The organism is Vibrio sp. 1CM2L, from assembly GCF_023161695.1.
In the GTDB taxonomy this organism is placed as follows: Bacteria; Pseudomonadota; Gammaproteobacteria; order Enterobacterales; family Vibrionaceae; genus Vibrio; species Vibrio coralliirubri.
Window position 1 is genome coordinate 1 of sequence record NZ_JALNTT010000010.1, and the last position, 57671, is coordinate 57671.

Genomic DNA, 57671 nt, shown 5'->3' on the forward strand with positions numbered 1-57671 from the left:
TTTGACCTGCTGGTTCGTTTTGGTTTCTGTTGAAGCCATCCCGTGTCAGCGAGGTGGCATTATAGAGATTTCGATCACACTGGCAAGCCCTTTTTTAAGTTTTTCTTACTTTTTTGATTGTTCGAGCGTTTTTTGTTCAAAACACTCCATTTTCACTAGTATTCCCCTTAATTAAGGGCTTAAGGTGCCTATATAAAGGAGGATTTATGAGTTCAATACGCAGTTATAAAGGAATATCCCCTCAGATTGGGCAAGGTGTCTATATAGATACAAGTTCGGTACTGGTTGGTGATATCAAAATAGGTAACGACTCTAGCGTGTGGCCTTTGGTTGCAGCTCGAGGGGATGTGAACCACATTCATATTGGAGAGAGAACGAATATCCAAGATGGTAGTGTCTTGCACGTCACCCATAAGAATGTAGAAAACCCTGACGGTTATCCTCTCTTAATAGGTAATGATGTCACTATCGGGCATAAAGTAATGCTGCATGGCTGCACTATTGAGGATCGTGTACTTGTTGGTATGGGAGCGATCGTGTTGGATGGCGTGATTATCCAAAAAGAAGTGATGATTGGTGCTGGTAGCTTAGTACCACCGAACAAGGTACTTGAAAGTGGTTATCTCTATGTAGGAAGCCCAGTAAAACAAGCACGCCCATTAAATGATAAAGAGCGTGCCTTTTTACAGAAGTCTGCAGACAACTATGTTCAGAATAAAAATGACTATCTAGACTCTGTACTTCCAGTCTAAAGCGCTTTGATCTGAATCCGATTAGAGGAGTCATACTCCTCTTCTTCTATTAACTCTTCCGCTAGCTCTTCAATATCGAAACGTAACTCTGAAAAGATAACTAAAGCTTGATCGCCTTCTTTTATATCTCTTCCTGCCAATTGTGATAATTCCTCAATAGACATGACACATTCAATCAATGCGCCCGACTGTTGTGCTGGGAACGTGATTGTTCGGCTCTCTTCATCCCAATCTTGGATATCAGGAAATAGAATTGATTGATTCATTTTTTATAAATACCTCATTACATCTCTAGGTTTTTACGTAATTCTCTTAAAATCTGTTTTGTTCCCGGACGAAGACCACGCCAAAGCATAAAGCTCTCTGCTGCCTGCCCCACTAACATACCCAGACCATCATAAGCAGCATGAACACCATTATCTAATGCCCATTGATTGAATACCGTGGTTCCCGATCCATAAACCATGTCATAAACGGCGCTATTAGAGTTGAAAATCACCTCAGATACTTCAGGAAGCTGCCCGCTTAGACCAGATGAGGTAGAGTTAATAATGACATCAAAGCCTTTATTAACATCACTTAGCCCCATCCCCTTGATGTTGCCATGCGACGAAAACATCTCAGCCAGAAGTTCAGCCTTGGAGCTGGTTCGATTAGCGACCACCAGCTGTTGTGGCTTTTGGTCGAGAAGAGGTTGAATCACTCCTCTCGCAGCACCACCAGCGCCAAGAAGAAGAACACGTGCTCCTTTTAGCGTGACTTGATGTTGAAGCAGGTCTTGAACTAAACCCTCACCATCGGTGTTATCACCAATGATCTCTCCATCATCTAACTTCTTAAGGGTATTTACGGCACCGGCCAGTTCAGCCCTCTCTGTTAGGCGATTGGCAAACTGATACGCATCTTCTTTAAAAGGTGCTGTGACGTTACATCCTCGACCACCTTCACTGAAAAAGGTTTTGGCAGCAGTGATAAATTCACCATGATCTGGCTGTAATGCTGTATAGGTAAGTTGTTGGCTGGTTTGGCGAGCAAATAATGTGTGAATGAATGGCGATTTGCTTTGCCCAATAGGGTTACCGAAAACGGCATAACGATCTACTTGCTGTGTCATATCCTTACCTAACAGAAAAAAAGGGTCATCTATATAGATGACCCTATCACTATCCCTATAAGGAAGGAAGAACTACCAAACTCGAGGCTTTAGGTAGTCGCTATAAAGCAGAGCTTCTGGTGAACCCGCTTGTGGTTCGTAGCGGTATTCCCAGCGAGCCAATGGCGGCATCGACATCAATATAGACTCTGTGCGACCACCGCTTTGTAGACCAAATAGGGTGCCACGGTCATACACTAGGTTAAATTCAACATAGCGGCCACGACGGTATAGTTGGAAGTCACGCTCACGTTCGCCATAAGGTGTCTGTTTGCGTCGTTCTACAATTGGTAAGTACGCCGCAGCAAAGCCCTCACCGACCGCCTGCATGTAAGCAAAGCTCTTATCGAAGCCCCACTCATTTAAGTCATCAAAGAACAAACCACCCACACCACGTGTTTCATCTCTATGTGGAAGATAGAAGTACTTATCACACCATTCTTTGTGCTCTTGATAAACATCGTCACCAAATGGCGCACAAAGATCTTTGGCTGTTTGATGCCAAGATTGGCAGTCTTCGTCGACAGGATAAAATGGCGTTAAGTCAAAACCACCACCAAACCACCAAATCGGGTCTTCCCCTTCTTTTTCCGCAATGAAGAATCGAACGTTCGCGTGTGAGGTTGGGATATATGGGTTTTTAGGGTGGATAACTAATGAAACCCCCATAGCCTCAAACTTACGTCCGGCCAATTCAGAGCGATGAGCTGTAGCTGAGGCAGGCATAGCCTTACCCGCTACGTGAGAGAAGTTAACCCCACCTTGCTCAAATACCGCACCGTTGGTCATCACTCGAGTTCGACCACCGCCACCCAGGCGCTCGCCAGGTTCACGCTGCCACGCATCTTCTTCAAACAGTGCTGTGCCATCAGCTTGTTCAAGCTGCTGGCAAATCGAATCTTGTAGGCTCAGTAAAAACTGCTTTACTGCTTCTTTATCAATTGCTGACATCTTTCTTCCTCTGCAGGGTTTAACCCTGTCTTAATATTTTCGACGTTTTTGCATCTCTAATTTCGCTTGGCTTCTCACGGCCACCCGTTTGACCTTCTAAAATAGCCACCAAATGTTGGCCAAGTTGCAGCTGAACTTCTTCAGTTGTCATACAAGGCGGCTTGCCGGTCAGGTTAGCACTGGTAGAGGTTAACGGCTTACCAAACTCATTACACATTCTTTGAACCAAAGGGTGATCAGTCACTCGTACCGCGATGGAATCAAATTGGCCACTTACCCAGTCAGTGACTTTGCTGCTGGTTGGCATGATCCAAGTGACTGGACCTGGCCATGTCGCTTTCACTGTTGCCAACTGTTCTTCCGTCAATTGGCTTTCATCAATGTAAGGTAACAGTTGCTCGTAACGTGCAGCAATTAAGATCAACCCTTTCTCGATCGGTCGTTGTTTTAAGTCGAGTAATTTCTTGATGGCTTGTGGATTATCGGGATCACAACCGACCCCAAAAACGCCTTCGGTCGGGTAAGCAATGACTTCACCTTGTTGTAATGCCTGCAAAGTATGTTGAAAGTTATCCACGGGTTGCCTCATTAATTCAGTTATCTAACTCACTAAGTGTACAAATTATCATTCACTGTGACTAAAGCTATTTGTTTATAAAATGTATCAATTAACAACTTAGACTGACGCAAACGTTTTCCTTAAGCAATTTTACCCGTATAATGCGCGCAAAATATCTAATCACTAATTAAATCGTACCTGAAGGAGTTTGAGATGACTGTCGGTATTATCATGGGTTCTAAATCTGATTGGCCAACAATGAAGCTAGCTGCAGAAATGTTGGATCAGTTTGGCGTGGCGTACGAAACAAAAGTGGTTTCCGCTCACCGCACACCTCAGTTGCTTGCAGACTACGCAACCAGTGCGAAAGAGCGCGGTATTAAAGTGATTATTGCTGGTGCTGGCGGTGCAGCACACCTTCCGGGCATGGCTGCTGCTTTCACAAGCGTACCAGTTCTGGGTGTTCCAGTTCAGTCTAAAGCACTGAAGGGCATGGACTCTCTGCTTTCTATCGTGCAGATGCCAAAAGGTATCGCGGTAGGTACTCTGGCTATCGGTGAAGCAGGCGCTGCCAATGCAGGCATCCTAGCGGCTCAAATCATTGGTACACACAATGAAGAAGTAATGGCAAAAGTAGAAGCATTCCGCTCTGAGCAAACAGAAACGGTTCTGGCTAATCCAAACCCTGCAGAGGACTAATTTCCATGCATGTTCTTGTGTTAGGCGCGGGCCAACTTGCTCGCATGATGTCCCTAGCTGGGGCACCGCTGAATATTGAAATTTCTGCTTTTGATGTTGGCAGCAAAAATATTGTTCACCCATTAACGCAAGCGATTCTAGGTAACGGCTTAGAAAATGCGATTGAGCGTGCGGACGTCATTACTGCTGAATTCGAACATATTCCTCACGATGTACTTGAGGTGTGTGAACGCAGCGGTAAGTTTTTACCGACAACAGAAGCAATTAAAGCCGGCGGTGACCGTCGTCTTGAAAAAGCCCTGTTAGACGAAGCGAACGTGAAAAATGCCAAATACTACGTGATCAACTCTCGCGAAGACTTTGACGCTGCGCTCGCTCACGTTGGCTTACCAATGGTATTGAAGAGCACACTGGGCGGTTACGATGGCAAAGGTCAATGGCGCTTAAAGACATTAGACAATGTTGACGCGACTTGGACAGAAATGGCTGAGTGCATTGCCGCAACAAACAACCAAGCGATTGTGGCTGAAGAGTTTGTTCCGTTTGACCGCGAAGTATCACTGGTTGGTGCTCGTGGTACCAATGGCGAGATTCAGGTGTATCCACTGGCTGAGAATGTTCACACCGACGGCGTGTTGAGCTTGTCAACAGCCATTGATGACATTGAACTGCAAGAGCAAGCGAAAACCATGTTCACCGCAGTTGCAGAACGTTTGGACTACGTTGGCGTGCTTGCACTTGAGTTCTTTGATGTTCAAGGTTCACTGCTGGTTAATGAGATTGCACCACGTGTTCATAACTCTGGCCACTGGACGCAACAAGGCGCAGAGACTTGTCAGTTTGAAAACCACCTGCGTGCCGTATGTGGTATGCCACTAGGCAGTACTAAACTAATTCGCCCAACCGCAATGATCAACATTCTTGGTGAAGATACCCTACCAGAGGCTATTCTGGCTCAAGGTGGTTGTCATGTTCATTGGTATGGCAAAGAGAAGCGTGCAGGTCGTAAGATGGGCCACATTAACGTGAGCGCTGACTACAACGCAGAGCTACAAAGAGCATTGTGCTCATTGGCTGACATTCTTGATAAGCAAGCCTACCCAGCTGTGCATGAGTTTGCTGAGCAGATGAAGTAAGCCGACATTGGCTTATTGATATAAAAAGTTCATTGGATATACAAACGGCGCTCATTGAGCGCCGTTTTTTTATTTCTGGTCATCCACTTACTGTGATTAGTATTACTACTGAGATTGAATGTGATGACACTTGCGATCAGCACATTGCTTCTTAGTGCCACTGGCCGTTTTCTTCTCCAGTAACAATGGGAACTGGCACTGTTCACAGCGACCGATAGCAGGTGGCTGATTAACAGCGAACTTACACTTAGGATAGTTATCACACGCATAAAAGGTTTTGCCATAGCGAGATTTACGCTCCACCAAGTGGCCTCGACCACACTCAGGGCAGGCAACAAGTGGCTGCTCTTCAGGTTGTTCTTTCGGTTGATCCAAAGATTCAATGTGATTACACGTTGGGTAACTACTACAACCAATGAACATCCCAAAGCGACCTTGCCTTAATACCAATTCGTTTTGGCATTTAGGACACGGAACGCCCAGCTCTTTCACCACATGACCATCATTTTGATGAAGAGGCTTGATGTAATCACAGCTCGGATACTGCTTACAGCCTAAAAATGGGCCGTGCTTACCATGGCGAAGCTGAAGCTCCCCACCGCACTGCGGACATGGTTCATGCTCTAACGCATGTTCATGTGCTGAAAAAAGCTGATTATCAATCTTACTACTCATGACAAGCCTGTATTAATGCAAGATACCTTGCTCTTTGGTGTACAACAGCTCTTCCATTTGCGTGTAAGCACTTTCATTACCCGGCACATTAAATAGCACCATTAAGATAATCCATTTCAGATCATCCAATTCAAATTCGTTGGTCTCAAGCCCCATCACACGATCAATCACCATTTCACGAATCTCTGTTGTAAGCACGTTGATCTGCTCAAGGAACAATAAGAAGCCTCGACACTCCATATTAATACGTGAAATCTCTCGACTGGTATAAACACGCATCGAGGTATTGGAGCACATAGTAATCGCCGCTTGGTTGTCGGTATCTTGCAGTGCAGCAAGATCTTCTAACCAATGGAGGGCCTTATAAATATCATCTTGGTGAAACCCTGCTCGAAGAAGCTCATCTTCCAGTTCGTCTTGATCCACCTGCAATTCAGAATCGCTATGGATGTAGGTTTCAAACAAGTACATCAGTATGTCCATCATCATAGCTAGCCTCTCCCCTTTCGAATATAGCCACCGGAAACTGCAACAACATGCCCTGAGAGCTCAAGCTCTAAAAGCTGCATCATGACCTCATGCACAGGTATATGGGTTCTCTGTGCCAAAATATCAACGGGTGTCGCCTCTAATCCTACGTTAGCTAACAGCTGTGGAAATGGCAATTGTTCATTTTCACTCTTGTTCGGCGTAGGTTCGAACAAACTGGGTTGCTGATCTATAGACCAGTCTAACAGACTCTTTATTTCAATTAGAACATCTTGAGCGCTCTGTACCAAACATGCGCCAGCTTTGATTAGACTGTTGCCTCCACGACTGGTTGGGTTATGAATCGAACCGGGAAGCGCAAACACTTCACGGCCTTGCTCCATCGCATAACGCGCCGTAATCAGAGAACCGCTTTTCTCAGCCGCCTCAACAACAAGAGTCCCCAAAGACAACCCACTTATAATGCGGTTACGGCGAGGGAAATGTTCAGGTCGAGGCTTAGCGCTTGGGCGGAATTCTGAGATCAGCGCGCCATTCTCACAGATCCTATCGGCTAAATTTCGGTGTCGCGCAGGGTAAATAGAATCCAAGCCAGAACCCAACACCGCAAAAGTTTCCCCTCCTTTATCTAGAGCACCATCATGAGCGTAACCATCAATACCAAGCGCTAAGCCACTGGTGACAATCAAACCGTTTTGGACAAACTCTTTAGCAAAGGACTTCGCGGTTTGCAGCCCTTCGAGACTGGCGTTTCGACTGCCAACCATAGCGATTTGAGGCTCAATCAGCTTTTCGACATGACCTTTAACGAAAAGCACACTTGGTGCGGAGGCGGTCTCGTTCAGCAGTTTGGGATAATGCGGACAATTAGGGGTAATGATGTGATGGTTGGGCTGCCTTGCTTGCCACGCCAGGCAAGCCTCCACTTCTCTAGGGGCTTGCTGTCTTAAGTAGGATATTTGCTTGGCTGACAAACCAATCGCTTGCAACTGTTGGCTGGAGTAACCAACAATATTCGATGGGGAATCAGCACTCAGCAGACGAGAAAGACGCTTACCACCCAGTTGTGGAACAAAGCTCAGCGAGAGCCAAGCGATCAGTTGTTGCTCATTCACTCGGTGCCCTTAACCTCTTCCGTCAACGCAAGGTCTAAAGGCGATACCGCCAGAATGTCATTACTAACCGGCTTGGAGCTTTGAGTGATCAACGCCAAGCTAAAATACTCGTAAGGGCGAATAACCATCAAACTACCGAGTGAGGTACTTGGCAACTGCACCTTATCGCTCGCCGCTGACTCTTTATAGCTGTATTCACCTTGCTTACCAAACACCACTGCACCGCTTTCGCTAAGCGTAAACATAGAGCCTTGGCGAAGATTGTCCTGTGAGCCTTTGTTGATAACAACGACCTGATTCTTTGCGCTGTATTGGCTGCCATCTAATGAACCCAAGATATTAGCAAACTGACCAGCAGCACTAGGCGCTGGATAAAATGTGGTTGAGAGCTTCACCTGATCAACACCAAGCTCCGGTAACACGAGATCGTTAAGCAGTACTTCTTGCAGCTGAGTCTCTATCTGCAAGCTACTGAACTCCGCATCCACTTCTTTTAAGCGTGCCGTGGCGACCAAGCGTAATGAGGTGATACTCGCTTGAGGTTGATCTCTCTGGTAGGTCTCAACGGCGCGGTAGATGCCCCACTTTTGATGTTGTTGGTTGCCCGAGATAAACAACCGGTCTTCTCCCGATAAGAATCTCTTTCCATCACTGGTCCCTAACACTCGATGAGCCGATTGAATATCTTGCTGTTCAACCAAGCGATCAGATTGTAGATAAGGCAGAACCAGCCCCTCATTGACGGTTGGCACCGCTTTCTTCTCCGAGACACGAATCTTAGGGCTCAGCTTGATGACGGGTTTAAGACTCAATACCGGCTCACCATTAATCCAAACCAAAGACAGTTTATCTCCGGGGTATATAAGATGAGGGTTTTCTATCTCAGGGTTTACCTGCCACAACCTTGGCCATAACCACGGGCTATCAAGATACATCGCAGATATATCCCATAAGGTATCGCCCTTTACCACCACATACGCCTCAGGTGCGCCCTGCTTAATGGTTAAAGGTTGAGCACTATTTTCAGCCGTAGCGGCGAACGAAAGCGAGGCACAAACAAGAGAAAAAATGGGAGAAAAATGACGCATGACCTAGGTTCCTTGGTCTGAATATATGACATCTGATTTGAGAATTACCTTCAGGATGCTGTCATTTGACCTCTAAAATGTCTAGAATTGAGCCAACAAGGTTTAAGCTGTTTCGGCACAGTTCAATATTTCGAGTGTATATGTCTGTATTACAAGTATTAACATTACCAGATGATCGTCTACGTACCGTGGCGAAACCGGTAAAAGAAGTTACCCCAGAGATTCAAAAGTTCGTTGATGACATGATTGAAACCATGTACGACGAAGAAGGTATCGGCCTTGCGGCAACGCAAGTAGATTTCCACCAACGCATCGTTGTTATCGATATTTCAGAAACACGTGATGAGCCAATGGTGCTTATCAACCCTGAAATTACTGAGAAACGCGGCGAAGATGGAATCGAAGAAGGCTGCCTATCTGTACCAGGCGCTCGAGCTCTAGTACCTCGCGCTGCAGAAGTAACGGTTAAAGCACTAGACCGTGACGGCAACGAGTTCACATTCGACGCTGATGACCTTCTGGCTATCTGTGTTCAGCACGAACTTGACCACCTAGAAGGCAAGTTGTTTGTTGATTACCTATCGCCACTAAAGCGTAAACGTATCCAAGATAAGCTAGCGAAGATTAAACGTTTCAACGAGAAACAAGGTTAATAACCGCTGCTATTACTAAATTAGAAGGAAGCCTACCTTGAGTCAGTCTTTAAGAATTGTCTTTGCAGGTACTCCGGATTTCGCCGCCCGTCACTTGGCGGCGTTGTTGTCTTCGGAGCATGAAGTTGTTGCTGTTTACACACAGCCAGATCGCCCAGCAGGCCGAGGTAAAAAACTCACTGCGAGCCCAGTAAAAAACATCGCACTTGAAAACAATATTCCGGTTTACCAACCAGAAAACTTCAAGTCAGATGAGGCTAAGCAAGAGCTAGCTGAATTGAACGCTGACATCATGGTTGTTGTCGCTTACGGCTTATTGCTTCCGCAAGTTGTATTAGATATGCCTCGCTTAGGTTGTATCAACGTACATGGCTCTATCCTACCGCGCTGGCGTGGTGCTGCTCCGATTCAACGCTCTATTTGGGCGGGTGATAAAGAGACAGGCGTGACGATCATGCAGATGGATATCGGCCTAGATACTGGCGACATGCTAAGTATCGCGACGCTGCCTATCGAAACGACAGATACTAGCGCATCAATGTACGAGAAGTTAGCGGGTCTTGGCCCTGATGCGCTTGTTGAGTGTTTAGCGGACATCGCTTCTGGTAAAACGGTTGCAGAAAAGCAAGACGATGAGCTTGCTAACTACGCGAAGAAGCTAAGCAAAGAAGAAGCTCGTATCAACTGGAGTGATGAAGCTGCGCATATTGAGCGCTGCGTTCGTGCCTTCAATCCATGGCCAATGAGCCACTTTGAAGCCGCTGAGAACAGCATCAAAGTATGGCAAAGCCGTGTGGCAGAGCAAACTTCTGATAAGCCTGCAGGTACCATTCTGCAAGCGGATAAAACTGGTATCTACGTAGCGACAGGACAAGGCGTACTTGTTCTTGAACAGCTACAAGTTCCAGGTAAAAAAGCTATGTCAGTTCAGGATATCTTGAACTCACGTGCAAGCTGGTTTGAAGTTGGTACTCAACTTTCTTAATCCGCTTTTAAAGCTGTTAATTACACAGCTTAGAAAACCTTTACGAGGGCAGAGATGCCCTCATGTATTCAAATAAATATTCGGTACCCCTCATGAATGTTCGCGCTGCTGCTGCAAATGTCCTATTCCAAGTTGTCGATAAAGGCCACTCTCTTTCACACGCTCTCCCTGCGGCTCAAAAAACGATCCGTCCGCGAGACCATGCTCTACTGCAAGAGATTTGCTACGGCGCACTTCGTTACCTGCCTCGTTTAGAGTCAATCGCTAACGAACTGATGGAAAACCCGCTTAAAGGTAAAAAGCGTGTATTCCACCACCTAATCTTGGTGGGCATTTATCAACTAAGCTTCATGCGTATCCCTTCGCATGCCGCGGTTGCTGAAACGGTTGAGGGCACTAAAACACTGCGTGGTCCAAGCCTGAGTGGTTTGATCAACGCTGTACTACGTAGCTACCTACGTGACCAAGAAGAACTAGACGAGAAAGCCGTTAGCCACAATGCAGGCAAATACGGCCACCCAAGCTGGATTCTAAAAATGCTTCAAGAGAGCTACCCAGATCAATGGGAGCAACTGGTTGAAGCAAACAACAGCAAGGCACCAATGTGGCTGCGCGTTAACCGCCAACACCACACTCGTGACGAGTATGTTGAACTGCTTAAAAACGAAAACATTGAATACACATTGCACCCTGAAGCAGCCGATGCCATAAAATTAGCTGCACCTTGTGATGTTACTTTGCTTCCTGGCTTCGACAGAGGTTGGGTATCAGTGCAAGACGCTGCCGCTCAGCTTTCGGTTGATTACCTAACACCAAAAGATGGTGAGCTGATCCTAGATTGTTGTGCTGCACCAGGTGGTAAAACGGCACACATTCTTGAGCACACTCAAGATACTGAAGTGGTTGCGATTGACTGCGACATCAAACGTCTAGACCGCGTTTACGATAACCTTGAGCGTCTACAACTGCGTGCCGACGTAATTTGTGGTGATGCTCGCTACCCTGAAGAGTGGTGGATGGGTGATAAGTTCGACCGTATCCTACTTGATGCACCTTGTTCAGCGACCGGCGTAATTCGTCGCCACCCTGACATCAAGTGGCTACGTCGTGCATCTGACATTGATGCACTGGCTGAACTGCAAAGCGAGATTATGGATGCAATGTGGCGTCAGCTGAAAGAAGGCGGCACCATGGTTTATGCGACATGTTCTATCACGCCACAAGAAAACGTGCTGCAAGTGAAGGCATTCCTAGCACGTACTGAGAACGCAACGTTGGTTGGGTCTGATATCGAAAATCCGGGTCGTCAAATACTACCTGGAGAAGAAGATATGGATGGCTTCTACTACGCAGTTCTAGTAAAGCAGGCATAACAACTAAACAGCGGCTAAGAATTTATTTCTTAGCCGCTGTTTCTTTCTAGTACATTATCAAAATAAAGTTAGATAACTAGAATTACCACGGTAAAGAAAAGAGAAAGGCTATGAAGATCATTATCCTAGGTGCTGGACAAGTTGGCGGTACCCTTGCTGAAAACCTGGTTGGTGAAAACAACGACATCACCATTGTCGACCGTAATGCTGACCGACTTCGTGAACTTCAGGATAAGTACGACCTTAGGGTTGTAAACGGTTATGCCAGTCACCCAAACACACTACGTGAAGCGGGTGCGCAAGATGCCGACATGTTGGTTGCCGTAACCAACATGGATGAAACCAACATGGCTGCGTGTCAGGTTGCTTTCTCTCTTTTCAATACGCCGAACCGAATTGCCCGTATTCGTTCTCCTCAATACCTAGAAGAGAAAGAAGCGCTATTCAAATCAGGTGCTATCCCAGTCGATCACCTGATCGCACCCGAAGAGCTAGTGACCAGCTACATCGAGCGCCTGATTCAATACCCAGGTGCACTGCAGGTTGTGAGCTTTGCTGAACAGAAGGTTAGCTTAGTCGCAGTAAAAGCCTACTACGGTGGTCCACTGGTCGGTAATGCACTGTCTGCCTTGCGTGAGCACATGCCGCACATCGATACTCGTGTTGCCGCGATTTTCCGTCAAGGCCGCCCGATTCGCCCACAAGGCACCACCATCATTGAAGCCGATGATGAGGTTTTCTTTGTGGCAGCGAGTAACCACATCCGCTCAGTAATGAGTGAGCTGCAGCGCCTAGAGAAACCGTACCGCCGCATCATGATTGTCGGTGGTGGTAACATTGGTGCAAGCTTGGCAAAACGCCTTGAGCAGAGCTACAGCATCAAGCTTATTGAGCGCAGTTACACTCGTGCCGAGAAGCTGTCTGAAGAATTAGAAAACACCATCGTCTTCTGTGGCGATGCGGCAGACCAAGAGCTGCTAACCGAAGAGAACATCGATCAAGTTGATGTGTTCATCGCTCTAACCAATGAAGATGAAACCAACATCATGTCCGCAATGCTGGCTAAGCGCATGGGTGCCAAGAAAGTAATGGTGCTGATTCAACGTGGCGCTTATGTCGACCTTGTTCAGGGTGGCGTGATTGATATTGCTATCTCGCCACAACAAGCGACGATTTCTGCGCTGCTTACTCACGTTCGTCGTGCTGATATTGTAAACGTATCATCTCTACGTCGCGGCGCTGCTGAAGCGATCGAAGCCATTGCTCACGGTGACGAAACCACATCGAAAGTGGTTGGCCGAGCGATTGGCGACATCAAACTACCACCGGGCACCACTATTGGTGCGATTGTTCGCGGAGAAGAAGTACTTATCGCGCACGATAGAACCGTAATCGAACAAGATGACCACGTAGTGATGTTCCTAGTGGACAAGAAATACGTACCTGATGTTGAGTCTCTATTCCAACCGAGCCCGTTCTTCTTATAGCCTTGTTCTCGTAAGCTTGTTCTCACAACCTTCTTCTGGTGAGAACGATGCTCCGGCTCAAAGCGATGGTCTATTAAGCTATGGTCAACTTTCGTCCGATATTATTAGTGATAGGGTTAGTGTTATCAAAACTCGCCCTTTTCATGTACATCCCTACATTGGTTGCCTTTTTCACAGGCACCGGTGGCTTCCTCGAGTTTGGTCAGTCGGTAGTGATCACGCACATTGTGGCGTTCATCTGCTTGAGCTTAGGCCGTTCAGCTAAGTTCCGACTTGGGGTGCGGGACATGTTCCTGATCACCTCTCTGGTATGGACGATAGCCAGTGCCTTTGCTGCACTGCCGTTTGTCTTCATCAACCACATCAGCTTCACTGACGCCTATTTTGAAACCATGTCTGGTATCACCACGACAGGCTCAACCGTATTAAGCGGCTTAGACAGCATGGCACCAAGCATTCTGTTGTGGCGTTCTATACTGCAATGGTTAGGTGGCATCGGCTTTATCGTTATGGCGGTAGCGGTTCTGCCAATGCTCAACGTCGGTGGTATGCGACTGTTCCAAACCGAATCATCCGATTGGTCAGATAAAAGCAGCCCACGAGCAAAAACTGTCGCCAAGAACATCGTGGCGGTTTATCTGGTTCTGACTGGCTTGTGCATCATTAGCTATCTGTTTGCAGGCATGGGCATCTTTGACGCGATCAATCATGCCTTCACAACACTGTCTACGGGTGGTTACTCAACATCAGATGGCTCAATGAACCACTTCTCTAACAGTGCTCACTGGGTAGGAACCCTGTTCATGTTCCTTGGCGGTCTGCCATTCCTACTGTTTGTTAGCGCACTGCGAGGCCGAAAACTCTCAATCCTCTACAAAGATGCGCAAGTGAGAGGCTTCACCTATCTATTCTTAGTCACCAGTGCCGTGATCTCGACATGGTTGGTGGTTAGAGATGGCTACACAGTTATGGATGCGATGCGTGTTTCGATGTTCAATATTGTGTCAGTCGTAACCACAACCGGTTTTGGCTTAGAAGACTTCACCGCGTGGGGCGCTTTGCCTACAACGCTGTTTGCCTTTTTAATGATGGCGGGCGCATGCTCAGGTTCAACCTCTGGCGGTATTAAAATCTTCCGCTTTCAGATCGCGATGACCATGCTCCATAAGCAAATGATGAAACTGATTCACCCGTCGGGTGTCTTTGTTCAACGCTATAACCAACGCCCTGTAAATGACGACATTGTGCGTTCACTGGTCGCATTTGGTTTGATGTTCTTTATTACGATTATCTTAATTGCAGGCGGCTTGAGCGCGATGGGACTTGATCCCGTAACCAGTATATCTGGCGCTATCACAGCCGTTGCCAACGTTGGTCCAGGCATGGGCAGCGTGATCGGTCCAACCGGGAACTTTGCTCCACTGCCCGACGCCGCTAAATGGTTACTAAGCTTAGGAATGCTGATGGGACGACTTGAGATATTGACGCTCATTGTTCTATTTTTCCCAGCCTTTTGGCGACGCTAACCAAGCACAAAATCAAGGAAACACAGATGAAACCATACGTACTTCTCGCTGGCGCATTGCTCGCAAACTCAGTATTCGTAAGTTCTGCCTTTGCTGATCAAATGGTCACATTGCCTGATGGCAAACAAGTGTTACTCAAAGATGATTTTACTTGGCAATACGTGGCACCGAAGCAAACGGAAGCAGCAGCGACAACATCAGAGATTGCAGCGCCTATTGCAGCAGCCCCTGTCGTAGCCGTACCTGTCGCAACGAACACGCGTGGCACTACGATTGTGGTTAATAGTAAAAAGCCAAGCTTACAGCTGTCTCAGTCAGGAGTGGATGTTGTACTGGGTGCCAGTCGCTATGAAGATGGTGAGCTTATCATTCCGACAGCCATCACCAACCAAGGCACTCAAGCGGTCATTTTGGTATCACTTAACATCAGCGTGTTTACTGCAGAAGGTGAGTTGTTGGCAGAAGAAGAAGTTGCTGTGTGGAAATCAATCAAACGAATGGCCGACACATACCTACGACCAAAGACGGGTGAAGAAGGCAAGCTAATCAAGCTCGACCTAGAACAACACCCTGAATATCAGATTAAAGCTGAGATTACTGAGGTACTGGCTCGCTAAACCGGAGTCACGTACAGATAGATAGCGAAGAAATGGCAAGCGCAGCCCGCCAACACAAACAAGTGCCAGATGGCGTGGTTGTAAGGGATGCGTTTAGCCACATAGAAAATAACACCCAACGAGTAGATCACGCCGCCGAGCGCCAATAATACCAAGCCGCCCATCTCAATATTCATCGCCAGTTGATACACCACAATCAACGACAGCCAGCCCATAGCTAAATAAATGAACAGAGATAGACGCTTAAATCGGTAGACGAAGGCAATCTTCATGATGATACCGACCAGCGCAATTCCCCAAATAACCGCCATCAAGCCCATCGCTAATGGGGTTCTTAAGCCAACCAATAAAAACGGGGTGTAGCTACCTGCGATGAGTAAGTAAATTGCACAGTGATCGAGGGTTTTCAATAAACGCTTGGTTTTTTCTGTGGTGATCGAGTGATAAAGCGTGGAAGCAAGAAAGAGCAGGATAATGCTGCTGCCATAGATTGCCATACTGGCAACCGTCAACATGTCGGCTTGGTAATCAAACGCGCGAATCAACAACAAGATCAGACCAACCACGCCAAGCACGACGCCCAAGCCATGGGTTATCGCGTTAGCGCGTTCTTCGATGTCGCTGTATTCGCTAGCTGATGATGCAGACATGAGTATCCTACTAGAGTAAATGTTCAATTGACCTAGTATTGCATATTAAGCTTACACGTGTAAGCTTAAATTTTTATGACATCTTTTATGACATTAATAACGCCTAAACTGTGTGATGAGGCTAGGCTCTCTAAAACTAAAGAACCAAAAAGCTGACTAAGAGGCGCTATCTAGATACTCAAGCACCATCTTGCCAGCTTCTTCCGGTGAGGTATCCAATGGCACACTTAATTGACGCTGTAGCTGACCCACTCCCAATAAGCTCGCCAACATGCCTTTGGCACCGTCGCGATTGCGGTCTATCTCAAACCACAACTTAAGCTCAGTTTCATCACGATGAGCAACAACCTCAAGCTCACGCCAGCGTCCATGATAAGGACCCGTCGTCGGGACAAACTCGAACTCTTGTACAAATGGCAGTTCAAAGCCTTCTACCGCTTCACATTCCACTTGGCGGATACGTAAGCCTTGAGCTTCAAGCTCGTTGAAAATACCATCGAGGAGTGCGTCAGGGCGCACCGTTAAGATGTCTTTATCCGAAGGGTCAATCGCCATCGCAATATCGAGCCCGGTTTCTAGCCACACCTTTGAATCACCAATCGTGACCGGTGTGTTCAGCGGGACATCAAACTCACATTCAAAATCACGGGTTTCACCCGGCTGAATAACAAAGGCATACGGCAGGCTCCATTTGGCCAACGAGTATGTCTGGTGCATTCGACGTGTTTGGCCACCCTCTTGCCTTTGCGAGTTCATGGTAACTTCTTTGACGTAACGACAGCACAAGTTGAGATCGATATTGTCGATCTCTTGTGGCTGAGCGCCACCATAGACATGCACAATAATGCTCGCCTTCTTGCCTGGATAAAGCACTTCCTGCTGCAATACAGAATCCACCTTGGCAGATCCAATTCCAAAACTTGCTAACGTTTTCTTTAAGAACGACATATGCACCTCCTTTAAAGCATCATCTTAAGCCTGAAAGAGGTTCAAACTCAAATATACTGCTCACACTATTTTAGCTCTAATATCGTCTATTTATCACTCAGGCGTCGATCGATAACTTAGATAGTGATAATCTAAGCCTTGATATGCATGCATATCATTATCCTGATTTATTCTTCGGATTGGCGAAAGCCAGACGAGTGACGCTTCAAGCAATTGAGGTGGAGCTCATGGTAAATCAGGCCATTAGATTGGCAATGGATATGCCTGACCGTTAGGTAAATTAATGCGCCCAACAGCTGTCAGGTTCTCGCACACCAACCGTAGTGCGATGCGTCGTCGTAGTGGCTTTGTTGCTGCTCCAACGGCTAAGAAATTGGCTCCTACAATGACTCTAGTTGAGAAGACTGCTTTATTAGCACCGACTACAACAAAAGTGATTAAAGCCGCTTAACAAAAAGCGCAGTTTTTACTGCGCTTTTTTCTTGCCCGCTCCCATCTTGAAATGTGTTTACACATTGGTATTCCCTACCCGATTTGATACCTTAGCCACAAATCATTATAAAATTTGTGGAGAAATAAAGTATGAAGTGTCACCGCATTGAAGAACTGCTTGAACTGATGGAGCCTGAGTGGCAGAAAGATCAAGAGCTTAACCTATTAGAGTTCATCATTAAGCTATCAAAAGAAGCGGGCTACCAAGGCAAGCTTGAAGAACTGACTGACGATGTTCTTATCTACCACCTAAAAATGCGCAACAGCGAAAAAGATGAAATGATCCCAGGTCTGAAAAAAGACCAAGAAGATGATTTCAAAACCGCAATTCTAAAAGCGCGTGGCCTTCTTTAGTCGCCCATTTGTTTAGAGCTCAATTGCCGTATAGATAAAACACTCAATTTTAAAAAGCGACCACCAGGTCGCTTTTTTGTTTCTGTTCGCTATTTTTTCGTCACAACTGTTATGACTTTTGTTGTTAAAGGTTGATAGCGTTAAAGAAATGAGAACAAGATTGTCGCTATAATCGCCATCCATAAGAATCTTCTAAAATAATAAGAATGAGTGCGATAACAACAAATGCACCAAGCTCAATTTCAACAGGTTCTCTAAACCATACTTTCAAGTAATGTCGTCATGCCCGACTTAACCGGGCAAACAAGCCACAAAAAGGATAGTCCATGAGTCAGGATAAAATCGATATCAAAGATGTGACTCCTAAAACCTTTAACCCGAAAACACATAAAGGTAATGGAGATCGATTTAACCCAAGTAACCGAATCTATGTTCGAGAAAGCAAAGGTAAATTCCAACAACTGCGTCGCTATGGCGGTTGGTTCTTACTTTTACTTTTTGCGCTTATTCCATGGATTCCATTTGGTGAACGCCAAGCGATTTTGCTCGATATCGGCAGCCAACAGTTCAACTTCTTTGGCACCACCTTATACCCACAAGATCTGACCCTACTCGCGATCCTATTTATGATTGCCGCGTTTGGCTTATTCTTCATAACCACCTTCTTAGGCCGTGTCTGGTGTGGCTATTTATGCCCGCAAACCGTCTGGACCTTCATGTATATCTGGTTCGAAGAGAAGCTAGAAGGCGCTGCCAATAAGCGAAGAAAACAAGACTCGGGCAAACTGACGAGCAATTTAATCCTCAGAAAAACCCTCAAACACATTGCGTGGTGGGCGATTGCCATTGCGACGGGCTTAACCTTTGTTGGTTACTTCATCCCAATCAAAGAGTTAGTGGTTGGCTTCTTTACCTTTAACTCGTCTTTCTGGCCAGTGTTTTGGGTACTGTTCTTTGCTGGGTGTACTTATGCCAATGCGGGTTGGATGCGTTCAATTGTTTGTCTGCACATGTGTCCTTACGCGCGTTTCCAATCGGCAATGTTCGATAAAGACACCTTCATTGTTGGTTACAACACAGAACGTGGTGAAAGCCGTGGCCCTCGCTCTCGTAAAGCTGATCCAAAAGAGCTTGGTCTAGGCGACTGTATTGACTGTAACCTGTGTGTTCAAGTGTGCCCAACGGGGATTGATATCCGTGACGGCCTGCAATACGAGTGTATTAACTGCGGCGCGTGTATTGATGCCTGTGACAACACCATGGAGCGCATGGGCTACGAGAAAGGCCTGATCAATTACACCACCGAGCACAGACTTGAAGGTCACTCGACCAAGGTAATGCGTCCTAAGCTATTGGGCTATGGCGCCATCTTGATCGTGATGTTGGGCTTGTTCTTCGCCCAAATCGCGAGCGTTGATCCTGCCGGCCTAAGTGTTCTACGCGATAGAAACCAGCTGTTCAGAGTCAATAACCAAGGCTTGGTTGAAAATACCTACACCTTGAAAGTGATCAACAAGACTCAACAAGAGCAAGAGTACAAACTCGATGTTAGCGGACTACCCGATTCTATCTGGTATGGCAAACAGACGATTACTGTCGATCCAGGCGAGGTTTTGAACCTACCTATCAGTTTAGGCGCCGACCCAGAAAAACTGAGCTCACCAGTTTCGACAATTCAGTTTATACTCTCGGATAATGAAGAGTTTACGATGGAAGTCGAAAGCCGCTTTATCAAGAAGCTCTGATACCCGCACCTTAATGCTTGGTATAACAACCCAATAAATGGAAAAAGGCTCAGTAATGAGCCTTTTTTATTCTATGACGATGCAAGCCTTTAACTTTGATAACCTGACTCCTGACTTCATGTGGTACGCACTGGAGAGCATCGGAGTTCGCGCTGAATCCGGGCTTCTCGCTCTCAACAGTTACGAAAACCGTGTCTATCAGTTCACCGATGAAGACCGTAAGCGCTACGTCGTTAAGTTTTATCGTCCGCAACGCTGGAACAAAGCACAGATCCAAGAAGAGCATGACTTCGCACTCGAGCTTATCGAACAAGAGATGCCAGTTGCTCCTCCAATGCGAGTTAACGGTGCAACCTTGCATGAATACCAAGGCTACCTATTTGCACTATTTGAAAGTGTTGGCGGCAGACAGTATGAAGTGGATAACCTAGACCAGCTGGAAGGCGTAGGGCGTTTTCTTGGTCGTATTCATAAAGCCAGCGCAGGAAGAACATTCCAACATCGCCCGACCATCAGCTTAGATGAATACCTTTATCAGCCACGTAAGATTCTAGAGAACTCTCAGTTTATCCCGACGCACCTAGAAAACGCCTTCTTCAATGACGTTGACCTTCTGATCAAAGAACTAGAGAGCCAGTGGCCGAGCAACATTGAGAATATCCGCCTGCATGGTGACTGCCACCCTGGCAATATCTTGTGGCGCGATGGGCCAATGTTCGTCGATCTTGATGACGCTCGTAACGGCCCTGCGATACAAGATTTGTGGATGCTGCTTAATGGCGAACGCCAAGATAAGCTGATGCAACTGGATATTTTGCTCGAGAGTTACCAAGAATTTTGCGATTTTAATACCGCACAACTGAAACTAATCGAACCACTACGCGGTCTACGTATGGTGCATTACATGGCATGGTTGGCGAAACGATGGCACGATCCAGCGTTTCCTCTGGCCTTCCCGTGGTTTAATGATCCGAAATATTGGGAGCAACAAGTACTTGCTTGTAAAGAGCAAATTGCTACCCTGCAAGAGCCACCACTTTCGTTAATGCCTCAGTGGTAACAGCAATCGCAACATACAACTAGATAAAAATTCAAACATAATGGAGATTGGATAAATGAAAAAGCTATTCGCATTTTTCTCATTGATCATGTTGAGCCTTTCAGCTCACGCTGCGAAATTTAACGAAGGTGAACACTACAAAGTTCTCGACCTAGAAGCATCAAAAAAACCAATGGTGACAGAGTTCTTCTCTTTTTACTGCCCACACTGTAATAGCTTTGAGCCAATCATCCAGCAGCTAAAACAACAGCTACCTAAAGACGCTAAGCTTCAGAAGAACCATGTTTCATTCATGGGTGGCAACATGGGTCTGCCAATGAGCAAAGCTTATGCGACCATGATTGCACTGAAAGTTGAAGACAAAATGGTGCCAGTGATGTTTAACCGCATCCACACAATGAACAAGCCACCACGTGATGAAGAAGAACTGCGTCAAATCTTCCTAGACGAAGGCGTTGATGCGAAGAAATTCGATGCTGCGTATAACGGCTTTGCCGTAGATTCTATGGTTCGTCGCTTCGACAAAGCATTCAAAGACAGCGGCCTTTCAGGTGTACCCGCTGTTGTGGTTAACAACCGCTACCTAGTAGAAGCTCAGGGTATCAACTCTCTTGATGAGTACTTCGAGCTCGTGAACTTCTTATTAAAGAAGTAAGCCATTGATGAAAGGAAGCTTCGGCTTCCTTTTTTTTGGCTAGTTCAAAAATCATTATTGATAAATAATCAGCCAGAAAACGCAGTGCTTTGCTGATATTAATAACCCGTCCTAAGAATCGGTGGGCAAGGAGCCCTTAAATGAAAATAAAAATAACTCTCTTGGCATTGAGCGTTGCGGCTTCTCCTGCTTTTGCCAAGCTTGCAGACCAACAAGGTTTCAGTGGTGAAATCTCTATCAATACCGGGGTTGCCTCTTCCACCTCGAACTTTAATACCGATGCTGATAGCAATCTTTCATCCACAGATCAGAAGGCTTCTTCGGAAAGCTCTTTTCTGGTTGCTCCTTTAGGCAGCGTTGCTTATACCTTTGGTGAAAAGCTAAACCATCAGGTTTACACGGGTACCGCTCGTGATGACATAGCAACGGGTACTGTTGTTCTAGAGGTTGGTTATAAATACCAGCTTGAGTCTGGCATGGTGATCGACGCTTCACTGCTGCCAACCATTATGTCAGGTGATACCTGGGCTGATCCGTACAACGCCACATCAGCTCGCACAAAGACCGATGAGACTGGCAATGCCTTTCGTTTGAAGCTAAGCAGTATTGCGGGCTCAGCTTTCTCGCTAGACATGGCCTATGCAACCAAAGATGTTGAGCAAGATGATGTGCCCGATGAACTAAAGCGTGATGCGGATACCTTCTACCTTAAAGGCCAGTATCGACAGCCTCTGAGTCGTACCATGATGCTTATCCCATCTATCATCTACCAAACACGTGATGCAGATGGTAAAGCTGAGTCTTACGACCAAATTGGTGCAGAAGTGAGCCTATTCGGCACCGCAGGTCGCCACCAATATGCACTAACCGCTGGTTACAACCAACGAGATTACGATGCGGGTAGCTCTTTGTTCAACAATACGAAACGTAGCGACGACAACATCAATCTATTCGCCGCCTATGAATATGATCAATTCATGGATTGGGAAAACTGGTCGTTTATTTCACTGGCGGGCTACGGCACCAGCGACTCGAACATTACCTTCTACGACGAATCGCAATACATCGTTTCAGTTGGCTTGAACTACAAGTTCTAACCTTAGCGAGTATGAACTGCAATCCAACGAAAGCCTGCATCTAAGCAGGCTTTTTTCTGCTTGCTAGACAGCTTGAGCCGTGAGTTGTTTCAGCAAGCGATCCATCGCGCGATAGCCTAGCGCTTCCGATAGATGTTTCTTTTCGATCTGCTCGTTACCGTCAAGGTCGGCAATGGTTCGTGCCACCTTAATGATTCGATGATAAGCACGAATCGATAAACCCAATCTGTGCAACGCCGTTTCCAGAAACTCCGCATCCTCACGCCTTAATGGGCAATACTTCTCAATTTCTCGGCTACCTAATAGTGCATTCGATTTATGGTTGCGAGATAGCATCAACTCTCGCGCCAGCCTAACCCTTTGCTTAACTACTTGAGTGGTTTCACCGCGGTCACCGCCTTCGGCTAACATTCCTTTTGGCAGCAGAGGGATCTCCAATGACATATCAAACCTATCCAGCAAAGGGCCAGATAAACGATTGAGGTAACGCAGTATGATCTGTGGGTTGGCGCGTGCTTGGTTACCTTCGTAGTAGCCCGTTGGACTGGGGTTGAGTGCACCCACTAACTGAAAACGAGCAGGGAAACGAGTCTTTCCCGCAACACGGGAGATAATGATCTCACCAGACTCAAGTGGCTCTCGCAATGAATCAAGCACCTTGCGCTCAAACTCCGGCATCTCATCCAAGAACAATAAGCCGTTATGCGCCAAAGAGATCTCTCCGGGGCGAGGCACCGAGCCTCCACCGACCAATGCCGCCATTGAACTGGAATGGTGAGGGGATCGAAAAGGTCGTTGCTTCCAGTTGTATTGATTGATCTCTTGTTGCGTTAACGAGGCCACCGACGCGGTTTCCATCGCCTCGTCATCACTCATTTCAGGTAGCAAGTCACGCAGTCGAGAAGCGAGCATGGTCTTGCCGGTTCCGGGCGGGCCAAGAAACAATAAGTTGTGATTCCCAGCAGCAGCGATCTCCAGAGCTCGCTTGCCTTGTTGTTGGCCGATAATATCTTGTAGGTCGCGAAGTTCTGAAACATCAGCCTGATGATGTTCTGTTCTATATAACCCAAGCTGCGCCTGTCCACACATGTCAGCGCAAACCTCCAACAAGGTTTGTGCAGATTTATGCGCTCCCTTACCCACCAGCGCAGCCTGATCACCGTTATGGTGCGGGACAACTAAACATCGCTCGACACTATCGGCGGCTAACGTCGCTGGCAACACGCCCTTTACTGAGCGTAATTCTCCTGACAACGCCAACTCACCGATGAATTCATGCTGAGCTATTTTTGATGTCGGAAGCTGATCCGATGCGACTAAAATCCCAAGCGCGATTGGCAGGTCAAAACGGCCTCCTTCTTTAGGCAAATCGGCTGGGGCGAGGTTGACCGTGATTCTTTTTGATGGAAACTCAAAGCGAGAATTGATGATCGCACTTCTCACTCGATCTTTAGATTCCTTGACCGTTGTTTCAGGCAGACCCACCAGCGTAAAGCCAGGCATTCCGTTGCTTATATGCACTTCAACGGTCACTTCTGGTGCCTCTACACCCACACTAGCTCGGCTATGAATTATCGCGAGTCCCATAACTTTCCTTTGTCTTTGATTTAAAAGTATTCGCTCTGGATATTCGTTGCTCACCAAAGCTATAAGGTTGTTATATAGCTTGGTGGAATGGTGTTTTAATGTGAAAAAAGAATGACATTTTCCTTGTCATGCGGCAGATTTGTGTGATAACACTAGAGATGTAGACATTTACTGAAGACAATAAACGAGAAAACTCGAATATTATGATTTTTAACGCTCGCATTTACGCACTGATTAACCTGATTATCGTAGTCATTATTAAGACTGCGCGGGGGCGAGTGGGAAGAAAGTAACCACGAATTAGAAAAAACCCCCGCACTGACAAGTCCGGGGGTTTTTTCTAATTTAAACATTCGATTTTTATATTTTTGAGCATTTTCGGCTTTGCCGATTTACAGGAAGAATGGGAGCACAAGATGTGCAGAGACAAAGGAAACAGTTACCAAAATAAAGGTAATACGGGAGAATTCCGATGAAAGGCGCAGAACTAGTCGTATCCGCACTCAAGCAACAAGGAATTGAGACCGTATTTGGTTACCCAGGTGGTGCCATCATGCCAATCTACGATGCACTCTATGACGGCGGGGTTGAACATATCCTATGTCGCCATGAGCAAGGCGCAGCTATGGCCGCGATCGGCATGGCTCGTGCAACACAAGATGTTGCTGTTTGTATGGCAACGTCTGGCCCAGGTGCTACCAACCTAGTCACTGGCCTTGCTGATGCCTTTATGGACTCTATCCCAATGGTTGCCATCACTGGTCAGGTTGCAAGTTCCCACATTGGTACCGATGCATTCCAAGAAATGGATGTGATTGGTATGTCTCTGTCATGTACTAAACACAGCTACCTAGTAACTGATATTGAAGATCTTGCTCCAACGCTCGCTGAAGCGTTTGTGGTAGCAAAGTCTGGCCGTCCTGGCCCGGTTATCGTCGATATCGCGAAAGATGTTCAACTAGCAGAAGCACCTGTTAACGCTCTTCCTGAATTTACTCCACCCGCAATTCCTGTTGCGACAACTGATGCCATTGAACAGGCACAGTACTTTTTGTCTCAAGCAACCCGTCCTGTTTTATACGTAGGTGGTGGTGTTCAACTTGCTAAAGCAACCGATGCGGTTCGTGAGTTTTTACGCCTAAACCCAATGCCAGCCGTAAGCACACTGAAAGGCTTGGGAACTATCGAACGTGACGACCCACACTACCTTGGTATGTTGGGTATGCACGGCACTAAAGCCGCTAACCTTGTGGTTCAAGAGAGTGACCTATTGATTGTTGTCGGTGCTCGTTTTGATGACCGAGTAACAGGCAAACTCGATACCTTCGCGCCGCATGCTAAGGTTATCCATATCGATATCGATGCCGCTGAGTTCAGTAAACTGCGTCTTGCCAATGCGCCAATTCGCGGTGACATCAACAAGATCATGCCTCAACTAGAGCTAAGCCAAGACATTTCCTCTTGGGTTCACCACTCTGAAGGCCTTCGTAGCTCATTCAAATGGCGTTACGACCACCCTGGCGATCTGATCTTTGCTCCACTGTTGTTGAAGCAACTTTCAGACATGATGCCAGCAAGCTCTATCGTATCGACTGATGTGGGCCAACACCAAATGTGGGCAGCTCAACACATTCAGCCGCGCGATCCACAGAACTTCATTACCTCAGCCGGTTTAGGCACCATGGGCTTTGGCTTGCCAGCTGCAATGGGTGCATCGGTTGGGCGTCCTGATGACCAATCTATACTTATCTCTGGTGACGGCTCGTTCATGATGAACATTCAAGAGCTTGGTACATTGAAGCGTCGTCAGATCCCAGTGAAGATGGTACTGCTTAATAACTCTCGTTTGGGCATGGTTCGCCAATGGCAATCGCTGTTCTTTGATGGCCGCCACAGTGAAACTATCTTGGATGACAACCCAGATTTCGTGATGCTCGCGAAAGCGTTCGATATCCCGGGCAAAACCATCACTCGTAAAGAGGAAGTAGAACCCGCATTGAAAGAGATGCTAGAGAGCAAAACCGCTTACCTACTTCATGTTCTTATCGATGAAGAAGAAAACGTATGGCCACTAGTACCGCCAGGTGCTTCAAACAGTGAGATGTTGGAGAACACATAACATGAAAAGATACCTATTAGACATCAAAGCCGATGATAAGCCTGTACTACTAGAGCGTGTTCTTCGTGTTATCCGCCACCGTGGTTTCATTGTTAAGCAAGTTGCGGGCACTCAAAACCACGAAAGCAAAGTGGCGAGTGTTGAGATCATCGTAGACAGCGACCGTCCGATCTCGTTCTTGGTAAACCAAATCGAAAAGCTGTGGGACGTGCGTACCGTTGACGTTATTTCTATCAGCCGTAATGAATTGCCAAACAACAACTTACAACAAAAGATAAACGCATAAGGAACCGCAAACATGACAGCTAAAACAGCAGACTATATTTGGTTTAACGGTGAGATGGTTCCTTGGGCAGAGGCGAACGTTCACGTCCTGACTCACGCAATGCACTACGGTACTTCAGTGTTTGAAGGTGTTCGTTGTTACAACACACCAAAGGGGCCGGTTATCTTCCGTCACCCTGAACATGCTAAGCGCCTAAAAGATTCAGCAAAAATCTACCGCTTCCCTATTCCTTACACAGAGGAAGAAATTATGGAAGCGACTCGCGAAACGCTACGCCAAAATAAGCTAGAGTCAGCGTACATTCGCCCTCTAGGTTTCGTTGGCAACGTTGGTTTGGGTGTCTGCCCGCCAGAAAATACCGAGATGGAACTGATCATCGCAGCTTTCCCTTGGGGTTCTTATCTAGGCGAAGAAGCGCTAGAAAACGGCGTTGATGCAATGATTTCTAGCTGGAACCGTGCCGCTCCAAACACGATCCCAACCGCAGCAAAAGCCGGTGGTAACTACCTATCTTCACTATTAGTTGGTGGCGAAGCTCGCCGTCATGGTTACGATGAAGGCATCGCACTGAGTGTTGATGGTTACCTTTCTGAAGGGGCTGGTGAGAACATCTTTGTGGTACGTAACGGCGTGCTATCAACGCCACCAGCGACCAGCGCAATTCTGCCGGGTATCACTCGTGATTCGATCATGACACTAGCAAAAGACATGGGTTATGAGATCCGTGAAGAGAACATTGCTCGTGAAGCGCTCTACCTTGCCGATGAAGTCTTCATGACAGGCACAGCTGCCGAGATCGTTCCGGTTCGCAGCGTAGACAAAATTACAGTAGGTGAAGGCAAACGAGGTTCTATCACTGAAAAAGTTCAAGCGGCTTACTTTGGTCTATTCAATGGCACCACTGAAGATAAGTGGGGCTGGTTAGATTATGTTTACCCAGCAGACCAAACTTCAGAAAACCAAACGCAAACAACTAAGTAAGCAACAGCCAAATATTTTATAAGGATTTAAGCAATGCCAATCTATCGTTCAGCAACGACTACCCACGGACGCAACATGGCTGGTGCGCGCGCTTTATGGCGTGCAACTGGCGTTAAAGATGATGACTTCGGTAAGCCAATCATCGCGGTTGTAAACTCGTTCACTCAATTTGTACCAGGCCACGTTCACCTTAAAGACATGGGTCAACTGGTTGCGGGTGAAATCGAGAAAGCGGGCGGCATCGCTAAAGAGTTCAACACCATCGCAGTTGATGATGGTATCGCAATGGGTCACGGCGGCATGCTGTACTCACTGCCATCACGTGAGCTTATCGCAGATTCAGTAGAATACATGGTCAATGCGCACTGTGCAGATGCGATGGTGTGTATCTCTAACTGTGACAAAATCACTCCGGGAATGATGATGGCAGCAATGCGTCTTAACATCCCAGTGATCTTTGTGTCTGGTGGCCCAATGGAAGCGGGTAAAACCAAACTTTCAGATCAAATCATCAAGCTAGACCTTGTTGACGCGATGATTCAGGGTGCCGATCCAACCATTTCTGATGAGCAAAGTGAGCAAGTGGAGCGTTCTGCATGTCCAACATGTGGTTCATGTTCAGGTATGTTCACAGCGAACTCAATGAACTGTCTAACAGAAGCGCTTGGCCTATCTCAGCCAGGTAACGGTTCTATGCTAGCAACGCACGCAGACCGTGAAGAGCTGTTCATCAATGCCGGTAAACGTATCGTTGACCTAACTAAGCGTTACTACGAGCAAGATGACGAATCAGCACTGCCACGCAACATCGCTAACCGCGCAGCCTTTGATAATGCAATGGCGCTAGATATCGCGATGGGCGGTTCAAGTAACACAGTACTTCACCTTTTAGCGGCAGCTCAAGAAGGTGAGATTGATTTTGATATGGGTGATATCGACGAGATGTCTCGCCGCGTCCCACACTTATGTAAGGTTGCGCCTTCAACACCTAAATATCACATGGAAGATGTTCACCGTGCTGGTGGTGTAATGGCTATCCTAGGTGAGCTTGATCGTGCAGGTCTATTGAACAACCAAACTCGCACCGTTCTTGGTCTAAGCATGCAAGAGCAACTTGCTCAATATGACATCATGCAGACAGAAGACGAAGCCGTGCTTAAGTTCTTCCGCGCAGGCCCTGCTGGTATCCGTACTACCAAAGCTTTCTCACAAGATTGTCGTTGGGATCGCCTTGATGATGACCGCGTCGATGGTTGTATTCGTACCAAAGAGAACGCATTCAGCCAAGAAGGTGGCCTAGCGGTACTTTCAGGTAACATCGCCGTTGATGGTTGTATCGTTAAGACCGCGGGTGTTGATGAAGAAAACCTTAAGTTCCAAGGCCCTGCAATCGTATTCGAAAGCCAAGACACAGCAGTAGACGGTATCTTAGCGGGTAAAGTAAAAGCAGGCGAAGTGGTTGTTATCCGTTACGAAGGTCCTAAAGGTGGTCCGGGCATGCAAGAAATGCTCTACCCAACCACTTACCTAAAATCTATGGGTCTAGGTAAGTCTTGTGCTCTTCTAACTGACGGACGTTTCTCTGGTGGTACATCAGGTCTGTCTATCGGCCACGCTTCTCCAGAAGCAGCAAGTGGCGGTGTGATTGGTCTAGTGAACACGGGCGATATTATCACTATCGACATCCCTAGCCGCTCAATCACACTTGATGTGCCTGAAGCAGAGCTTGAAGCACGTCGTGTTAAGCAAGATGCACTAGGCTGGAAACCAGAAAACCGTCAGCGTGAAGTGTCTTTTGCACTGAAGGCTTACGCAAGCATGGCGACCAGTGCCGACAAAGGCGCAGTACGTGATAAGTCTAAACTTGAGGGCTAACTATGAGTGATGACACCTCCAGTCCCCAGAAACAAACTGGCGCAGATTACCTGCGTCAGATCCTGAGAGCGCCGGTTTACGAAGCGGCAATCGTGACACCTCTACAGGATATGCCGCGTTTAAGCGCGCGCATTGGTAATCAGGTTCAGCTTAAACGAGAAGACCGTCAGCCGGTGCACTCGTTCAAGCTACGCGGCGCCTACAACATGGTATCAAGCCTTTCTGAGCAGCAAAAAGCCGCAGGTGTGATTGCTGCATCGGCGGGTAACCATGCTCAAGGTATGGCGCTGTCTGGTTCTAAGTTGGGAATTCAGACCACGATTGTGATGCCAAAAACCACGCCAGACATCAAGGTTGATGCGGTACGTGGCTTTGGCGGTAACGTGGTTTTGCACGGCAGCAACTTTGATGAAGCCAAGGCAGAAGCCGAGCGTCTTTCTGCTGAACATGGCTTTACCTTTGTGCCTCCTTTCGATCACCCACTGGTGATTGCAGGGCAAGGTACGATGGGTATGGAGATGCTGCAGCAAAACGGTCACATGGATTATATCTTTGTGCCGGTTGGCGGTGGTGGCTTAGCTGCGGGTGTTGCTGTATTAGTAAAACAGCTGATGCCAGAGATTAAAGTCATTGCAGTAGAACCAGAAGATTCGTCGTGCTTAAAAGCGGCTCTCGATGCTGGTGAACCTGTGGTACTGGATCAGGTCAGCATGTTTGCTGATGGTGTGGCGGTTAAACGCATTGGTGAAGAAACCTTCCGTCTTTGCCAACAGTACATTGACGGTCACATTGCAGTCTCTAGTGATGAGATCTGCTCTGCGGTGAAAGACATCTTTGAAGACACTCGAGCGATAGCTGAACCTTCAGGAGCGCTTGCTCTGGCTGGCTTGAAGAAGTTTGCTGAACAGAACCAACTGCAAGACAAGCAATTAGCAACGGTACTGTCTGGTGCTAACACCAACTTCCACGGCCTGCGATATGTCTCTGAACGTTGTGAGCTGGGTGAGAAGCGAGAAGGTCTACTTGCGGTTACTATTCCAGAGCGACAAGGGGCATTCCTAGAGTTCTGTAATATCATTGGTGGCCGAGCGGTGACTGAGTTTAACTACCGCCACAACGACGAAAGCCTAGCGAATATCTTCGTTGGTGTACGCCTACAAGGTGGTCAAGAAGAACTCGAACACATCATCAATGACTTACGTGAGGGCGGCTACCCGGTTGTCGATCTCTCTGATGATGAGATGGCAAAACTGCACATTCGCTACATGATTGGCGGTAAACCATCGAAACCACTGAAAGAACGCCTATACAGCTTTGAGTTCCCAGAGTACCCAGGTGCATTGATTAAATTCCTTGATACCTTAGGGACACACTGGAATATCAGCCTATTCAATTACCGTAACCACGGTGCCGACTACGGCCGTGTATTGTGTGGCTTTGAACTTGATGACGATGATTTGGCTCAGTTCTCAACACACCTACGAGAGCTTGGCTATCAGTGTAAAGATGAAACCGATAACCCTTCCTACAAATTCTTCTTGTCTTAAGAGTTAACGACCGAATCAAAAAAGAGCGAGTATTTACTCGCTCTTTTTATTGGTGCTGATTCAGCTCAAGCTTGAAAAGGATCTTCTTGTAAACAGATCATTAGATCGCCTTGCGATGATCCAACCAATCTTGGTGAAGTTGCTCACTCGATCCTAGGTACTTCACCATCCATTCGATCAGTTTATGGTTATCGTCTTTTCGCCATACCAAACAACAATGACTCTGCGGGCTCGGTTCAGGCAGTATTTTCTCCACCAGCAGGCCTTGTTCGATAATTGGTGCGGCAATGTGCCTCGGCATATAACCCACCCCTACCCCATTTTTAAGGCATTCAATTGCGCTATACCAATTAGGCAACAACAGGCGTCTTTGATTTGAGTAGTGGCCTGTGTGTCGCTTAGGGAGCACGCTAGAGGTATCGTCCAAACATATCGCGGGATACTGGCTAACAAACTCTTCATTGAGGTTTTGCTCTCGCACACACGGGTGGCTTGGCGACATCACAAACGCCCAATCTAGGCGTCCCATATCTTTAACCTCAAAGTCGCCACCGACCGGTATCGCTGAGGTTGCGCCAATCACAATATCCGCTCGGCCCTGTGCAATCGCCTCCCAAGAGCCATTAAACACCTCCATGTTGATCTGAAGCTCTGCAAACTCAAAGGTTTGGTAGAACTCTTCAATCATCGGCTTCATTTTGTCGAGCTTAACCACGTTATCGAGCGTTAGGCGCAAGGTTTTCTTCCAGCCACGCGCCGCTCGGCGAGTCTGGGCACTGACTTCTTCCATCTGTCTCAGTAACGCACGTGCCTCTTCAATGAACAATTCACCTGCCGGTGTCAGCTCTACTTTTCTTGGTAAACGTCTGAAAAGTAGAACATCCAGTTCTTGCTCAACCTGCCTAACACCGTAGCTGATCGCCGATGGTACTTTGTGCAATTGTTCTGCCGCCGCAGTAAAACTGCCTAGGCGAGCTACCGTATCGAGCATTTCTAAAGAGGATTTAGAGAACATAAGCCTTCAAATTTTTTGATTGATAACCACATATTTTAGCGTTTTATTTTATCAGGTTCGAAAAATAGAATGTCAGCATAAATAAACAGGGGCTTTCACTTCTGTATATCAAACAATTTTTTTGATGATAAAAACATCACTACCTTTAGCTTAATGGCATCTTATGAATATTTCTAAATTTCAATTGGTCTACCTTGCAGTTCTTTCAATGCTTGGCTTTATTGCGACCGATATGTACCTTCCTGCATTTAAGGCAATGGAAGTTGATTTCGCAACCGGCCCAGAGCAAATTGCTCTGTCTCTAACGGTATTCCTTGGCGGTATGGCAATGGGTCAGCTTCTTTGGGGCCTAGCGAGTGACAAGTATGGTCACCGTAATACGTTGGCGGTTGGTCTTGTTATCTTTACCGCAGCTTCATTCGGCTTAGCATTCAGCACCGAGGTATGGCACCTACTGACCCTGCGATTCATTCAAGCGATCGGCGTATGTGCTCCAGCGGTAATCTGGCAAGCAATGGTTATCAAGCGTTACTCGCAAAGCAGTAGCCAGCAAATTTTTGCAACCATCATGCCTTTGGTCGCGCTATCTCCAGCACTAGCACCTCAGCTAGGTGTGTTACTGGCAGATAACTTTGGCTGGCACAGTATCTTCATCACATTAACCTTGATGGGTGCACTGCTAGTGGCGACAACAATGGCTCAACCAAAAGAAGCGCCTGAAGTAAAACAGACATCGATTAAGACAGACATCAAGATGTTGCTTAAATCAAAGCCTTACATGGGTAATGTTTTAATGTTTGCATCAGCATCTGCAGCGTTCTTCGCTTACCTAACGGGTATGCCAGAGATCATGGCTCAACTAGGTTATGAAGCAAAAGACATCGGCCTAAGCTTCATCCCACAAACAATCGCGTTCATGGCGGGTGGTTACTTCGGTAAGCAAGCGGTGAAGAAATATGGCGATGGCGTTGTCCTAAGAAACCTTATCGGTTTGTTCAGCGTAGCGGCGATGCTTATCTTCATCGCATCACAGTGGGAATTGACGTCAATCTGGCCTCTACTTGCGCCTTTCTGTTTGATTGCTGTCGCAAACGGCGCACTTTACCCAATCGTAGTAAACCGTGCCCTATCAAGCGCTAAACAGAGCCCAGCAACAGCTGCTGGTCTACAAAACAGCCTACAAATCAGTATCAGTGGCCTATCAAGTGCATTGGTCGCTGCAATGGCTAGCCAAGCACTAAGCGCAACGGGTATCGCGGTTGTGATTTGCTTGGGTGCATTGTGGGTTGGCTATATTGTTTCGAACAAAGAGCTTTCTGAACACTTCGCGACACCTGATAACTCTCGAGTAGTAGCAGACGAGAAACAAGACTAGTTTCTGGATTAACGAAAACAAAAAAGAGCGAGATTACTCGCTCTTTTTTTATATCTAAACTCAGCCTCTGCTTATGACTATTTCGAAGCCGCTTCACCGTCAACAATTTCTAACGCTGGCGCTTTATGACGGCTGTATTCATCATAGTTAACCACTCGGCTGCGGCCCATATCTTTCGCCATGTACAAAGCATTATCGGCCATCTTAACCAGAGACTCGGTATCAGAGGCTGGCTTAGGGTATGTGGCCACACCAATTGAAACTCCAAGCTGCCCTAGCGATAGGCCTTTGTGCTCAAGGTGCATTGAACGCACCGCATCACACAAGGTTTGACCAAACTCCGTCGCTTCTTGCATTGAATAATGTGGAAGCAGTACCGCTAACTCCTCACCACCGAGTCGGCAAGCAATCTCGTCTTCGCTGACACTCTGTTTGAGTAGCGCACTGATCTCTTTCAATACGAAGTCACCCGCATCATGACCAAAGTTGTCATTGAAGCGTTTGAAGTGATCCAAATCGAGCATCAATAGCGATAATGGCTGCTCGCTGGTGGCCGAATTCATTGAGTGCTCTTCCAGTTTTTGTTCGAAGAAACGACGGTTGAATAAGCCAGTCAGCGGATCGCTCAATGCTTGCGAGCGAAGCTTCTCTTGCAGGCTCAAGTTAGCCAATGCTAAGCCTAAGTGCTCTGACACACTGAAAGCTAGTTGCTCAGTAATCGGGTCAATCTTGATGTCGCCGACACCAAAATAAAGGTGCATGATGCCGATGGTGTTGCCGTGTGCCGTCAACGGTATACACAGGGTTTGGTTGTTTTCCATCTCATGCATGTGACCACAGGTTAACGAATGGAAATCATCATTCGATTGATGTGCACGCCCCTTCCGCAGTGACCAGCACTCTTCTGGAGCAAAGCTCGCACTTCCCGGCCAAGTCTCTCCCCAATCGAGCTGAGTGATCAACTGATTACGCGATGCACGCATCAAAGAAACACTGCCGTTCACGTTACCAAGAATTCTCGGCAAGATATCCGACACGATCTGTTGGGCTTCCACCATGTTGTTACACGCCGCAAGCATATTCGCGAGGCGGTGCATCAACTCAATTTCGTGGGTTCGTTGGCGAATGCGTTCATCTTGCTTCTTCTGTTCTTCCTCCACTCGATGAACAATTTGGCGATTGCTCACGTAAGAGGTACCAATCAAGAAGCTCAAACTCAGCAACACCATACCAACCAGAATCCCCATCAATTGGAAGTTCATCTGTTTCAGTTGATGCATTGGCGAAGAGATCACGATAACGAAGTCTTGCCCGTTAATGCTCTCTTTCATTGAATAGTAGATTCGGTCGATGGAGGTCACGGTACTAAAACGAACATCGCTGCCGGTACCTTGTTGAAGGGCTTGCTTGAATTCGGGGCGCTTACCGTGATTTTCAACTCTAGCTAGTGCATGGTCTGAAAGATCCGTATCACCTATTACGACACCATCGGGACTGATCACTTGGATTCGGAGTCGAGTGTTGGCTTGCGTTAAGTCTCCGATGTAATCATCGACATCCATATCAGCCGTAAATAATTCACTATCTTCACGAATTTCGTAGATAACGTCTGACATCAAAGAGACAAGATGATCACGCTCATTCTCAACAACCAGCTTTTCCAACGTTACATAAAAGCCATAGAGACCTATTAACATTGAAAAAGACAAAATAATGATCGGCAATGTTTGCCATTTCTTTTCAACCAATATCACCGTACATCAACCCATTTATACCGAACTACTGCCCGAATACTAACAATCTATTAAAAAAATACAATTGCCAAATTGATTATTTTGTTAGCAGTGAGTGACCGATACAAAAAAGCCAGTAGCGATGCTACTGGCTTTCGTAAGAATATCTTTTGAACGTTAGAGATTATTTCTTAGTTGGACGTTTCCAATCAGCAATCTTACGTTCTTTCGCACGGCTGATAACCAGCTCATTTTCAGAAACATCGCGTGTTACGGTAGAGCCAGCTCCAACGGTAGCACCATTACCAATCGTAACAGGCGCTATTAATTGGCTATCTGAACCAACGAACACGTCGTCGCCGATGATGGTCTTAAACTTATTCGCACCATCGTAGTTACAAGTAATTGCACCCGCACCCACGTTTACGCGCTGACCAATTTCAGCATCGCCTAGATACGTTAAGTGGTTCGCTTTAGAACCTTCACCAAGGCGAGTGTTCTTCACTTCGACAAAGTTACCAACGTGCGAGTTATTGCGCATGTCAGCACCAGGACGTAGACGAGTGAAAGGACCAACCGTACAGTCTTCACCGACCGTTGCACCTTCGATCACGCTGTATGGGCGAACAATGGTGTTGTCATCAATCTCACAGTCTTTCAATACACAACCAGTGCCGATAATCACGTTATCACCAATGCTTACGCTGCCTTCGATGATAACGTTAGTGTCAATCTCAACGTCCATACCGCACTGCAGTTCACCACGTAGATCAAAGCGGCTTGGGTCGCGTAGCATTACGCCTTGCTTCAATAACTTGTCTGCTTGCTCAGCTTGGTAAGCGCGCTCTAGACGAGCCAGTTGAGAGCGGTCATTCACGCCTTCCACTTCAATCGGGCTTACTGGGTGTACCGCTTCAACTGCACGACCTTCGTCGTGAGCCGCTGCGATAACGTCAGTCAGGTAGTATTCACCCTGTGCGTTGTCGTTACTTAGACCAGACAGCCAACGCTTCAGGTCACCACCAGTCGCAACCATAACGCCAGTGTTGATCTCTTTGATAAGCTTCTGCTCATCCGTTGCATCTTTCTGCTCAACGATAGCCACAACAGGGCCATTACGACGAATAATACGTCCGTAACCCATTGGGTTGTCTAATACGACAGTAAGTAGCGCGATGCCACCGTTTGGTTGAGCGTCTAATAGGTTTTCAATGGTTTCAGGTGAGATTAGTGGAACATCACCGTATAGCACCAATACTTTTTCATCATCAGCGAAATGTGCAGATGCTTGATCCACAGCGTGGCCTGTGCCGAGTTGTTCAGCTTGCAGTGCCCAGTTTACAGATTCTTCAGCTAAGGTAGCCTTCATCTGATCACCACCGTGGCCATAAACCAGGTTGATGTTTTGAGCACCTAGACCATTACAGGTATCGATAACATGCTTCACCATTGGCTTACCCGCAAGTGTGTGCAGAACCTTTGGTGTGTTTGAATACATGCGAGTGCCTTTGCCCGCCGCGAGAATTACCGCGCTAAACTTCATTGTAAACCTATCCAACGTTATTTTTATTAAGCCGATATTGTAACCGTTTTTGGCCGAAAAATTAAATCGCAATAACCATTTAACCAGTAGTGATACGTAAAAGAAGCATTTTTGAGAACATCAAAAATGCAAAAAGGCGACCCTTAGGTCGCCTTTATCTCAGAGTCTATAATCTTAAAAAGATTAACGACGCTGTTTTGTCAGTTCGATAACTCGTAACTGAGCAATGGCTTTAGCCAGTTCACCGGCCGCTTGTGCGAAGTCTATGTCGCCATGCTGATTTTGGATATTCTCCACAGCCTTGCGTTTAGCTTCTTCCGCCTTTGCTGCGTCTAGCTCTTCACCACGGATAGCTGTATCAGCCAGTACAGTCGCTGTACCAGGCTGAACTTCTACCATACCACCAGAAACATAAATAATTTCTTCGTGGCCGTGCTGCTTAACAATACGCACCATACCAGGCTTGATAGCGGTCAGCAGTGGAGTATGACCATGGAAAATACCAAGCTCACCCTCACTACCGGTCACCTGAAACGTCTCAACAAGGCCTGAGAAAATTTGTTTCTCTGCACTTACAACGTCTAGGTGAAAGGTTATTGCTGCCATATCGCCTCCTAGTTAGCCTTATAGCTTCTTAGCATTCTCGATAGCTTCGTCAATTGCACCACAGTACATGAACGCTTGCTCTGGAATGTCATCGTATTCACCAGATAGAAGACCTTGGAAGCCACGTAGAGTCTCTTTAAGAGGTACGTAAACGCCTGGGTCACCTGTAAATACTTCCGCTACGTGGTAAGGCTGAGTTAGGAACTTCTCAATCTTACGAGCACGAGATACAACTTGCTTATCTTCTTCAGATAGCTCGTCCATACCTAGGATAGCAATGATATCTTTCAGCTCTTTATAGCGCTGAAGAGTAGACTGAACGCCACGAGCGATGTCGTAGTGCTCTTGTCCAACTACCAATGGATCCAGTTGACGTGAAGTAGAATCTAGCGGGTCGATCGCTGGGTATAGACCCATAGATGCGATGTTACGGTTAAGTACAACCGTTGCATCCAAGTGAGCGAACGTTGTTGCTGGAGACGGGTCAGTCAAGTCATCCGCTGGTACGTATACCGCCTGTACAGACGTGATAGAACCAGATTTAGTTGACGTGATACGCTCTTGTAGAACACCCATTTCTTCAGCTAGTGTAGGTTGGTAACCTACCGCAGAAGGCATACGACCTAGAAGTGCTGATACTTCAGTACCTGCTAGTGTGTAACGGTAGATGTTATCAACGAACAGTAGAACGTCACGACCTTCGTCACGGAAGCGCTCTGCCATTGTTAGACCAGTCAGTGCAACACGTAGACGGTTACCTGGTGGCTCGTTCATCTGACCGTAAACCATCGCTACTTTTGATTCTTCAGGTTTTTCGATGTTTACAACACCTGCTTCCTGCATCTCAAAGTAGAAATCGTTACCTTCACGAGTACGCTCACCTACACCTGCAAATACAGATAGGCCTGAGTGTTGAAGTGCGATGTTGTTGATAAGTTCCATCATGTTAACGGTCTTACCTACACCAGCACCACCGAATAGACCGATTTTACCACCCTTAGCGAATGGACAAATCAAGTCGATTACTTTAACACCAGTTTCTAGAAGAGCGGTCTCGTTAGACTGCTCTTCGTAGCTTGGAGCTTCACGGTGAATGGCGTAATGCTCTTCAGCACCAATCTCGCCACACTCATCAATCGCGTCACCTAGGACGTTCATGATACGACCCAATGTCTTAGTACCTACTGGTACTGAGATTGGAGCGCCAGTATTTTCAACTGTCAAACCACGACGTAAACCATCAGAGCTACCCATTACGATTGCGCGAACTACGCCACCGCCAAGTTGTTGCTGAACTTCAAGAACTAGACGTTCTTGTACTTCATTAACATTCAGAGCGTCGTATACACGAGGTACTTCACCCTGTGGGAACTCTACGTCGACTACCGCACCGATGATCTGTACGATCTTACCTGTAGCCATCGTTAATCCTCTAACTATTTAGTTTTACCTAAGCTTAAACCGCAGCTGCGCCTGAAACGATCTCAGAAAGTTCTTGTGTAATCGCCGCTTGACGCGCTTTGTTATACACAAGTTCTAAGTCATCAATAATGTCACCAGCGTTATCTGTTGCTGATTTCATTGCAATCATTCGAGCCGCTTGCTCACAAGCAAGGTTCTCAACCACACCTTGGTACACTTGAGATTCGACATAGCGAACCAATAGTGCATCTAGTAGTGGTTTTGGCTCGGGCTCATAAATGTAGTCCCAAGAATGACTGCGTTTCATTTCTTCGCTGTCTGATTTAGGCAAAGGAAGTAATTGATCGATCGTTGGTTCTTGAACCATAGTGTTTTCAAACTTGTTGAACACTACGAACAGGCGATCTAATTCGCCTTCATCATATTTCTTCAGCATAACGCTTACAGAGCCAATCAAATCTTCAAGGCTTGGACGATCGCCCAGACCAGAAACTTGAGCTGCTACTTTCGCGCCGCTGTTGTTGAAAAATGCTGTCGCTTTTGAACCTACAATTGCAAGTTCAACGTCAGCACCTTTCTCAGACCAATCTTTCATGTCGTTCATGGCTTTTTTGAACAAGTTAATGTTCAAACCACCACAAAGACCACGGTCTGTAGAAACGATGATGTAACCAACACGTTTGGCTTCACGTTCCTCAAGATAAGGATGCTTATACTCGAGGCTACCATTAGCCAAATGACCGATCACTTTACGCATTGTTTCTGCATATGGACGAGTAGCTTCCATTGCGTCTTGAGAACGACGCATTTTTGAAGCTGCTACCATTTCCATTGCTTTCGTAATCTTCTGTGTGCTTTTAACACTACCGATTTTATTACGTATCTCTTTTGCGCCGGCCATCGTTACTCTCCGTTAATGGTATGAGGTGGCCCTAAGACCACCTACCAATTACCAGGTCTGGGTTGCCTTGAAATCGTCAACAAGCTTCTTCAGCTCAGCTTCGATTTCTTTATTGAAAGCACCCGTTGTGTCGATCTGTGTTGCTAGATCGGCATATTGACCACGAGCAAACGACAGTAAAGCAGCTTCAAAGTCTAGAACTTTAGAAAGTTCAACGTCTTGAAGGTATCCACGCTCTGCAGCGAAGATTACTAGAGCTTGGTCAAATACAGACATAGGAGCGTATTGCTTCTGCTTCATCAGTTCTGTAACTTTTTGACCGTGGTCTAGCTGCTTCTTAGTCGCTTCATCAAGATCCGAAGAGAACTGAGCAAATGCTGCAAGTTCACGGTATTGAGCTAGAGCAGTACGGATACCGCCAGATAGCTTCTTGATGATTTTAGTCTGCGCCGAACCACCTACACGAGAAACTGAGATACCTGGGTCAACAGCTGGACGTACGCCCGCGTTGAATAGCTCAGTTTGTAGGAAGATCTGACCATCAGTAATCGAGATTACGTTCGTTGGTACGAATGCAGATACGTCACCAGCTTGCGTTTCGATGATAGGTAGAGCGGTTAAAGAACCAGTCTTGCCTGTCACTTCACCGTTAGTGAATTTTTCTACGTATGCTTCGCTTACACGAGCAGCACGCTCTAGTAGACGAGAGTGAAGGTAGAAAACATCACCTGGGAACGCTTCACGACCTGGTGGACGCTTAAGTAGTAGCGAGATTTGACGGTAAGCTACAGCTTGCTTAGATAGATCATCATAAACAATCAGTGCATCTTCACCGCGATCACGGAAGTATTCGCCCATCGCACAACCAGCATACGGTGCAAGGTATTGCAGCGCTGCAGATTCAGAAGCAGATGCAACAACAACAACAGTGTTTGCTAGTGCGCCGTGCTCTTCTAGTTTGCGAACTACGTTAGCAATAGTCGACGCTTTTTGGCCGATAGCTACGTAGATAGAGAAAATACCAGAATCTTTTTGGTTAATAATCGCATCGATCGCCATTGCTGTTTTACCAGTCTGACGGTCACCGATTACTAGTTCACGTTGACCACGACCGATAGGGATCATTGAGTCAACAGACTTGTAACCAGTTTGAACAGGTTGATCTACCGATTTACGGTCGATTACACCTGGTGCGATAATTTCTACAGGCGAAGTCAATTTAGCTTCGATTGGACCTTTACCATCAATTGGCTCACCTAGCGTGTTTACAACACGACCAAGCATTTCAGGACCTACTGGTACTTCTAGAATACGACCAGTACCTGTAACTTTCATGCCTTCCTGTAGGTCAGCATACGGGCCCATTACAACAGCACCAACCGAATCACGGTTCAAGTTTAGTGCTAGAGCGTAACGGCCACCCGGTAGTTCGATCATTTCACCTTGCATCACGTCCGCTAGGCCGTGGATGCTAAGGATGCCATCGCTTACAGAAACGATAGTACCTTCATTGCGAGCTTCACTAACAACGTCGAAAGATTCAATACGTTGTTTAATTAGATCGCTAATTTCAGTGGAATTAAGTTGCATGCTCCAATCCCCATTAAGACTGCAATGCATCGCTCAGGCGGTCTAAACGACTGCGCGCTGAGTTATCGATGACTAGGTCTCCGGCTCGAATAATAACTCCACTAAGTAGAGTCTCATCTATACTGCAATTCAGCTGAACTTTGCGCGCTAAGCGCTGTTCCAATTTGCTGCTGATCTCTGCGCGTTGTTCTTCAGAAAGTTCAACCGCTGAAGTTACTTCAACGTCGATCTCTTTCTCATACTCTTTTTTGAGTATAAAGAACTCTTTACAAACATCAGGAAAAGCCATTAAGCGGCCATTCTCTGCCATCACTTTAATTAAGTTCTGACCGAATTCATCAAATTGTTCGCCACAAATTACAATGAATACTTCAGCTAATTTTTCAGCAGTCATAGAACCGCTTAATAAATTATGAACATCATCATTTTGTGCCACTTCGGCAGCAAAAGTAAGCATCTGACCCCATTGGTCTAGCTCACCTTTATCTACCGCAAAGTCAAACGCTGCTTTAGCATAGGGGCGTGCGATTGTAGTCAAATCAGACATATACAGCCCCTTGCTTTAAAGTTTTGCAGTAATGTTGTTAAGAAGATCATCGTGTACATCTTTATCGATTGTACGCTCAAGGATTTTCTCAGCACCAGCTATAGCCAGAGTTGCGACTTGTTTGCGCAGGTCATCACGGGCACGTGTACGCTCTGCTTCAATTTCTGCTTCAGCTTGCGCTAAGATTTTCTGGCGTTCTGCCTGAGCTTCTTCGCGTGCTTCATCAATAATCTGAGCTTTACGTTTGTTTGCCTGATCAATAACCTCAGTTGCAGTGCGCTTTGCTTCTTTCATTTGCTCAGAAGCGTTGGCTTGTGCCAGGTTCAAGTCTTTAGCAGCGCGTTCAGCGGCTACTAGACCGTCAGCAATTTTTTTCTGACGTTCTTCAATTGCTTGCATGATTGGTGGCCATACATATTTCATGCAGAACCAAACAAACAATGAAAAAGCAATTGCTTGACCTAACAGAGTTGCGTTCATATTCACAACAGCTACCCCTCGTTAAGAATCAACTACAAAAATTTAATTAACTATTGAGAGTTAATTAGCCTGCTAGTTGACCAACAAATGGGTTAGCAAACGTGAATAGTAGTGCGATTACGATACCGATCATTGGAACAGCATCCAGTAGACCAGCGATGATGAACATCTTAACTTGTAGCATTGGAGCCATTTCAGGTTGACGCGCAGCGCCTTCTAGGAATTTACCACCAAGAATAGCAAAACCAATTGCAGTACCTACGGCACAAAGACCAACAATAATAGCAACAGCGATTGCTGAAAAACTTAGTACAGTTTCCATTTACGTTCTCCGATTAACATTAATAGTTAGAATAAAGCTTAAAAATTTTTTTTAGTGATCACTATCTTCATGAGCCATTGATAAGTAAACGATTGTCAACATCATGAAAACAAACGCTTGAATCAAAATAACCAAGATATGGAAGATAGCCCAAGGTAGTGCACCTACCCATTGTAAGTACCACGGTAGCATTGCCGCGATAAGAATAAACACCACCTCACCCGCAAACATATTACCAAATAAACGCATACCTAGAGATAGTGGCTTCGCTAATAACGAAATTACCTCAAGTACCAAGTTAAATGGAATCATGATTGGGTGATTAAATGGATGCAGTGCCAATTCTTTAGCAAATCCGCCTAGACCTTTCACTTTGATGCTGTAGTAGATCATCAGAGCAAAAACACCTAAAGCCATTGCCATTGTTATATTTACATCAGCTGTAGGAACCACTTTCAAGTAAGGGATACCTAGCCAATGCTCTGCAGGATATGGTAAGAAATCGATAGGCACTAAGTCCATCAAGTTCATAATGATAATCCAGCAGAATATAGTCAGTGCTAGTGGGGCAATCAGAGGGTTGCGGCCATGGAAAGTTTCTTTAACGTTGTCACCAACGAATTCCACTACCATTTCAACAAAACACTGAAGCTTACCAGGTACACCTACTGTTGCTTTCTTTGCGACTGAGCGAAAAACCCAAAGGAATAACATCCCTGTCAACACCGAAAAAAACAGACTGTCTATATGTACGTTCCAGAAACTTGTCTCCTCTACAAGACCAAACTTAGCTAAAGAAAGGTTTTGTAAGTGGTGCTCAATGTATCCGGATGCTGTTGGCGCAGCCATAACTCATCCTATTTTTTATTGTTAATGAAAAGCACTGGCGCAAAGATATTAATACCTAGAACCAGTAAATAGGTCAGTTTGAGGGGAACTAATTCCACCTGCATATACATGTAGACAATAGAGAATAGTAGAACTGTGATAAGGATTTTTAGCGCTTCGCCTGCATAGAACGACGCCGCAACTAACTTAGTTGCGCGAGCTCCACTAAAAAGGAAAGCACACACACAAAAAACTGCATTTGCGATGACAAAAATACCGCCACCGATTAATGCAGCAAAACCCCAATCAGGATTAACAGCTAAACCTAACCCTATCGCCACTAATATAACCGCGCTAAGCTCGATCAATAACATTTGCTTTGCAAGCACTCGTCCTGGTCTTGCTAACGCCGCTACCATGTATTCGTTCCTCTTTTAAGCCTTCTTTACTACTCGCTTAAAAGCGTGCTGAGAAATTGGCGAAAATTATACGTTCAGCCAAATTGATTGCAATAACAACGCAGCAATCATTTACATTTTTGCATACAAACCGACAACTTTTGTACGAAATTACTTGTTTATTACATAATTGACCTAAATCAATTATCTCATCTAGTACTCTAGTTTAGCAATAAGTTGCTCTAATTTGTGAGGCTCATCAAGAGTAATTGTCACTTTTGACTTACCGCTAACAGAACGAGTAACTGAAACGTTTGCTTGCAATTTTTCCGTGAGTCTTCGTGAAAGTTCGATAGCTTCTGTGTCTTCAGGCTTCGATTCACCTTCAACGTCTGGTTTTAAGCACTTTTTGACAAGTTGCTCAGTTTGACGCACGGTCATTTTTTTGGTTGCCGCAGTGTTTGCTGCTTCAACCTGGGTATCACCTTCAAGCGCAAGCAGTGCTCGAGCATGCCCCATTTCCAGTTGTTTATTGGAAACTAAACCTTTTACTTCATTTTCGAGCTGATTTAGACGTAATAAGTTACTCACCGTTGCTCTCGATTTACCGATAACATCAGCGACTTGTTGGTGTGTCAGCTCAAATTCGTTCTGTAGGCGCTCTAGCGCTTGTGCTTCTTCGATAACATTCAGGTCTTCACGCTGAATATTCTCAATCAATGCCATCGCGATAGCGGCCTTGTCTTCAACTCTCTTGATCAGGCATGGCACTTGTTTAAGGCCAGCTTGACGAGCCGCTCTCCAACGACGTTCACCAGCAATAATCTCGAACTGGTCATGCGCCAATGGGCGAACTACGATCGGTTGGATAATGCCTTGAGATTGAATTGATGCAGCCAGTTCTTCTAGCGCTTCAGGCGCAATATCCTTACGCGGTTGATACACACCAGGCTTCAAGCAACCAACAGCCAGTTCGATAAGCTCACCATCAGCCGACAACGCCTGACTATGAGAAGCAACTTGCTGTTTTTCACGAGCCAATGAGCTAGTTGCAAGCAATGCATCTAGCCCTTTTCCTAAACCACGCTTAGACATTGAGCGAATTCCTTTGGTTGGACCTATACTGGGACTTCTTCACGACGCAACATTTCGCCTGCAAGAGCAAGATAAGCCTTAGCTCCTGCGGAATATTTGTCGTAGTACATTGCTGGCTTGCCGTGACTCGGGGCTTCTGCCAGACGCACATTTCTAGGGATCACAGTTCGGTAGACTTTGCTACCAAAGTGTTTTTTGAGTTGATCAGATACTTCGTTCGATAAGCGGTTGCGAGGATCGTACATAGTACGCAGAAGACCTTCGATCTTCAGGTTCTCATTTACAACAGCCGCTAGCTTACTGATGGTATCCATCAATGCAGTCAAACCTTCCAAAGCAAAGTATTCACATTGCATAGGAACCAATACGGAGTCGGCCGCAGCCATCGCGTTGATTGTAAGAAGGTTTAATGAGGGTGGGCAATCAATAAAGATGAAATCATAGTTATTGCGAATGGATTCGAGTGCGTTTTTTAAACGAACTTCTCGAGCAAACACTTCCATCAGCTTGATTTCTGCCGCAGTAACGTCGCCGTTCGCGGCGATGAGGTCATAATTACCAGATGTACTCCGGCAAACCACCTCATCAAATGGGGTGTCTTCAACCAACAAATCGTAAGCAGTTGCTTCAACTTGATACTTGTCGACACCGCTCGCCATAGTGGCATTACCTTGAGGATCGAGGTCAACAACCAATATCTTGCGTTTTGTTGCCGCCATTGATGCTGCTAAATTAATGCAAGTTGTTGTTTTTCCTACGCCACCCTTCTGGTTGGCAATTGCTACGATTCTACCCACTATGGCCTCGCTGATTATCCCTGACGCGATAAAGTAACTAGATGACGCTCTCCATCAAGCTCTGGCACTTGCAAAGCTTTAATGTCTGTCACTGAACACCATTCAGGTAACAGGTCGATTTCGTCTCTAGGATGTTGTCCCTTAAGAGCCAAAAATACACCGGATTGCTCTTTAGGTAAATGGTGACACCACTCTACCATGTCTGTCATTGACGCAAATGCACGACTGAGCACTGCATCAAACTTTTCTTCTGGTTGAAATTCTTCAACGCGACTTTGAACCGGTACCACGTTGTCGATACCCAGCTCATGAATCACCTGTTTGATAAAACGAATACGCTTACCTAGGCTGTCTAGCAAGTAAAACTCGCAGTCTGGATTCATGATTGAGAGCGGAATCCCAGGAAGACCAGGTCCCGTGCCCACATCGATAAAGCGCTTACCTTGTAAGTGAGTGCTAACAATGATGCTATCTAGGATATGTTTCACCATCATTTCTTGCGGGTCACGAACTGACGTTAGGTTATAAGCTTTGTTCCACTTGTTCAGTAGCTCAACGTAGCCAACCAACTGGCCACGTTGTTTTTCAGATACTTCAAGTTCAGTCTGGCCAATAAGGTGATCCAGTTTTTCGCGTAATGCGCTCATTATGCTTCCTCACCTTTTTTCAACAGGCCGTGTTTTTTCAAGTAAACCAACAGAATTGAGATTGCTGCAGGTGTGATACCTGAAATTCGCGAAGCAATACCAATTGAGTCAGGCTTAGCTGTCGTTAGTTTAAGAACCACTTCGTTAGAAAGTCCTTTTACCTTGCTGTAATCGATATCAGCAGGCAGTTTGGTGTTTTCATGACGCAGTGATTTTTCAATTTCGTCTTGTTGACGCTGAATGTAACCATCGTACTTCACTTGGATCTCAACTTGCTCAGACGCTTGTTGATCTTCCAGTGCAGGACCAAAACGATCCAATGCGGTTAGCTGTGAATAAGTCATTTCAGGGCGACGAAGAAGATCTTCACCACTCGCTTCACGAGACATTGGTGTTTTCAGAATTTGGTTCAGTTGATCAATATCTTCAGATTTTGGATTAATCCAAGTCTCTTTCAGACGTTGACGCTCCTTCTCCATGTTTTCCATCTTCTCGTTGAAACGAGCCCAACGAGCGTCATCAACAAGGCCAAGTTCACGCGACTTTTCAGTCAAGCGGATATCGGCGTTGTCTTCACGAAGCAGCAAACGGTATTCCGCGCGAGATGTAAACATGCGGTAAGGTTCTTTGGTACCCATGGTCGATAGGTCGTCAATAAGCACGCCCATGTAAGCTTGGTCACGACGTGGACTCCAGCCTTCTTTGCCTTGAGTAAACAAACTTGCATTCAGACCGGCCATCAAGCCTTGTGCAGCCGCTTCTTCATAGCCAGTGGTACCGTTGATTTGACCGGCAAAGAATAGACCTTTAATAAACTTAGTTTCGTAAGTCAGCTTAAGGTCGCGAGGATCAAAGAAATCGTACTCAATCGCATAGCCAGGGCGAACGATATGAGCATTTTCAAAGCCCTTCATCGAACGAACAATTTGAACCTGTACATCAAACGGCAGACTGGTAGAGATACCATTAGGGTATAGCTCGTGAGTCGTTAGACCTTCAGGCTCAATAAAAATTTGGTGACTGTTCTTGTCAGCAAAACGCATTACTTTGTCTTCAATCGAAGGACAGTAACGAGGGCCAATGCCTTCAATCACACCCGCGTACATAGGGCTGCGATCAAGGTTGGCACGAATTACGTCATGCGTATTTTCATTGGTATGCGTGATGTAACATGGAATCTGACGAGGTTGTTGAGCTCGGCTACCCATGAACGAGAAAACAGGCGTCGGGTTATCGCCGTGCTGAACCTCAAGCTCAGAAAAATCAACGCTACGTGCATCGATACGAGGAGGTGTACCTGTTTTCAGGCGATCAACTCGGAATGGAAGATCACGAAGACGGTCAGCCAGTGCGATCGATGGTGGATCACCAGCACGGCCACCTGAAGAACTTTCCATGCCAATATGGATCTTGCCGCCTAGGAATGTGCCCACAGTCAGAACCACAGCGCTTGCGCGGAACTTAAGGCCCATCTGCGTTACCACACCCACCACTTGATCCTGTTCAACGATCAAGTCATCAACCGACTGTTGGAACAAAGTTAGGTTTGGCGTGTTTTCAAGAACGTTACGAACAAAGGCTTTGTACAGTGCGCGGTCAGCTTGTGCACGAGTAGCACGAACCGCAGGGCCTTTTGATGCGTTCAATGTTCTGAACTGAATACCTGCATGATCAATAGCTTGCGCCATTAATCCACCCATTGCATCGACCTCTTTTACCAAGTGGCCCTTACCGATCCCGCCAATGGCTGGGTTACAAGACATTTGTCCTAGTGTATCGATATTATGAGTAAGTAATAACGTACTTTGACCAGTACGTGCAGATGCGAGTGCGGCTTCCGTTCCTGCATGGCCACCACCAACAACGATGACGTCAAATTTTTCGTGATAAAGCATGAACCGACCTCAGGTATTCAAACGTTTTCTAGATTGATAAAAAGGAGCGATATTCTACCTGTTTTCATAGCCTGAGAAAACGTTTTTGGGATTTTTCGAAAAAGCTGTTTTTAATTAATATAGATAAGATCTTTAAGGAGATCTTTTATTAGATCTATTATTAGGATCGAGGGTATCTGTGGATAAGTCGAAAATGATCAACGAGATCATGGATCTTTTTTGGATCAAATGATGTGATCTAACTTTGATCAGGATGAGGATTAGCTGGGATCAAAATGGCTACTTATTCACAGGAGGAAATTAGCCTAAAACTTGTTATTTGGATAACTATAGGTTAATCACCGTATATGTATGATCTTATCCACAGCAGAAATTGAAAATAGATCGCTAATTTTCGATGTTTTTGAAAAAAAGTTATTCACAATCGCGATGTTCAGAGACAAAAAAAGCGGCATAAGCCGCTTTTTGAGAGAAGAGAGAGGTTAAAACTGGTCGCTATGATCGTTGAACCAAGCTTCTGCTGCGTCTTCTGGTACCGGAGTTTCCAATACATCGATGGTAAAACAGTCAGAAATAGGCTGAGCACCGAGCTCTTTCATCTGGCTGTGGATTGATTTTCCCGCTAAACAGAAGGTATCGTAACTCGAATCACCAAGCGCCACGACAGCAAAGCGAACCTGGCTTAAATCTGGAGATTGCTGGGTCAATGCGTCGATAAACGGCTTAATATTATCTGGAAATTCACCCGCACCATGAGTTGAAGTCACCAGCAACCAAAAGCCTTGTTGGGGAATATCATCGAATTCAGGCTGATTATGAAGAGTGATCTCGTGGCCTTGCTCTTCAAGAAGATCATTAAGGTGATCGCCAACGTACTCTGCACCACCTAAGGTGCTGCCTGTAATAATGTGGATCATTAAGCTGTCCTTACTAAAGAAAAAGGCCAGCATGAGCCGGCCTTTAAAGGTTATTTACCAATACAGAAAGAGGTGAAGATACGGCCGAGTAGGTCATCGGAACTGAACTCACCAGTAATCTCGTTGAGGTGTTGCTGCGTTATACGTAGCTCCTCTGCCAAGATTTCACCTGCCATATAGCCTTCGAGCTGTTGCTGACCAATATCTAGGTGCTCAGATGCGCGTTCTAGGGCATCTAAGTGGCGACGACGTGCCATGAAGCCACCTTCATTGCCACCAGCAAAGCCCATGCAATCTTTTAAATGATTACGCAGTGCATCAACGCCTTGTCCCGTCTTTGCTGATAGTCGAATCAGAGTTGGATCATTAACATGGCAAATCCCGAGATCTTCACCAGTTTGATCGGCTTTGTTACGAATCACGGTCATTCCGATGTTATTCGGCAGACGATCAACGAAATCTGGCCAGATATCTTTCGGGTCGGTTGCGTCAGTAGTGGTGCCATCGACCATAAATAAAACGCGATCGGCTTGAGCAATTTCTTCCCAAGCGCGTTCAATACCGATTTTTTCGACTTCATCCGAGGCTTCACGCAGGCCTGCGGTATCAATAATGTGCAGTGGCATACCATCAATATGGATATGTTCACGCAGTACATCACGGGTGGTACCAGCAATATCAGTCACAATCGCGGAGTCTTTACCCGATAATGCATTCAGTAAGCTCGACTTACCGGCATTAGGACGACCTGCAATCACCACCTTCATACCTTCACGCATGATGGCACCTTGATTGGCTTCTTGGCGAACCGCTTCGAGGTTGTCGATGATAGCTTGTAAGTCAGCACTTACTTTACCGTCAGCAAGGAAATCAATCTCTTCTTCTGGGAAGTCGATAGCGGCTTCAACATAGATGCGTAAGTGAATCAGAGAGTCCACCAGCGTATTAATGCGTTTTGAGAACTCACCTTGCAACGATTGCAGAGCTGATTTCGCCGCTTCTTCTGAACTGGCATCAATGAGGTCAGCAATCGCTTCTGCTTGGGTTAAATCCATTTTGTCGTTTAAGAAGGCACGCTCCGAGAACTCACCTGGGCGTGCTGCGCGTAGCCCTGGAATCGCGAGGATACGCTTGATGAGCATATCCATTACCACAGGACCACCGTGGCCTTGTAGCTCTAATACGTCTTCACCGGTAAACGAGTGCGGGTTAGGAAAGTAAAGCGCGATGCCTTGGTCTAACTCTAAACCATCGTGAGATTTAAAAGGGGTGTACTCAGCGTAACGTGGTTTCAGTACTTTGCCGGTAACTTCAAGCGCAACTTGGGCTGCTTGTGGGCCTGAAACGCGAATAATACCGACGCCGCCACGGCCGGGTGCAGTCGCTTGAGCAACAATCGTATCTGTAGTCATAGTTGTGCCTGCTAGCATGTGAAAGCCAAAAAGGGGCGCTCACGATTAATCAATTAGCTGAATTGTAATCAGCTAAAAACAAAAAGGCGACCTTTTGGTCGCCTTTCTTTATCTCTTTCTATTATCGAACTTACTTAGAATGTAAGCCTTTCTTTTCCAGCGCGCGGTAGATAAGCGTTTGCTGAATCAGAGTTACGATGTTCGATACTAGCCAGTATAGAACCAGACCTGAAGGGAAGAACAGGAAGAAGAATGTGAACATAACCGGCATAAAGGTCATGATCTTCTGCTGCATAGGATCCGTTACAGTTGTCGGGCTCATCTTCTGGATTAAGAACATTGAAGCACCCATCAGAAGTGGCAAGATGTAGTATGGGTCTTGTGCTGAAAGGTCAGTAATCCAACCGAAGAACGGTGAGTGACGCAGTTCAACAGACTCCATTAGTGCCCAGTATAGCGAAATGAAGATAGGCATTTGCAGAAGGATAGGTAAACAGCCACCTAGTGGGTTTACTTTCTCTTTCTTGTAAAGCTCCATCATTTCTTGGCTCATGCGTTGACGGTCGTCGCCAATACGCTCACGCATTGCAGTCAGCTTAGGCTGAAGCATACGCATTTTCGCCATAGACGTGTACTGAGCTTTCGTTAGTGGGTACATAGCACCACGAACGATGAAAGTTAGACAGATGATTGCCAGACCCCAGTTCACAACGATGCCTTGAATGAACGAAAGCAGAGTATGAAGTGGTTTAGCAATGAACCATAACCAACCGTAGTCAACTACTAGGTCTAGGTTCGGTGCAACAGCAGCCATTTGATCTTGAAGTTTAGGACCAACCCAAAGCGTTGCTTTGAAGCTTGCTTCGTCGCCAGTAGCAATGGTCTTGTTCGGCATACGAACACCGATATCGCCAAGGTTACCTATTACACGAGTGTAAAGGTTGCTGCCTGCTTCGTCGCGTGGAATCCAAGCACTTGCAAAGTAGTGCTGAATCATCGCTGCCCACCCTTGACCGTTTGCTAGGTTAAGAGACAGGTTGCGATCTTGCATATCGTCGAAGCTGTATTTTTTGTAACGCGTATCTTCCGTAGAGTAAGCACCACCACGGTAAGTTGGCATTGTTAGGCTACCGCCGTCATCCATTACGTTCTGACGTAGGTGAGCGTACATGCCGAATGTCGCGTTGTTACCAGAGTTGTTGACTACATCGTATTCAACATCCATTGCGTAGCTGCCACGCTTAAGGATGAATGTTTTCGTGTAATCAAGGCCGTTCGCTTGGTAAGTCATCGGGATGCGTAGTTCATCCTGACCATCAGCAAGCGTGAAGCTGTCTGCTGAAACTGTGTAGCTTGGGCGGTTTGTGCTGCTTAAATCGATACCTTGAGGACCCACTAGACCGCTTTGTGCGATAAATTGGTGACCTGGTTCGTTTTTAAGAAGAACAAACGTATCTTCAGAATCGAACTCAGCAGAGTAATCGTTTAGGTTTGCTTTAACGACATCACCACCAACCGTATCAATTGACAGAGTCAGTACATCAGTTGTTACTGTGATAGTTTTAGCAGAAGAAGCAACTTGACCAGGAGCCGGGTCTAGATCATCTGCATAAGATGGCGCTGGTAGGGTGCTGCCAGATTGTGCCTGCTCAACCGCTTGTGGTGCTGGATTCTGAGCTACGTTCCATTGTTGGAACAGTAGGAAAGAAACCAAAGCCAATGCGATTAACAGGATATTACGTTGAGAATCCATCGTTATTTATCTCTGTCTTGTTTTTGGACTGGTGGAACGGGGTCAAAGCCCCCTTCGTTCAAAGGATGGCATTTTAATAGACGTTTGCCTGATAACCAACACCCTTTTACAAAACCGTGAGCTTTCAACGCTTCTATCGCATATAAAGAGCAGGTTGGAGTAAATCGGCAGCGTGGGCCGATGAGTGGACTAATAAACCATCTATAAAAATAGATGGGTATTAGCGCTATCCACGCGAAGGGCGAGACAGGCGAAGCCATAATTTGTCGAGTAGCTTGAACATTTCTTCATTGCTTAAATCTTGCGCGCTCTTCTTTGCGATTACAACAAAATCTTTGTTAGGAAGTTTGTGTTGAGTGTTACGAAAGCTTTCACGAGTAAGACGCTTGAATCGGTTACGACCCACGGCGGTTTTAATCTGCTTTTTCGGAACGGCTAATCCAAGGCGAGGATTTGAAAGAGAGTTATTTCGGGCAATGATGGTGAAATGAGGGGAGCCAGCTCGATGAGCTTGCTTGAAGACATTTTGATAATGTTCGGGAGTTAACAAGCGTAACTCCCGACCGAAGGCTAGCTTATTCAAAATAATCAAAGATTACTTAGAAAGACGCTTACGGCCTTTTGCACGACGTGCATTGATTGTTGCGCGACCGTTCTTAGTAGCCATGCGAGCACGGAAACCGTGAGTACGCTTACGCTTTAGAACTGTAGGTTGAAAAGTGCGTTTCATTGTAATTACCTTACTGATCAGTAGTTTTAGGTTTTTGTTAAACCCGGCGTGGGCATTTTTTCTCTTCTTTATATAAGAAAGGAAAACCGACGCCTCTCAACAAAGAGGCGGAATTGTAATCACTGTCACAAAAAGTGTCAATGATTGGGTTAACTAAAATTCCGGTCGGGGGATTATACGTAGAATAACTAAAATCACAAGGATCCTTAGTCGATCCCAACCTTATTTAAGAATTTTTTTAATTTAGGATCCTGTGGATTACCAAAAATATCCTGTGGAGATCCCTGCTCGACAATATGGCCGTCAGCCATGAAGATCACTCGGTCTGCGACCTCTCTAGCGAACTGCATTTCATGGGTAACCACCAGCATGGTTTGATGCTGATTTGCCAGTTTTTTCATTAGGTTAAGCACTTCGCCAACCCACTCAGGATCTAGCGCTGAAGTCGGCTCATCAAACAGTAAAAGCTCGGGTTGTAGTGCCATTGCACGGCCAATACCCACCCGTTGTTGCTGGCCACCAGAGAGCGCGGCTGGGTAGCTATCACCTTTGTCACCTAAGCCAATATCATCAAGTATTTGTTGTGCTTTTTCATGGGCTTGCTGCTTTTTCCAACCACGAACGGTAATTAAACCTTCAGCAATATTCTGTCTCGCGGTTTGGTGAGCAAACAGTGCATAGTTTTGGAACACAAAACCGGTCTTACGACGCAGTGCAAGCACCTCTGCCTTAGTGTGTTTCTGAGTATCAACCTTGATATCATCAATCGAAATTGTACCTTGATCGGCTTGCTCTAGAAAATTCACACTACGCAGTAGGGTAGACTTACCCGTACCACTTGAACCTATGATGACAATTATCTCACCTTGTTTGATTTCTAGGTCGATCCCTTTCAAAACTTCGGTGTCACCAAACTGCTTGTGGATATTTTGTAATTTGATCATCGTACATACGCCTTATTCAGTTTCACTTCGGCCCAAATTTGAATGCGAGTGAGGATAACCACCACGCCCCAGTAAATCAGCGCTACCGCTAAGAAAGCCTCGAAGAAGCGGAAACTTGAAGAAGCCTCCATCTGAGCTTTAGCCATGATTTCGGCGACACCTAAGGTGAAAGCAAGTGAAGTCGATTTGATCATGTCGATGAAGTAGTTCATCAATGACGGCAGTGCCACGCGAGTTGCTTGCGGCAAGATCACTCGGCGCATCGCTTGGCTGGTTGTCATACCGACCGAAAGGCTGGCTTCCATCTGGCTGCGATCAATACCGATAATCGCGGCACGAATACTTTCTGCCATATACGCGGCAAAGTGCAGGGTTAAGCCAATCACAGCGGCGCTGAAGGCATCCAACCCAACCATCCACGGGAAGACTTGTGGTAAGCCGTAATAAAGGAGGAACAGCTGCACCAACAGTGGGGTGCCTCGGAAGAAGCTAATGTACAGCTGGCTCAGTTGGTCGAGTACTGGGATTTTGAATACACGAATATTCGCCAGTATCAGAGACAGAATTAGAGCAAAGAACAAGCCCCAAGTCGCCATCTCCATCGTGGTGCCTAAATACTTCAGTAGTATCGGCAACAGCTCTAGCATGTAATTAAAGTCAAATCCCATAATCTATCTCGTATTTTTATTGGCAGTGTTGTTCTATATGTAAGTACTGTTCTATCAGGTTTTTTAATCAGTGCACAAAAGCAAAAAGCCCACCGCTGTATAAAGCAGTGGGCCTTGAATGGAGAAAGTGAGTAATTACTTCTGAGTAATGTCCGCACCAAACCATTTCTGAGAGATACTTTCTAGCGTACCATCTGCGCGCATTGCTGCTAATGCTTCATTTACTTCTGCTTGCAGTTTTTTGCCGTTATCGTTGTCGACGAAAGGCCAAGCGTTTTCAATTGTTTCGAATGGCTGACCCGCCAGTTGTAATGGTAGACCAGTCTTCTTGATAAGCTCTAGTGCTGAAAGGCGATCCATTACGAATGCATCCGCACGACCCAGTGCCACATCATGTTCAATACCCGTATCGTAGGTTTTTACATTGATCTTGCCATCTTTGTCGTAGCTGCGAAGCAGTTGTTCAAAGTTTGAGCCTAAGTTTACCGCAACCGTCTTGCCATCAAGGTCTTCGATACCTTTAATGCTGTCATTACCTTTACGAACGGTAATTTGTGCGCCGTCTACTACGTATGGGTCTGCGAATAGGTATTTCGCTTTACGTGCATCCGTCATTGTAATTTGGTTTGAAATGGTATCGATGCGACCCGTTTCAAGAAGACCAAACAGACCAGAGAAGTTTGCCGTTACGTATTCAACCTTGTAATCGTTACGCTTACCGATCTCATCCCATAAATCCACTTCAAAACCCTGTAATTGGTCTTGTTTAACGAACGTAAACGGGAAATAGCGACCAGACATGCCGACTTTAACTTCAGTCGCAGCTTGAACAGTAGCAGCAGAGAGTGCGATAGCCGCAATTGCAGCCTTAATCCAGTTATTCATTTGGTAACTCCTTATATTTATGGGTTTGGATGTTACTGGGAAAATGCTCACTAGAATAAATAACCAGATGTTATTAACCATAACCAGATTGAATTCCCGATTTGGGGATAACTAGCAAGGATCCGGGCATAAGTGGATCATTGTGTGAGTAAATTAGGGGCAAGATGTGTGGATCCACCGATAAATTACAAATTTATTGTGAATAACTTGGATCTTATTCACTGGATCTGTGATCAATTGCTGGTGATCTGACTTATCAACAGGTAAAATTAGCGGTCATTTCATATTACTTTAAATAGAGTGAGGGCACCGTGTCATCTTCGCTTTGGTTGCAGTGTTTGCAACAGCTTCAAGAAGAGTTACCAGCTACAGAATTCAGTATGTGGGTTCGTCCGTTACAAGCGGAACTCAATGACAATACTCTAACTCTATTTGCACCGAACCGTTTCGTACTCGATTGGGTTCGTGATAAGTATCTAAATAGCATTAACCGTCTGCTGCAAGAATATTGCGGTAACGATATCCCACATCTTCATTTTGAAGTGGGAAGCAAGCGTGTGATTGCACCAAAGCCTGCGACACCGGCACCAACTCAGACTCGTACTGCAGCTGATGTGGCCGCTGAGTCATCAGCACCTGCGCAATTACAAGCTCGCAAGCCTGTCCATAATATCTGGCGTGATGAAGAGCCTGTCGCGGTTGACTTGAATCACCGCTCAAACGTGAACCCAAAACATAAGTTCAATAACTTTGTTGAAGGTAAGTCGAACCAACTCGGTTTGGCTGCGGCACGTCAGGTTTCTGATAACCCAGGTACAGCCTACAACCCGTTGTTCCTATACGGCGGCACTGGTTTAGGTAAAACGCACTTGTTGCATGCGGTGGGTAACGCCATTGTTGATAATAAGCCGAATGCTAAAGTGGTTTACATGCACTCAGAGCGTTTTGTTCAGGATATGGTAAAGGCCCTACAAAACAACGCGATCGAAGAATTTAAGCGCTACTACCGTAGTGTTGATGCATTGCTTATCGATGACATCCAATTCTTTGCTAATAAAGAGCGTTCTCAAGAAGAGTTCTTCCATACCTTTAACGCGCTGCTTGAAGGCAACCAGCAGATCATCCTAACGTCTGACCGTTATCCAAAAGAGATCAACGGGGTAGAGGATCGTCTTAAATCTCGCTTCGGCTGGGGTTTGACGGTCGCGATTGAGCCACCAGAGCTTGAGACGCGTGTTGCGATCTTAATGAAGAAAGCCGAAGACCACCAAATTCACCTTGCGGATGAAGTAGCGTTCTTTATTGCGAAGCGTCTACGCTCTAATGTTCGTGAGCTGGAAGGCGCATTGAACCGTGTAATTGCGAATGCAAACTTCACTGGCCGCCCGATCACGATCGACTTCGTGCGTGAAGCACTGCGTGACCTGCTTGCACTGCAAGAAAAACTGGTCACTATTGATAACATTCAAAAGACAGTAGCCGAGTACTACAAAATCAAAGTCGCTGATCTATTGTCTAAGCGTCGTTCTCGTTCTGTTGCTCGTCCACGTCAATTGGCGATGGCACTGGCGAAAGAGCTAACAAACCACAGCTTGCCTGAGATTGGCGATGCATTCGGTGGTCGTGACCACACGACGGTACTGCATGCTTGTCGTAAGATTGCTCAGCTGCGTGAAGAGAGCCACGACATTAAAGAAGATTATTCGAACTTGATTCGTACCCTTTCTTCTTAATACACAGTATTCTTAACCTTAATAAGCAGAATCTTGGCCACGTACTATTACGCAGTGCCATTTAGACCGTAAGAGCAAGATATGAAATTTACCATTGAACGTAGTCATCTGATTAAGCCATTACAACAAGTATCTGGCGCACTCGGTGGCAGGCCAACGCTTCCAATTCTAGGAAACCTACTGATTAAAGTAGAAGATAACGTGTTGTCGATGACAGCGACGGATCTAGAAGTTGAACTGATCAGCCGTGTAACGCTTGAAGGTGATTTCGAAGCGGGCAGCATTACCGTACCTTCACGTAAATTCCTAGATATCTGCCGTGGATTGCCAGATAACTCAGTGATCACTGTGGTATTGGATGGTGATCGTATTCAGGTTCGCTCTGGTCGTAGCCGCTTCTCATTAGCAACATTACCTGCGGCAGATTTTCCAAATATTGAAGACTGGAGCAGTGAAGTTGAAGTGTCAGTGACACAAGCTGAACTTCGCGGTCTTATCGAGAAAACACAATTCTCAATGGCGAACCAAGATGTTCGTTACTACCTCAACGGTATGTTGTTTGAGATTGAAGGTTCTATCCTGCGCAGCGTGGCGACCGATGGTCACCGTATGGCAGTATCTCAAGCACAACTGGGTGCGGATTTTGCTCAGAAGCAGATCATTGTTCCTCGTAAAGGTGTTCAAGAGCTAGTGAAGCTATTGGATGCACCTGAACAGCCAGTAACACTGCAAATTGGTAACTCTAACGTGCGAGCTGAAGTGAACAACTATGTCTTCACTT

The 57671-nt window shown here is 46.2% G+C and carries 59 protein-coding genes (1 of these 59 running past the window's edge); 23 read left to right on the plus strand and 36 right to left on the minus strand.

Features of this window, described 5'->3' with window-relative positions; all coding sequences use genetic code 11:
• Positions 1-206 precede the first annotated feature (206 nt).
• Positions 207-752: a gamma carbonic anhydrase family protein gene (locus tag MSG34_RS22320; protein WP_050622203.1), complete on the plus strand. Its 546-nt coding sequence runs from the start codon at positions 207-209 to the stop codon at positions 750-752.
• Here the strand turns inward: MSG34_RS22320 and MSG34_RS22325 are convergent.
• The 4 genes from MSG34_RS22325 to MSG34_RS22340 form a co-directional block, all read right to left on the minus strand.
• A complete protein-coding gene (locus MSG34_RS22325) occupies positions 749-1018 on the minus strand; it encodes a DUF1488 domain-containing protein (RefSeq protein WP_050622202.1) in 270 nt (89 codons plus the stop codon). The two genes, MSG34_RS22320 and MSG34_RS22325, sit on opposite strands and share 4 nt — an antisense overlap.
• Before the next feature lie 17 nt (positions 1019-1035).
• Positions 1036-1866, minus strand: a complete 831-nt coding sequence (gene aroE, locus MSG34_RS22330) for a shikimate dehydrogenase (protein WP_248339444.1) — start codon at positions 1864-1866, stop codon at positions 1036-1038.
• Positions 1867-1938: 72 nt separating this feature from the next.
• A complete protein-coding gene (gene hemF / locus MSG34_RS22335) occupies positions 1939-2856 on the minus strand; it encodes an oxygen-dependent coproporphyrinogen oxidase (protein ID WP_248339445.1) in 918 nt (305 codons plus the stop codon).
• 19 nt (positions 2857-2875) lie between these two features.
• On the minus strand, positions 2876-3433 hold the full coding sequence (locus MSG34_RS22340; protein WP_248339446.1) for an L-threonylcarbamoyladenylate synthase: 558 nt from the start codon (positions 3431-3433) through the stop codon (positions 2876-2878).
• 195 nt (positions 3434-3628) lie between these two features.
• Here MSG34_RS22340 and purE point away from each other — a divergent pair, with 195 nt between their 5' ends.
• Both purE and MSG34_RS22350 read left to right on the plus strand, forming a co-directional pair.
• Positions 3629-4114 (plus strand): 5-(carboxyamino)imidazole ribonucleotide mutase, encoded by a 486-nt coding sequence (purE, locus tag MSG34_RS22345; RefSeq protein WP_004735777.1) that lies wholly within the window; start codon positions 3629-3631, stop codon positions 4112-4114.
• 5 nt (positions 4115-4119) lie between these two features.
• The gene (locus MSG34_RS22350) at positions 4120-5250 is read left to right on the plus strand and encodes a 5-(carboxyamino)imidazole ribonucleotide synthase (RefSeq protein WP_248339447.1); all 1131 of its coding nucleotides are present in this window, start codon (positions 4120-4122) and stop codon (positions 5248-5250) included.
• A gap of 105 nt (positions 5251-5355) precedes the next feature.
• Here the strand turns inward: MSG34_RS22350 and MSG34_RS22355 are convergent, their stop codons facing one another.
• Genes MSG34_RS22355 through MSG34_RS22370 form a run of 4 tightly spaced genes read right to left on the minus strand, consistent with a single transcriptional unit; the run spans position 5356 to position 8617 of the window.
• The gene (locus MSG34_RS22355) at positions 5356-5925 is read right to left on the minus strand and encodes a topoisomerase DNA-binding C4 zinc finger domain-containing protein (RefSeq protein ID WP_248339448.1); all 570 of its coding nucleotides are present in this window, start codon (positions 5923-5925) and stop codon (positions 5356-5358) included.
• Between the two features lie 12 nt (positions 5926-5937).
• Complete coding sequence (locus tag MSG34_RS22360) at positions 5938-6414, minus strand: DUF494 family protein (RefSeq protein ID WP_029235873.1); 477 nt, start codon at positions 6412-6414, stop codon at positions 5938-5940.
• Between the two features lie 2 nt (positions 6415-6416).
• Positions 6417-7529 carry a DNA-processing protein DprA gene (gene dprA / locus MSG34_RS22365; protein ID WP_248339449.1) on the minus strand — a complete coding sequence of 371 codons (1113 nt, stop codon included), beginning with the start codon at positions 7527-7529 and terminating at the stop codon, positions 6417-6419.
• The gene (locus MSG34_RS22370) at positions 7526-8617 is read right to left on the minus strand and encodes a LysM peptidoglycan-binding domain-containing protein (RefSeq protein ID WP_248339450.1); all 1092 of its coding nucleotides are present in this window, start codon (positions 8615-8617) and stop codon (positions 7526-7528) included. Before MSG34_RS22370 ends, dprA begins: the two co-directional genes overlap by 4 nt.
• 140 nt (positions 8618-8757) lie before the next feature.
• On the opposite strand from MSG34_RS22370, the gene def reads away from it, so the two are divergent.
• The 6 genes from def to MSG34_RS22400 all read left to right on the plus strand — a co-directional run bounded on the left by def (position 8758) and on the right by MSG34_RS22400 (position 15258).
• The gene (gene def / locus MSG34_RS22375; protein ID WP_017058772.1) at positions 8758-9270 is read left to right on the plus strand and encodes a peptide deformylase; all 513 of its coding nucleotides are present in this window, start codon (positions 8758-8760) and stop codon (positions 9268-9270) included.
• A gap of 37 nt (positions 9271-9307) precedes the next feature.
• Positions 9308-10255 (plus strand): methionyl-tRNA formyltransferase, encoded by a 948-nt coding sequence (gene fmt, locus MSG34_RS22380; protein ID WP_248339451.1) that lies wholly within the window; start codon positions 9308-9310, stop codon positions 10253-10255.
• A gap of 92 nt (positions 10256-10347) precedes the next feature.
• Positions 10348-11628, plus strand: coding sequence for a 16S rRNA (cytosine(967)-C(5))-methyltransferase RsmB (gene rsmB / locus MSG34_RS22385; protein ID WP_017058774.1), 1281 nt, complete (start codon positions 10348-10350; stop codon positions 11626-11628).
• A gap of 110 nt (positions 11629-11738) precedes the next feature.
• Positions 11739-13115: a Trk system potassium transporter TrkA gene (gene trkA / locus MSG34_RS22390; RefSeq protein WP_004735766.1), complete on the plus strand. Its 1377-nt coding sequence runs from the start codon at positions 11739-11741 to the stop codon at positions 13113-13115.
• An 80-nt stretch (positions 13116-13195) separates the two neighbouring features.
• Entirely contained in the window at positions 13196-14641 is a 1446-nt protein-coding gene (locus MSG34_RS22395; protein WP_017077319.1) for a TrkH family potassium uptake protein, read from the plus strand.
• Between the two features lie 26 nt (positions 14642-14667).
• The gene (locus MSG34_RS22400; RefSeq protein ID WP_248339452.1) at positions 14668-15258 is read left to right on the plus strand and encodes a DUF3157 family protein; all 591 of its coding nucleotides are present in this window, start codon (positions 14668-14670) and stop codon (positions 15256-15258) included.
• Here the strand turns inward: MSG34_RS22400 and MSG34_RS22405 are convergent.
• Positions 15255-15908 (minus strand): hemolysin III family protein, encoded by a 654-nt coding sequence (locus MSG34_RS22405; RefSeq protein ID WP_050622192.1) that lies wholly within the window; start codon positions 15906-15908, stop codon positions 15255-15257. The genes MSG34_RS22400 and MSG34_RS22405 overlap by 4 nt on opposite strands.
• Positions 15909-16064: 156 nt before the next feature.
• Positions 16065-16856 (minus strand): sporulation protein, encoded by a 792-nt coding sequence (locus tag MSG34_RS22410; RefSeq protein WP_048610874.1) that lies wholly within the window; start codon positions 16854-16856, stop codon positions 16065-16067.
• Positions 16857-17139: 283 nt separating this feature from the next.
• Between MSG34_RS22410 and MSG34_RS22415 the strand changes: the two genes are divergently transcribed.
• The 6 genes from MSG34_RS22415 to MSG34_RS22440 all read left to right on the plus strand — a co-directional run bounded on the left by MSG34_RS22415 (position 17140) and on the right by MSG34_RS22440 (position 22259).
• A complete protein-coding gene (locus MSG34_RS22415; protein WP_004739323.1) occupies positions 17140-17307 on the plus strand; it encodes a hypothetical protein in 168 nt (55 codons plus the stop codon).
• Between the two features lie 131 nt (positions 17308-17438).
• Positions 17439-17702, plus strand: a complete 264-nt coding sequence (locus MSG34_RS22420; RefSeq protein ID WP_009848104.1) for a YihD family protein — start codon at positions 17439-17441, stop codon at positions 17700-17702.
• 326 nt (positions 17703-18028) lie between these two features.
• Entirely contained in the window at positions 18029-19447 is a 1419-nt protein-coding gene (gene ccoG / locus MSG34_RS22425) for a cytochrome c oxidase accessory protein CcoG (RefSeq protein ID WP_065584151.1), read from the plus strand.
• Positions 19448-19520: 73 nt separating this feature from the next.
• Positions 19521-20507 (plus strand): serine/threonine protein kinase, encoded by a 987-nt coding sequence (locus tag MSG34_RS22430; RefSeq protein WP_248339488.1) that lies wholly within the window; start codon positions 19521-19523, stop codon positions 20505-20507.
• Between the two features lie 55 nt (positions 20508-20562).
• Positions 20563-21162, plus strand: a complete 600-nt coding sequence (locus MSG34_RS22435; RefSeq protein WP_048610871.1) for a thiol:disulfide interchange protein DsbA/DsbL — start codon at positions 20563-20565, stop codon at positions 21160-21162.
• A gap of 140 nt (positions 21163-21302) precedes the next feature.
• On the plus strand, positions 21303-22259 hold the full coding sequence (locus MSG34_RS22440; protein WP_248339453.1) for a DUF2860 domain-containing protein: 957 nt from the start codon (positions 21303-21305) through the stop codon (positions 22257-22259).
• Positions 22260-22322: 63 nt separating this feature from the next.
• Here MSG34_RS22440 and MSG34_RS22445 read toward each other — a convergent pair whose 3' ends face one another.
• Positions 22323-23846 carry a YifB family Mg chelatase-like AAA ATPase gene (locus MSG34_RS22445; protein ID WP_248339455.1) on the minus strand — a complete coding sequence of 508 codons (1524 nt, stop codon included), beginning with the start codon at positions 23844-23846 and terminating at the stop codon, positions 22323-22325.
• A 472-nt stretch (positions 23847-24318) separates the two neighbouring features.
• Between MSG34_RS22445 and ilvG the strand changes: the two genes are divergently transcribed.
• Genes ilvG through ilvA form a run of 5 tightly spaced genes read left to right on the plus strand, consistent with a single transcriptional unit; the run spans position 24319 to position 30654 of the window.
• Positions 24319-25965, plus strand: a complete 1647-nt coding sequence (gene ilvG, locus MSG34_RS22450) for an acetolactate synthase 2 catalytic subunit (RefSeq protein WP_050633566.1) — start codon at positions 24319-24321, stop codon at positions 25963-25965.
• Position 25966: 1 nt separating this feature from the next.
• Complete coding sequence (gene ilvM / locus MSG34_RS22455) at positions 25967-26251, plus strand: acetolactate synthase 2 small subunit (protein ID WP_017055442.1); 285 nt, start codon at positions 25967-25969, stop codon at positions 26249-26251.
• Positions 26252-26263: 12 nt separating this feature from the next.
• A complete protein-coding gene (locus MSG34_RS22460; protein ID WP_248339457.1) occupies positions 26264-27232 on the plus strand; it encodes a branched-chain amino acid transaminase in 969 nt (322 codons plus the stop codon).
• A gap of 33 nt (positions 27233-27265) precedes the next feature.
• The gene (gene ilvD, locus MSG34_RS22465; RefSeq protein WP_048610861.1) at positions 27266-29107 is read left to right on the plus strand and encodes a dihydroxy-acid dehydratase; all 1842 of its coding nucleotides are present in this window, start codon (positions 27266-27268) and stop codon (positions 29105-29107) included.
• A gap of 2 nt (positions 29108-29109) precedes the next feature.
• Positions 29110-30654 carry a threonine ammonia-lyase, biosynthetic gene (gene ilvA / locus MSG34_RS22470; protein WP_048610859.1) on the plus strand — a complete coding sequence of 515 codons (1545 nt, stop codon included), beginning with the start codon at positions 29110-29112 and terminating at the stop codon, positions 30652-30654.
• 100 nt (positions 30655-30754) lie between these two features.
• Here ilvA and punR read toward each other — a convergent pair whose 3' ends face one another.
• Positions 30755-31669 (minus strand): DNA-binding transcriptional activator PunR, encoded by a 915-nt coding sequence (punR, locus tag MSG34_RS22475; RefSeq protein WP_017058788.1) that lies wholly within the window; start codon positions 31667-31669, stop codon positions 30755-30757.
• A gap of 163 nt (positions 31670-31832) precedes the next feature.
• Between punR and punC the strand changes: the two genes are divergently transcribed.
• Complete coding sequence (punC, locus tag MSG34_RS22480) at positions 31833-33044, plus strand: purine nucleoside transporter PunC (RefSeq protein WP_050633564.1); 1212 nt, start codon at positions 31833-31835, stop codon at positions 33042-33044.
• Positions 33045-33121: 77 nt separating this feature from the next.
• On the opposite strand, the gene MSG34_RS22485 is transcribed toward punC, so the two are convergent.
• The 24 genes from MSG34_RS22485 to MSG34_RS22600 form a co-directional block, all read right to left on the minus strand.
• Positions 33122-34741 carry a sensor domain-containing diguanylate cyclase gene (locus tag MSG34_RS22485; protein WP_248339490.1) on the minus strand — a complete coding sequence of 540 codons (1620 nt, stop codon included), beginning with the start codon at positions 34739-34741 and terminating at the stop codon, positions 33122-33124.
• A 220-nt stretch (positions 34742-34961) separates the two neighbouring features.
• Complete coding sequence (gene glmU, locus MSG34_RS22490) at positions 34962-36320, minus strand: bifunctional UDP-N-acetylglucosamine diphosphorylase/glucosamine-1-phosphate N-acetyltransferase GlmU (protein ID WP_048610853.1); 1359 nt, start codon at positions 36318-36320, stop codon at positions 34962-34964.
• 183 nt (positions 36321-36503) lie between these two features.
• Entirely contained in the window at positions 36504-36926 is a 423-nt protein-coding gene (locus MSG34_RS22495) for a F0F1 ATP synthase subunit epsilon (protein WP_004735742.1), read from the minus strand.
• A gap of 18 nt (positions 36927-36944) precedes the next feature.
• The gene (atpD, locus tag MSG34_RS22500) at positions 36945-38348 is read right to left on the minus strand and encodes a F0F1 ATP synthase subunit beta (RefSeq protein ID WP_048610850.1); all 1404 of its coding nucleotides are present in this window, start codon (positions 38346-38348) and stop codon (positions 36945-36947) included.
• Between the two features lie 34 nt (positions 38349-38382).
• On the minus strand, positions 38383-39249 hold the full coding sequence (gene atpG / locus MSG34_RS22505) for a F0F1 ATP synthase subunit gamma (RefSeq protein WP_016794171.1): 867 nt from the start codon (positions 39247-39249) through the stop codon (positions 38383-38385).
• Positions 39250-39297: 48 nt separating this feature from the next.
• Positions 39298-40839: a F0F1 ATP synthase subunit alpha gene (gene atpA, locus MSG34_RS22510; protein WP_010433235.1), complete on the minus strand. Its 1542-nt coding sequence runs from the start codon at positions 40837-40839 to the stop codon at positions 39298-39300.
• Positions 40840-40852: 13 nt separating this feature from the next.
• Positions 40853-41386 (minus strand): F0F1 ATP synthase subunit delta, encoded by a 534-nt coding sequence (gene atpH, locus MSG34_RS22515; protein ID WP_009848122.1) that lies wholly within the window; start codon positions 41384-41386, stop codon positions 40853-40855.
• A gap of 15 nt (positions 41387-41401) precedes the next feature.
• On the minus strand, positions 41402-41872 hold the full coding sequence (gene atpF / locus MSG34_RS22520; protein ID WP_010433231.1) for a F0F1 ATP synthase subunit B: 471 nt from the start codon (positions 41870-41872) through the stop codon (positions 41402-41404).
• Between the two features lie 58 nt (positions 41873-41930).
• Entirely contained in the window at positions 41931-42188 is a 258-nt protein-coding gene (atpE, locus tag MSG34_RS22525; protein ID WP_004411110.1) for a F0F1 ATP synthase subunit C, read from the minus strand.
• A gap of 51 nt (positions 42189-42239) precedes the next feature.
• On the minus strand, positions 42240-43037 hold the full coding sequence (atpB, locus tag MSG34_RS22530) for a F0F1 ATP synthase subunit A (protein WP_009848124.1): 798 nt from the start codon (positions 43035-43037) through the stop codon (positions 42240-42242).
• An 8-nt stretch (positions 43038-43045) separates the two neighbouring features.
• Positions 43046-43435, minus strand: coding sequence for a F0F1 ATP synthase subunit I (locus tag MSG34_RS22535; RefSeq protein WP_017058798.1), 390 nt, complete (start codon positions 43433-43435; stop codon positions 43046-43048).
• Positions 43436-43627: 192 nt separating this feature from the next.
• The gene (locus tag MSG34_RS22540; protein WP_048611230.1) at positions 43628-44509 is read right to left on the minus strand and encodes a ParB/RepB/Spo0J family partition protein; all 882 of its coding nucleotides are present in this window, start codon (positions 44507-44509) and stop codon (positions 43628-43630) included.
• 23 nt (positions 44510-44532) lie between these two features.
• Positions 44533-45306, minus strand: coding sequence for a ParA family protein (locus tag MSG34_RS22545; RefSeq protein WP_019825554.1), 774 nt, complete (start codon positions 45304-45306; stop codon positions 44533-44535).
• 14 nt (positions 45307-45320) lie between these two features.
• Positions 45321-45953: a 16S rRNA (guanine(527)-N(7))-methyltransferase RsmG gene (rsmG, locus tag MSG34_RS22550; protein WP_017058801.1), complete on the minus strand. Its 633-nt coding sequence runs from the start codon at positions 45951-45953 to the stop codon at positions 45321-45323.
• Positions 45953-47848, minus strand: coding sequence for a tRNA uridine-5-carboxymethylaminomethyl(34) synthesis enzyme MnmG (gene mnmG / locus MSG34_RS22555; RefSeq protein WP_017058802.1), 1896 nt, complete (start codon positions 47846-47848; stop codon positions 45953-45955). The genes rsmG and mnmG overlap by 1 nt, the downstream gene beginning before the upstream one ends.
• Before the next feature lie 482 nt (positions 47849-48330).
• Positions 48331-48765 (minus strand): FMN-binding protein MioC, encoded by a 435-nt coding sequence (gene mioC / locus MSG34_RS22560; RefSeq protein WP_048611234.1) that lies wholly within the window; start codon positions 48763-48765, stop codon positions 48331-48333.
• A gap of 50 nt (positions 48766-48815) precedes the next feature.
• Positions 48816-50177, minus strand: coding sequence for a tRNA uridine-5-carboxymethylaminomethyl(34) synthesis GTPase MnmE (mnmE, locus tag MSG34_RS22565; protein WP_029235098.1), 1362 nt, complete (start codon positions 50175-50177; stop codon positions 48816-48818).
• A 130-nt stretch (positions 50178-50307) separates the two neighbouring features.
• Positions 50308-51930: a membrane protein insertase YidC gene (gene yidC / locus MSG34_RS22570; RefSeq protein ID WP_048610831.1), complete on the minus strand. Its 1623-nt coding sequence runs from the start codon at positions 51928-51930 to the stop codon at positions 50308-50310.
• 2 nt (positions 51931-51932) lie between these two features.
• Positions 51933-52190, minus strand: a complete 258-nt coding sequence (yidD, locus tag MSG34_RS22575; RefSeq protein ID WP_004735802.1) for a membrane protein insertion efficiency factor YidD — start codon at positions 52188-52190, stop codon at positions 51933-51935.
• Positions 52157-52480 carry a ribonuclease P protein component gene (gene rnpA, locus MSG34_RS22580; protein ID WP_017055478.1) on the minus strand — a complete coding sequence of 108 codons (324 nt, stop codon included), beginning with the start codon at positions 52478-52480 and terminating at the stop codon, positions 52157-52159. The genes yidD and rnpA overlap by 34 nt, the downstream gene beginning before the upstream one ends.
• A gap of 45 nt (positions 52481-52525) precedes the next feature.
• Entirely contained in the window at positions 52526-52660 is a 135-nt protein-coding gene (gene rpmH / locus MSG34_RS22585) for a 50S ribosomal protein L34 (protein ID WP_004735800.1), read from the minus strand.
• A 206-nt stretch (positions 52661-52866) separates the two neighbouring features.
• Complete coding sequence (locus MSG34_RS22590; RefSeq protein WP_248339459.1) at positions 52867-53604, minus strand: amino acid ABC transporter ATP-binding protein; 738 nt, start codon at positions 53602-53604, stop codon at positions 52867-52869.
• Positions 53601-54272: an amino acid ABC transporter permease gene (locus MSG34_RS22595; protein WP_009848134.1), complete on the minus strand. Its 672-nt coding sequence runs from the start codon at positions 54270-54272 to the stop codon at positions 53601-53603. Before MSG34_RS22595 ends, MSG34_RS22590 begins: the two co-directional genes overlap by 4 nt.
• Before the next feature lie 135 nt (positions 54273-54407).
• Positions 54408-55157 (minus strand): amino acid ABC transporter substrate-binding protein, encoded by a 750-nt coding sequence (locus MSG34_RS22600; RefSeq protein ID WP_009848135.1) that lies wholly within the window; start codon positions 55155-55157, stop codon positions 54408-54410.
• Between the two features lie 311 nt (positions 55158-55468).
• On the opposite strand from MSG34_RS22600, the gene dnaA reads away from it, so the two are divergent.
• Both dnaA and dnaN read left to right on the plus strand, forming a co-directional pair.
• Positions 55469-56890, plus strand: coding sequence for a chromosomal replication initiator protein DnaA (gene dnaA / locus MSG34_RS22605; RefSeq protein ID WP_019825569.1), 1422 nt, complete (start codon positions 55469-55471; stop codon positions 56888-56890).
• Between the two features lie 81 nt (positions 56891-56971).
• Positions 56972-57671: the 5' portion of a DNA polymerase III subunit beta gene (dnaN, locus tag MSG34_RS22610; protein WP_017058809.1), read on the plus strand. Its footprint extends 401 nt past the window's final position; the window shows 700 of its 1101 coding nt (coding positions 1-700); it begins with the start codon at positions 56972-56974; its stop codon lies beyond the right edge, outside the window.

Coding starts and splice junctions, on each gene's coding strand:
- MSG34_RS22320 (WP_050622203.1), top strand. CDS start 207: ATGAGTTCAATACGCAGTTATAAAGGAATATCCCCTCAGATTGGGCAA.
- MSG34_RS22325 (WP_050622202.1), bottom strand. CDS start 1,018: ATGAATCAATCAATTCTATTTCCTGATATCCAAGATTGGGATGAAGAG.
- aroE (WP_248339444.1), bottom strand. CDS start 1,866: ATGACACAGCAAGTAGATCGTTATGCCGTTTTCGGTAACCCTATTGGG.
- hemF (WP_248339445.1), bottom strand. CDS start 2,856: ATGTCAGCAATTGATAAAGAAGCAGTAAAGCAGTTTTTACTGAGCCTA.
- purE (WP_004735777.1), top strand. CDS start 3,629: ATGACTGTCGGTATTATCATGGGTTCTAAATCTGATTGGCCAACAATG.
- MSG34_RS22350 (WP_248339447.1), top strand. CDS start 4,120: ATGCATGTTCTTGTGTTAGGCGCGGGCCAACTTGCTCGCATGATGTCC.
- MSG34_RS22355 (WP_248339448.1), bottom strand. CDS start 5,925: ATGAGTAGTAAGATTGATAATCAGCTTTTTTCAGCACATGAACATGCG.
- MSG34_RS22360 (WP_029235873.1), bottom strand. CDS start 6,414: ATGATGATGGACATACTGATGTACTTGTTTGAAACCTACATCCATAGC.
- MSG34_RS22370 (WP_248339450.1), bottom strand. CDS start 8,617: ATGCGTCATTTTTCTCCCATTTTTTCTCTTGTTTGTGCCTCGCTTTCG.
- def (WP_017058772.1), top strand. CDS start 8,758: ATGTCTGTATTACAAGTATTAACATTACCAGATGATCGTCTACGTACC.
- rsmB (WP_017058774.1), top strand. CDS start 10,348: ATGAATGTTCGCGCTGCTGCTGCAAATGTCCTATTCCAAGTTGTCGAT.
- trkA (WP_004735766.1), top strand. CDS start 11,739: ATGAAGATCATTATCCTAGGTGCTGGACAAGTTGGCGGTACCCTTGCT.
- MSG34_RS22395 (WP_017077319.1), top strand. CDS start 13,196: ATGGTCAACTTTCGTCCGATATTATTAGTGATAGGGTTAGTGTTATCA.
- MSG34_RS22400 (WP_248339452.1), top strand. CDS start 14,668: ATGAAACCATACGTACTTCTCGCTGGCGCATTGCTCGCAAACTCAGTA.
- MSG34_RS22405 (WP_050622192.1), bottom strand. CDS start 15,908: ATGTCTGCATCATCAGCTAGCGAATACAGCGACATCGAAGAACGCGCT.
- MSG34_RS22410 (WP_048610874.1), bottom strand. CDS start 16,856: ATGTCGTTCTTAAAGAAAACGTTAGCAAGTTTTGGAATTGGATCTGCC.
- MSG34_RS22415 (WP_004739323.1), top strand. CDS start 17,140: ATGCGCCCAACAGCTGTCAGGTTCTCGCACACCAACCGTAGTGCGATG.
- MSG34_RS22420 (WP_009848104.1), top strand. CDS start 17,439: ATGAAGTGTCACCGCATTGAAGAACTGCTTGAACTGATGGAGCCTGAG.
- ccoG (WP_065584151.1), top strand. CDS start 18,029: ATGAGTCAGGATAAAATCGATATCAAAGATGTGACTCCTAAAACCTTT.
- MSG34_RS22430 (WP_248339488.1), top strand. CDS start 19,521: ATGACGATGCAAGCCTTTAACTTTGATAACCTGACTCCTGACTTCATG.
- MSG34_RS22435 (WP_048610871.1), top strand. CDS start 20,563: ATGAAAAAGCTATTCGCATTTTTCTCATTGATCATGTTGAGCCTTTCA.
- MSG34_RS22440 (WP_248339453.1), top strand. CDS start 21,303: ATGAAAATAAAAATAACTCTCTTGGCATTGAGCGTTGCGGCTTCTCCT.
- MSG34_RS22445 (WP_248339455.1), bottom strand. CDS start 23,846: ATGGGACTCGCGATAATTCATAGCCGAGCTAGTGTGGGTGTAGAGGCA.
- ilvG (WP_050633566.1), top strand. CDS start 24,319: ATGAAAGGCGCAGAACTAGTCGTATCCGCACTCAAGCAACAAGGAATT.
- ilvM (WP_017055442.1), top strand. CDS start 25,967: ATGAAAAGATACCTATTAGACATCAAAGCCGATGATAAGCCTGTACTA.
- MSG34_RS22460 (WP_248339457.1), top strand. CDS start 26,264: ATGACAGCTAAAACAGCAGACTATATTTGGTTTAACGGTGAGATGGTT.
- ilvD (WP_048610861.1), top strand. CDS start 27,266: ATGCCAATCTATCGTTCAGCAACGACTACCCACGGACGCAACATGGCT.
- ilvA (WP_048610859.1), top strand. CDS start 29,110: ATGAGTGATGACACCTCCAGTCCCCAGAAACAAACTGGCGCAGATTAC.
- punR (WP_017058788.1), bottom strand. CDS start 31,669: ATGTTCTCTAAATCCTCTTTAGAAATGCTCGATACGGTAGCTCGCCTA.
- punC (WP_050633564.1), top strand. CDS start 31,833: ATGAATATTTCTAAATTTCAATTGGTCTACCTTGCAGTTCTTTCAATG.
- MSG34_RS22485 (WP_248339490.1), bottom strand. CDS start 34,741: ATGTTAATAGGTCTCTATGGCTTTTATGTAACGTTGGAAAAGCTGGTT.
- glmU (WP_048610853.1), bottom strand. CDS start 36,320: ATGAAGTTTAGCGCGGTAATTCTCGCGGCGGGCAAAGGCACTCGCATG.
- MSG34_RS22495 (WP_004735742.1), bottom strand. CDS start 36,926: ATGGCAGCAATAACCTTTCACCTAGACGTTGTAAGTGCAGAGAAACAA.
- atpD (WP_048610850.1), bottom strand. CDS start 38,348: ATGGCTACAGGTAAGATCGTACAGATCATCGGTGCGGTAGTCGACGTA.
- atpG (WP_016794171.1), bottom strand. CDS start 39,249: ATGGCCGGCGCAAAAGAGATACGTAATAAAATCGGTAGTGTTAAAAGC.
- atpA (WP_010433235.1), bottom strand. CDS start 40,839: ATGCAACTTAATTCCACTGAAATTAGCGATCTAATTAAACAACGTATT.
- atpH (WP_009848122.1), bottom strand. CDS start 41,386: ATGTCTGATTTGACTACAATCGCACGCCCCTATGCTAAAGCAGCGTTT.
- atpE (WP_004411110.1), bottom strand. CDS start 42,188: ATGGAAACTGTACTAAGTTTTTCAGCAATCGCTGTTGCTATTATTGTT.
- atpB (WP_009848124.1), bottom strand. CDS start 43,037: ATGGCTGCGCCAACAGCATCCGGATACATTGAGCACCACTTACAAAAC.
- MSG34_RS22535 (WP_017058798.1), bottom strand. CDS start 43,435: ATGGTAGCGGCGTTAGCAAGACCAGGACGAGTGCTTGCAAAGCAAATG.
- MSG34_RS22540 (WP_048611230.1), bottom strand. CDS start 44,509: ATGTCTAAGCGTGGTTTAGGAAAAGGGCTAGATGCATTGCTTGCAACT.
- rsmG (WP_017058801.1), bottom strand. CDS start 45,953: ATGAGCGCATTACGCGAAAAACTGGATCACCTTATTGGCCAGACTGAA.
- mnmG (WP_017058802.1), bottom strand. CDS start 47,848: ATGCTTTATCACGAAAAATTTGACGTCATCGTTGTTGGTGGTGGCCAT.
- mioC (WP_048611234.1), bottom strand. CDS start 48,765: ATGATCCACATTATTACAGGCAGCACCTTAGGTGGTGCAGAGTACGTT.
- mnmE (WP_029235098.1), bottom strand. CDS start 50,177: ATGACTACAGATACGATTGTTGCTCAAGCGACTGCACCCGGCCGTGGC.
- yidC (WP_048610831.1), bottom strand. CDS start 51,930: ATGGATTCTCAACGTAATATCCTGTTAATCGCATTGGCTTTGGTTTCT.
- yidD (WP_004735802.1), bottom strand. CDS start 52,190: ATGGCTTCGCCTGTCTCGCCCTTCGCGTGGATAGCGCTAATACCCATC.
- rpmH (WP_004735800.1), bottom strand. CDS start 52,660: ATGAAACGCACTTTTCAACCTACAGTTCTAAAGCGTAAGCGTACTCAC.
- MSG34_RS22590 (WP_248339459.1), bottom strand. CDS start 53,604: ATGATCAAATTACAAAATATCCACAAGCAGTTTGGTGACACCGAAGTT.
- MSG34_RS22595 (WP_009848134.1), bottom strand. CDS start 54,272: ATGGGATTTGACTTTAATTACATGCTAGAGCTGTTGCCGATACTACTG.
- MSG34_RS22600 (WP_009848135.1), bottom strand. CDS start 55,157: ATGAATAACTGGATTAAGGCTGCAATTGCGGCTATCGCACTCTCTGCT.